A 42,818-nucleotide genomic window follows, 5' to 3' on the forward strand; every position below is an offset into this window, starting at 1 on the left:
CCAGCGCAGCGGAGCCCCGCAGTCGCGAACGGAAGGTGGGTCCGGTGAGCGCGAGGAGTGCAGCGCAGCGGAGCCCCGCAGTCGCGAACGGAAGGTGGGTCCGGTGAGCGCGAGGAGTGCAGCGCAGCGGAGCCCCGCAGTCGCGAACGGAAGGTCAGCACCGATGAGTCTGCCAGGGGCCGCCGGCCGGGTCCGGGCGTACGGGGGGCAGTTCCTGCTGCTGGCCGTCCTGACCGTGGTGACCGTCCTGCTGATCACCGGGGTGCCGCGGATCGCCGACCGGCTCACCGCGCAGGGGTTGCGCGAGTACGTCACGAATCAGCCGGCGGCCCTGCGTGACCTCAGGTACGACACGGCGCCGACCACGTTCTCGCCGGCCCGGCAACCGGTCGTCGCCAGCCAGGCGAGCCAGCTCGACACGATCGAGGACCGGATGCCCGGCGCCGTGCGGGAGGCGATCGGACCGCGCTGGTACGTCGCGGACACCACGCCGGGCCGGCTGCGCGGACCGACGCTGTCCAGCGGCAAGGGGCTGATCGACCTGGTTCTGCGTACCGGCGGCGGCCTGCGGGAGGCGGCCACCCTGACCGGCGGGCGGTGGCCGGACCACGGCGTCACCGCCTCCGGCGCGGTGGAGGTGGCGCTCGCCGACACCGTCGCGGCCGGCCTGGGCATCGCCCCCGGCGACCGGTTCAGCCTGTCGGTGCTGAACTCGGCCGACCCGACCGGGCAGCCACTGATGTCCCGCCCGGTCGAGTTGGTCGGGGTGTGGCGGCCGAACGACGAGCGCGACGGGGTCTGGGACGGGCTGCCGACGATGCTGCGGCTCACCCCGCCGGAGGGCGACGGCAAGCCGTACGTGGCGGTCGGTTACACCGCCGACGCCGGGGTGGACGCCGTCGCCGCGGTCGGCTGGCCGGTGAGTTTCGGCTGGCGCTACCGGATCGCCCCGGGTCGGCTCGACCCGGGCCGGCTCGACGCGTTGATCGCGGGCCTCGACGGGCTGGACCGGGTCCGCCCCGCCACCGTCCGGTTGACCCAGGGCGTCGACATCGTGTTGCGGCGCTTCGCCGACGCCCTGGCCGCCGCGCTGACGCTGCTCGCGGTCATCGCCGCCGGGCTGCTCGCCACGCTTGCCGGGCTGTCGCTGCTGGCCGCCCGGTTGGCCGCGCGTCGACGGCGGGCGGAGTTCCACCTGATCCGGGCGCGCGGTGGCTCCACCGCCGAACTGCTGCGCCGGGGCTTGGCCGAGTCGGCGCTGGTGCTGCCGGCCGCGGCCGGGGTCGGCTGGCTGCTCGGCGGCCTGCTGCCGGGCAGCGGGGCGTCGGCGTGGTGGGTGCTGCTGGCCGCGCTGCTGGTCACCGCGCTTCCGCCGCTGGCGGCGCTCGCTGTCGGCCGTGGCGTCGCCGGCCGGTCCGACCTCGGTGGCCGGTCGCCGGCCGTCCGGCTCACCGTCGAGGTGGCGGTGCTCGGGGTGGCCGTGCTCGGTGCGTTCCTGCTGCGCCGGCGCGGGCTCGCCGCCGGGTCGGTGGATCCGCTGCTGGTGTCGGTGCCGGTGCTGCTGGCGGTGGCCGCGGCGTTGTTGGCGTTGCGCGCCTATCCGTGGCCGATGCGGTTGCTCAGCCGCGTCACGGCGCGGGCGCGCGGCAGCGTCGCGTTCCTCGGCGCCGCCCGTGCCGGCCGGGCGGCCAGCACCGGGCCGCTGGTCGTGGTGGTGCTGGCCGTCGCGACCGCCGCGTTCTGCGGGGTGGTGGCCACCGGCATCGAGGTCGGGCGGGACACCGCGGCGGCCCGCGCGGTGCCCGGTGACGTCCTGGTCACCGGCGAACGCTTCGCGCCGGACACGGCCGCCGAGTTGGCCGCGCTGCCCGGGGTGCGCGCGGTGGCTCCGCTGCTGACCGTGCCGGCCGAGCGTCCGACGGCCGACCGGGCCGGCCGGCCGAGCCCGGTCCGGGAGCTGCGGGTGTTGCTTGTCGACGCCGCCCGCTTCGCCGAGGTGGCCCGCCGCGCGGGCGTACCGGTGGCGGTGCCCGACCCGTTGTTGGCCGGCGGCGACGGCAGCACCCCGCTGCCGGCGGTGGTGTCCCCGGCGGTCGCCGGGGAGCTGGCCGAGGCCGGGCTCGCCGACGCGCAGGGTCGCCGCCCGGCCTGGCTGGACGTGCAGGGCAACCGGCTGCCGGTGCGGGTCGCCGCCACCGTCGACGGGTTCGCGTTGGTGGACCGCGCCGTCACCCGGTTCGTGGTGCTGCCCTGGCCGGCGCTGCCCGCCGACGCGCTGCACCCGCTCACCCCGACCGGCTTCGTGCTGGCCGGGCCCGGCGCGGACCCGGCCGAGGTGGATCGGGTCGCGGTCGAGGGGCAGCGTCGCTCCCTGCGGATCGGCACTGTCGACACCGCGGACAAGGCGCGCGCGCCGGAGGTCACCAGCCGGGCCGAGGTCCGGGCCGAGTTGGGGGGCAGCGGTGTGAACGGGTTGCTGGTGTTCGGGTTCGCGCTCGGTGCCGGCGGCGGCGCGGTGCTGGGCCTGCTCGGGCTCGCGTTCGCGGTGCTCGCCGGGGCCCGCTCCCGCGGGCAGGTGCTGTCCCGGCTGCGCACCATGGGCCTGTCCCGCCGGCAGTGGCGCGGTCTGCTGCTGGTCGAGCTGACCCCGCTGGTGCTGGTGTCGGTGCTCACCGGCGCGGTGGTCGGCGCGCTGTTGCCGCTGCTGCTCACCCCGGTGCTCGGCCTGCCCGCGTTCACCGGTGGGGTGGCCGTGCGTCCCCGTTTCGAACCCGGTCTGGTGGCCGGGGTGTCCGCCCTGGCCCTGTTGGCCCTCGGCTTCGCGATCACCGTTGAGGCCGTGAACAACCGCCGGATGCGCCTCGGTGAGGTGCTGCGGCTCGGAGAGGAGAGCTGATGACCGCGACCGCGGAGGCCGCACCGGACCTGGCCGCCCTGCAACGACGGGCGGCCGAGCGCGCCGCCGAACGGGCCGGCGGGCGGGACCGGCTGCGTGGGCACATCGTCTGCGACGGCCTGGTGCGCATCTTCAAGACCGAGGGCGTCGAGGTGGTCGCCCTGCAGGGTCTCGACCTGGTGATCGACCGCGGTGAGCTGGTCGCGATCGTGGGCGCTTCCGGTTCGGGCAAGTCCACCCTGCTCAACATCCTGTCCGGGTTGGACACCCCGACCGCCGGGATCGCCCGGGTCGCCGAGTACGACCTGCTCGCCCTGTCGAACCGCAAGCGCCTGGCCTACCGGCGGGAGATGGTCGGGTTCATCTGGCAGCAGACCGGCCGCAACCTGCTGCCGTACCTGAGCGCGGTGGAGAACGTCGAGCTGCCGATGAAGCTGGCCGGTCGGCACGGCGGCCGGCGGGGCCGGCGGGAGCGGGCCCGTCGGCTGCTCGACCTGGTCGGGGTCGGCCACTGCGCGGACCGCCGGCCGGGCCAGATGAGCGGCGGCGAGCAGCAGCGGTGCGCGGTGGCCGTGGCGGTGGCCAACGACCCGGAGATCCTCTTCGCCGACGAGCCGACCGGTGAGCTGGACGAGGCCACAGGTTCGGAGGTCTTCGCCGCGCTGCGCACCATCAACGCCGAGTTGGGCGTGACCATCGTGGTGGTCACCCACGACCACGCCGTGGCCGGCCAGGTCCGCCGGACCGTCGCCATCCGCGACGGCCGGACCGCCTCCGAGGTACGCCGGACCGCGCGCGCCACCGCCGACGGTGGCACCGAGCTGGTCAGCGAGGAGTACGCGGTGCTCGACCGCACCGGCCGGATGCAGTTGCCGGCGCCGTTCGTGGAGGCGCTGTCCCTGCGCGACCGGGTCCGGCTCGATCTGGAACCCGACCACGTGGAGGTGCGTCCCGGCGAGCGGGCGCACGCCGAGGAGAGTGAGTGATGACCGAGCGGGCCGCGGTGCTGCCGGTGACGTCCGTGGAGGACGTGGTGCGGGTCGAGGGGGTGAGCCGCACCTTCGGCCGGGGGGAGCACGCCGTGCACGCCGTGCGGGACGTCTCGTTCACCGCCGGTCGCGGTGAGCTGGTCGCGCTCCGCGGCCGGTCCGGCGCCGGCAAGACCACGCTGCTGAACCTGGTCGGCGGCCTGGACCGGCCGGACGCCGGGCGGATCCGGGTGGCCGGGCACGACGTGACCTCGGCCGGTGAGCGGGAACTGCTGGCGCTGCGGCGGGGCACCGTCGGTTTCGTCTTCCAGACGTTCGGCCTGGTGCCGATCCTGTCCGCGGCGGAGAACGTGGGGGTGCCGCTGCGGCTGGCGAAGGTGCCGGCGGCGGAGCGGGAGCAGCGGGTGGCGGTGTTGCTGGAGCTGGTCGGGCTGGGTGCGCACGCCGCGCAGCGTCCGTACGAGCTGTCCGGCGGGCAGCAGCAGCGGGTGGCGGTGGCCCGGGCGCTGGCGAACGAGCCGGACCTGCTCATCGCCGACGAGCCGACCGGGCAGCTCGACTCCGAGACGGGTCGCTCGATCATGGACCTGTTGCGTGCCGTGGTGCACGCCCGGGGGATGACCGCCCTGGTGGCGACGCACGATCCGGCGCTGATCGAGCTGGCCGACCGGACGCTTGTCCTGCGCGACGGCCAGTTGACCGGTTGACCGGGCGTGTTCGTCGCGCGGCTGCCGGCGCCGGTGTGACCACCCCCGCGACCCGCCGAGGGGTGTCCAGCGACGACGATGCCGGCCGGTCACGGGTCCGACCGGCGAGTGAGTGCGAAGCCGACCCGCGCCCACGTCGGCGGGTGCCCGGCAGTGGGTCCTTCAGCTTCCCTTTGGAGCTGAGTCGTTGGTGATGTCATCGACCGAAGCGTCTGCCCACCGCGCCGCGGCACCAGCTCGCCGCCCGCGCCGACCAGGGCGACCGGGGCGACGGGGGTGATCGGGGCGACGGGGGCGACGGGGGTGACCGGGGGACGGGGGCGACGGGGGCGACGGGGGTGATCGGGGCGACGGGGGTGCCCGGGGGACGAGGGCGACGGGGGTGACGGGGGCGACCGGGCGTGAGTCGCTGGTGACATCAGCTCCAAAGGCACCCGCGGGCGGACATTGGCCCAGGCCGCGGGCGGGGACCGGGTCCGTTCCCGTCCAGTGGCCGTCGTGCGGTGCACCGCCGACGGGGACAGCGTGTCGGTGGGCGTCGGGCTTCCTCGGCGTTGGATGCCCCACCCGGACCGCCGGCCGGGCTGGCTCGCTCCCCGCCGGAGGGACCGGTACCCCGCCTACAGGGCCAGCTTCATGCCTTCGTGGCTGGCCACGAAGCCCAGGTCGCGGTAGAACCGGTGCGCGTCGGCGCGCCTCTTGTCGGTGGTGAGCTGCACCAACGCGCAACCCCGCTCGCGCGCCTGGTCGATCGCCCACCGCATCATCGCCCGGCCCAGCCCGCGACCACGCCGGTCGGAGCGGACCCGCACGGACTCGATCAGCGATCGCTCGGCGCCGTGCCGGCCCAGACCGGGGATGTAGGTGATCTGGAAGCAGCCGACCGTCTCCCCGCCGTCGACGGCGACGATCAGATGGTTGCGCGGGTCGGCGTCGAGGTCGGCGAACGCCCGCTCGTAGGCCGCGTCGACCTCGGGCAGGTCACGTGATCGGCCCAGCATGTCGTCGGCGAGCAGGGCGAGCACGGCGGGCAGGTCGGCCCGGACGGCCTCCCGGAAGATCACATCGGTCACGCGGGAAGCCTGGCACGGCCGCCGCGGGCATCACCGGGCGGGGCAGCGGAGCCCCTCCCGAGGGACGGTACCCGAGATCAGGTAGGCGTCGACGGCGCTTGTCACGCACGCGGTCTGCGGGTAGGCGGTGTGCCCCTCACCCTCCCAGGTGAGCACCCGGCCGACGCCCAGCATCGAGGCCAACGCGGCGGTCTGCTCGTAGGGTGTGGCCGGGTCTCCGGTGGTGCCGACCACCAGGATCGGCGGCGCGCCGGTCGCCCGCCCGGTCGGGTAGGGGTCCCGTCCGCCCGGCCACTCGACGCAACCGAGCATCCCCACCGCCAGCGCGGGACCGAACAGCGGATATTTCTGCCGCCACCGCGACTGCAACGACCGGACCTGCTCCCGGGTCGGCCGGTCGGCCTCGTCGGCGCAGTTGATCGCCAGGTTGGCGTCGAACAGGTTGGAGTAGTGCCCGTCGTCCTCGCGGCCGGCGTACGCGTCGGCGAGCCGGAACACGCCCGCCGGGTCGCCGCCCTGCAGGTCGTCGATCGCCCGGGCCAGCTCCTGCCAGCCCTGCTCGGTGTAGAGCGAGGAGATCACCGCGTAGAACACCCACCCGGCGGTGGCCTCCCGGCCGTCCGCGCCGCGCACGGGTGCAGCGTCGGCCTTGTCGATCGCGGCGGTGACCGCCCCGCGCGCGTCCGGCGCGATCGGACAGCGCCCGGCGTTCGCCGCACACCACCGGGAGAAGTTGTCGAACGCCCGTTCGAAGCCCCTGGCCTGGCTCTCCGAGCCGGCGATGAGCTGCTGCCCCGGGTCGACCGCGCCGTCGAGCACCAGCGCCCGCACCCGCTCGGGATAGAGCTGCGCGTAGGTGGCGCCGAGCAACGTGCCGTAGGAGTAGCCGAGGTAGCTCAGCTTCTCGTCGCCGACCGCCGCGCGCACCGCGTCCATGTCCCGGGCGGCCTGCTCGGTGCTGTAGAGCACGAGCTGGTCGCCGTACTTCTTGCCGCACCGCGCGCCGATGCGCCGGTTGAGGTCGACGAGGCCGTCGAAGGACGCCTGGCTCTCCGGGTCGGGTTGGTAGCCGAAGCTGGCATCCAGGTCGGCGTCGGGGATGCACTTCACCGGGCTGGACCGGGCCACCCCACGCGGGTCGAAGCCGACGATGTCGAACCGGTCGGTGATCGTCGTCGGCAGGCCGCCGAACGCCGGGCCGAAGGACAGGTAGACCGCGGTGTCCACCCCGGAGGCGCCGGGGCCGCCCGGGTTGACCACCAGCGACCCGATCCGGTCGTGCTGCCGGGTGGACCGGGCCCGGATCAGCGCGATCTCGAACGTCTCTCCGGTGCCCGGGCCGGCGGTCGCGCCGGTGGCCGCCCCGGCGCCCCAGTTGCGCGGCACGGCGATCCGGGCGCACTCGTAGCGCATGTCGGCCGCGCCCCGGCCGACCAACTCGTCGGGCACCTCAGGGCAGGACCGCCAGGTGGGCGCGGTGCCCGGCGGCGCGGCCTCGCCCTCGCTCTCGGCGCGCGGGGCGAACGCCGGCAGCGTGCAGCCGGCGGTGAGCACCACCGCCGCGACGAGCGCGGCCAGCACGGGCCGGACCCGGCGGGGCCGGTCGGGGAAGCCTGTCACGTGGGCGCCTTCCATGATCGGGTCGGCCGCCAGGCTACGGCCGGCGGCGGGCGTCGCTCACCGTCGCCGCCGGATCGCCGCGCAGCACCTCGTCGACGTCGAAGCGGACCGGACGGTCGAGCTGGCCGTAGTCGCACGAGCGGGGGTCGCGGTCGGGGCGCCAGCGCAGGAACCGGGCGGTGTGCCGCAGCCGGTCGCCCTCCATCGCGTCGTAGGCCACCTCGACCACCAACTCGGGGCGCAGCGGCTCCCACTCCAGGTTCTTGCCCCCGGTCCACCGGCTCACCCCGCCCGGGATGCGCTGGCCCCGCTCGTGATCGCCGTGCACCCACGGGTGGTCGCCCCCGGCGTCGCGGTAGGGCTCCAACTCGTCGAGCAGTTCCTTGCGGCGGGCCATGGTGAACGAGGAGCTGACGCCGATGTGGTGCAGCAACCCGTCGTCGCCGTAGAGGCCGAGCAGCAGCGAGCCGACCACCGGGCCGGACTTGTGCCAGCGGAAACCGGCCACCACCGCGTCCGCCGTGCGGGCGTGCTTGACCTTGAACATCAGCCGCTTGCCCGGCTCGTAGGGCAGGTCGGCCGGCTTGACGATGAGCCCGTCCAGGCCAGCGCCCTCGAACACCTCGAACCAGCGCCGGGCCGTCTGCGGATCGGTGGTCACCTGGGTCACGTGCACCGGCGGCCGGACCCCGGCCAGGGCCCGCTCCAGCCGCTCCCGGCGCTGCGGATAGGGCCGGTCGGTGAGCAACTCGTCGTCGAGGGCGAGCAGGTCGAACGCGACGAAGTCGGCAGGCGTGGTCTCGGCCAGCAGCTTCACCCGGGAGGCGGCCGGGTGGATCCGCTGCGCCAGCAGCTCGAAGTCGAGCCGCGGCTGCCCGCCCGGGCCGTCGCGGCGGATCACGATCAGCTCACCGTCGACCGCGCACCGGCGCGGGAGCTGGCGGCGCGCCTGCTCCACCACCTCGGGGAAATAGCGGGTCATCGACTTGCCGCCGCGGCTGGCCAGCTCGACCTCGTCGCCGTCGCGGAAGACGATGCAGCGGAAGCCGTCCCACTTCGGCTCGTAGGTCAGGCCGGGATCGGTGGGCAGCTCGGACACGCTCTTGGCCAGCATCGGCTCGACCGGCGGGTTGATCGGCAGGTCCACGGCGACCAGTCAACCAGACCCCACCGACAGCCGTGAGGCGGATCACCGCCGGCGCTGGGCGTCGTGTCCTGGGCCGGGCCGCTTCGTCACCCGCGACCGGATGGTGAAGGCGCAGGTCGGAGCTAGGTTCGCGAGGTGCCGGAGTGGAGCTGCGAGTGCTGCGGTCGCTGGCGGGTCAGCGTCGAACTGGTCCGCGGGCGGTACCGCTACCGGCTGGCGCACCGCTACCCGCCCGAGCACGGCGGCGGCGCGAACGTCATCGGCGAGGTGGGCTCCGTGGCCGAGCTGGAGCGATTGCTCCGCCGCTACGCCCCGGTCACCCTGGCCGACCTCCGCAACTGACATGCTCCAGCACCACCAACCGGTTGCCGTTCTCGTCCGGCCGGGGCGGTCGTAGGCTGGCGGTGTCCCCGCGCGAGGAGGTGGCCGACGTGGCCGAGCTGACGTACCCCGAGGTGGGCGCGACCCGCGACGGCGGCCTGCCGGCCGGCTACCACCACCTGCGCCACCGGGTCCGGCTGCCGGACGGCGGCTTCCCGGCCGCGGCGGACGCGGTGCTCGGCTGGCGGCTGCACCGCGCCGCCGGCGTGGTGATGCGCGCCGACGCCCCGCGCGCCCGCCCCGGGGTGCGGGTCACGCCGGGGCTGGGCGTCGGGCCGGCGCGGGTCTGGGGCCCGACCGAGGTGGTCTGGGCGGTCGACGAGCCGGACCGGGCTGGTTTCGGCTACGGCACGCTGCCCGGGCACCCGGAGGTCGGCGAAGAGGCGTTCCTGGTCACCCGCGGTCCCGAGGGAACCTGGTTCGAGGTCACCGCGTTCAGCCGGCCGGCGCACTGGTACGTGCGGGTCGCCGGCCCGGTCACCCAGGTCTTCCAGCGGGCGTACGCCTGGTGGCTGGGGCGGACGCTGCGCCGGCTCTGCGCCGGACGGTAACCGTTCAATAGCGGGCGAAGGAGCGGATCGGGGCGCGCGGCCCGTACTTCGGCGCCTGGATGCCGGCCGCCTCCAGCAGCACGCACACCCGCCCCCGGTGGCCGGTGAACGGCTCCAACAACGCCAGCATCCGGGCGTCGTCGCCGCGCGGCTCCCCGGCCAGCGCCCAGGCCACCGTGTTCGGCACGTGGTAGTCGCCGACGCTCACCGCGTCCGGGTCCCCGTACGCGATCCGGACCACCTCGGCGGCGGTCCACGGCCCGATCCCGGCGATCGCGGTGAGCCGGCGGGTGGCCTCGGCCGCGTCCGCGCAGCGCTCCAGCCGGTCCGCGACGGCCGCCGCGCGGCGTAGCGTGTCCGCCCGGCGCTGCTCCACCCCGAACGGGTGGAACACCCAGTACGGCGTGGCGGCCACCGCGGCCGGCTCCGGCGGCAGCAGCAGCGGTTGCAGCGGGCCCGGCGCCGGCTCGCGGAAGTGCCGCACGGTCGCCGCGTACGCCCGGTACGCCTCCTTTCCGGTGACCTTCTGCTCGAAGACGGCCCGCAGCAGTCGGGGAAAGACCTGCCCGGTGGCGGGCATCCGCAGCCCGTGGTGCGCCTGCGCCAGCCGGGCCACCAGCGGGTGCGCGGCGGCCAGCGGGGCGAATCCGCTCAGGTCGTCGCACAGCCCGGCCACGCGGTCGGCGCGGTCGACCACCCAGGCCGCGCCCGGCCCGTACCCCTCGGCGACCAGCTCGCCGGCCTCCGGGCGCAGCGCCAGCGTGGCCGGGCCGTGCGGGGTGCGGGCGGCCCACCAGAAGCTGCCGGCGGCGATCCGCGCGCACGGGTCGTACGGGCTGAAGGTCAGCGCCCGCACCGAGGCGGCGAGCCGGTAGCCGGCCGGTGGGCGCAGCGTCCGGCGGACGGCGGGCGAGGTCACCCCGTCACTCTGCCACGCGGGTGCGCCGTGACGGCGGACACCGCCGCACGCTGCGAGCGGGCGACGGAGTACGTGCCGGGAGGCGGGGCGATGCCGGTACGCCCCGCCTCCCGGGTCCACGCGGCGACCGGCCGCGCCCTCGGCGGCGGCGGCCGGTCCCGGGTCCGGTGCGGTCAGTACGAGTAGTCCGAGCCGCCACCCGAGCTGCCCGAGTCACCCGACGCGGGCGGGGCGACCGCCTTCGGGGTGCCCGTCGGCAGGCAGGTCAGGTTCTTCTTGCCGTTCGGGTCGACGACGAACCAGGTGCCGCCGACGCCCTGGCCCTTCCACTGGCCCGGCTTCTTGTCACCGATGTAGCGGTAGACCGGCCAGTCGCCGATGGTGATCTGGCGGGTGCCGTCCTGGCGGGTGACCGTGCCGACCTTGTCGTCGGAGACGCCCTGGAGCTGCGGGTTGCCGTCGGTCAGCGCCGGCGGCCAGACCTCGGCGCACTTGTCCACGCAGTTGGACTGCGCCGGGTCCGACGAGTCCTTGTCGAACCGGTACAGCACCCAGCCGTCCTGGTCGGTGACGACCTTGCCCATCCGGGGCAGCTTCTTGCCGACCAGTTCGTCGGTGAGTTTCACGTCCGACGGGGGCGCCTGGTCGGCGGCGGGCGCCTCCGGCGGAGCTGACGCCTCCGGTTCGGCGGCCGCGGTGGGCTCGGCCGCGGCGACGGCGACCGGCTCCGCCGCGCCCGTGTTCGCCCCGTTGTAGCCTGCGGGGGCGCAGGCCGTAAGTGCGACCATCGCGCTCGCGACGATGACGGTCGTCCGCATGTGGTGTGCCACGTGCCCTCCTCGTTCTTGGCAGTTCGCCGGGTAGTACGGGCGCTGGTGCTGTCAAGGTTGAAAGGAGAAGGGTGGTCTATTTCACAGTGGACCGGTTGAACCGTTCCGCCTCGCCGCGCGTGCCGCACCACGAGGGCAGAGTCCGCGCACGCCGCGACGGCGCCGGGCGGCCAGGCCGCCCGACGCCGTCGGCGCGGGAGATCAGAGACCGGCGACGGTCACCAGCGGGCTGGCCACCCCGTTGACGTCCACCGACTGCACCTGGACCTTCTCGATGTCAGCCAACGGGGCCGAGGTGGACGCGGTCAGCTCCAGCCCGACCGGGTTCTGGTTGGTGCCGTAGCCGCTGCCCGGCACCGACCAGGTGCCCACCACCTCGCTGGTGGCGTTCTTGCGCACCACCAGCAGCCGGCAGGTGCGTGGCCCCGGCAACCGGCTGAGCAGCACGGCGATCTGCGTGCCGTACTCCTTCTGCGCCAGCCACATGGTGGTCTTCACCCCGGTGCCCGGGTCGGTCGCCTCGTGCGGGTCGCCCTCGAACTCCTTGTCACCGCCGATGCCCTCGCCCGACGAGGTCGGGCCCGGCGACGGCGCCGCCGTGGGCACGCTCGGCGTCGGCGCGGCCTGCGGCACCGGCGGCGGGTCGTCGCCGAGGAAACCGGCCGCGACGCCGCTCAGACCGCCGAACACCACCACCGCCGCCGCGGTGGCCAGCAACTGCCGCACCCGGGTCCGCCGCCGGTCCCGCCGCACCGCCACAAGCGTCCGGTCCAGCAGCGCCGGATCCGTGTGGGTCTGCTCCAGCGCGGCCATCGCCTCACCGTCGATGCCGGCGAGCATCCCCACCACCGGCACCATCGTCTCCAGCTCCGCGGCACACGCCCAGCAGGTGGCCAGGTGCTCCTCGAACCGCTCGGCGTCCTGTGCGTCCAGCACGCCGAGCGCATACGCGGCGACGTCCATGTGGTCGGTCCGGCTCATTCCGTCACCCCCCTCTCCTGCAGAGCGGTGCGCAGCGCGCGCAGCGCGTAGTAGACCCGGGACTTGGCGGTGCCGAGCGGAAGACCCAGCTCCTCCGCCGCCTCGGGCACGGTCCGACCCCGGAAGTACGTGGCCACCAGGATCTCCCGGTGCGACTGACTCAGCGTACGCAGCGCGTCCGCCACCGTCATCGTGCGCAGCACCCGGTCGGTGCTGTCCGACTCGGCGAACGCGGTCAGGTCCCGGTCATACGTCTCCGCCGGGCGGGCCTGCTCACTGCGGTGCTCGTCGATGGCGATCCGCCGGGCCACCGTGACCAGCCACGGCCGCAACGAGCCCTGACCCGGGCCGCCGAGGCGGTGCGCGTTGCGCCAGGCCCGCAGCAGCGTCTCCTGCACGATGTCCTCGGCGCGCTGCCGGTCCCCACCGGTCAGCCGCATCACGAACATCAGCAACGGGCCGGCGTGCTCGGCGTAGAGCAGCCGGATCAGCTGGTCCGAGTGACTGGCCTCGGCGGAGGTCGCCTGGTGGCGTCCGGGAGCGGGTCGCGGCGGCGGCACCGCGTCATTCTGGCGATCGGCGGGACGCGCGTCGACCCCCCGGGTCGAGCGCGACGCCCGCGAGTGCGGCTGCGCCCGGGCGAACATCCACTCGGGCCTCGCCACCTCGCCGTGCCAGCCGGCCGCCACCGCATGCATGCAGACCTCCGGTGTCCAATGACATCAGCCGGCCCCCACGGGCATGGCCGCCCGGGGATACGCACCGATCCGCCGATCGGATCAACGTTTGACGGAAAAAATTCCCGGCGGCGGTGGCGTCGAGTCGACGGCGTCCGCGTCGCGCACCACGGCGGCCCCGCCGGCGAACCGGTCCAGATCGTCGCCGGCCACCACCCGGCCGGGGAACCAGTCACCGGCCGCACGCCGGGCCAGCTCCGGCACCGGCGGCTGGATCCGCGACGCCACCAGCACCAGATTGCCGTACCGCCGGCCGCGCAGCACCGCCGCGTCGCCCACCAGGCAGGCCCGGGGCAGCACGGTACGCACAGTGGCGACCTGCCCGCGGGCGTGCCGCAGCGGCGGGCCGTCGGCCACGTTCGCCAGGTACGTGCCGTCGGGCGCCAACACCCGGGCCACCTCGGCGGCGTACTCCACCGAGGTCAGGTGCGCCGGGGTGCGGGCCCCGGCGAACACGTCCGCGACGATCACGTCGTACCCGCCGTCGCGGCCGGACGACAGCGTGGCCCGGGCGTCGGCCACCCGCACCCGCAGCCGGGGGTCGGACGGCCAGGGCAGCTTCCGCCGGACCAGCTCCACCAGCGCGCCGTCCACCTCGGACACCCGCTGCGTCGAACCCGGCCGGGTCGCCCGCACGTAGCGGGGCAGGGTGAGCGCGCCGCCGCCCAGGTGCAGCACCCGCAGCGGCGCGCCGGCCGGCGCCGCCAGGTCGATCGCGGCGGCCAGCCGCCGGACGTACTCGAATTCCAGGTGGGTCGGGTCGGCCAGGTCCACGTGCGACTGCGGCGCACCGTCGAGCAGCAGCGTCCACGAGCCGGGCCGGTCCCGGTCGGGCACCAGCTCGGCCCGGCCGGTGTCCACGTCCGCCACCACCCGGTCGGCGTCGCGCCGCCGGCCCATCAGCGCCGGATCCCGCGCGCCGCCGAGGTGAGCACCCGGTGCAGCAGCCGCGCGTCGCCGAGCATCCCGCGCAGCTTGCGTTCCAGCCCGGCGATCGGCACCAGGTTCTGCGGGGCCCGCGGGTCCTTGTACGGCGTGGACGCGAACCGGGGCAGCGTGACCAGCGACAGGTCGGCCAGCGCGATCGCCTCCGGCCCGCTCAGCTCGGCGGAGCACTCCATCCGCACGATGCCCGCCCAGGGCGCGCCGGCGGCCACCGGCAGGCGCAGATACCAGGACCAGCCGCCCCACGCCGTGCCCAACCGGAACACCGGGCAGCGCTGGCCCGGCGCCAGCCCGGTCACCACCGCGGTGAGCCGGGCGTCCAGATACTGGCTGTGCTGGGTCTTGATGTAGCCGAGCGTGCGCGGCAGGTTCCGCCGGCTGCGCAGCGGACCGTCCACCACCAGCAGGTCGTCGTCGGTGCGCACCGCGTCGGAGACGGCCACCTCCAGCGCGGTGAGCGGGCCCTGCACCGCCGCCGGCAACTTGCTCAACTCGCCGGTGCCGCCGACCCGGTGCACCGGGTAGCGGATCGCGCCGGCCACCACGTCCTGCGCCGACGGGCTGGCGGTGAACAGCCCCCGGCCCACCCGGGCCCCGGCCAGCTCGGCGGCACCCCGGTCCAGGTCGCAGCGGACCACCCCGGCCGCGTACGAGGCGGCGATGCCGGGGAACGACCCGCCGTCCTCCTCGGCCGTCCAGACGCTGGCGTCGATCCGGCGTACGCCGTCGACCAGCAGCACCACGTCCGGCGCCCGCACCCCCGGCCGGACGTCGATCGCCCGCCAGTCGGTGACCGGCAGCTCGACGTCGGCCTCCACCTGGGCGCTGCTCGGCGCTGCCGGCCCGGAGCCGCCCGCGGCCTCGAACGACGCCCCATAGGCCGGATCCCACGAGTCGACGAAGAACCGGGGCGGCGCCCCGGCCGGTCCGGTCACAGGCCCGTCCGCTCGATGCGGGCGGTGCGCGCGTCCTTGCGGACCTCGAAGCGGACCGGGATCCGCTCGGCCAGCGCCGGCACGTGGGTGACCACGCCGACCATCCGGTCGCCCCGGGCGGCCAGGTTCTCCAGCGTCGCCGCGACCGTGTCCAGCGTCGCCGCGTCCAGGGTGCCGAAGCCCTCGTCCAGCACGATCGACTCCAGGCTGGCCGCGCTCGTGGACATGCCCGCCAGCTGCTCCGACAGGGCCAGCGCCAAGGCCAGCGACGCCTGGAACGTCTCCCCACCGGACAGCGTCCGCACCCCGCGCCGCAGCCCCGCGTCGTGGTGGTCGACCACGAAGAACTCGCCCTTGTCGTGGATCAGGTCGTACTGCCCGCCGGACAGCTCCCGCAGGATCCGCGACGCGCCGTCGACCAGCAGGTCCAGCGCCTCGGTGAGCAGCCACCGCTCGAAGTTGTTGGCCCGCAGGTGCCCGGCCAGCGCGCGGGCCACCCGCGCCTCACGCTCGTGACCGGCTCGCTGCTCGCGCAGCTCGGCCGCCTGCTCGCGGCGCTCGGTGAGCCGGCGCAACTCCGCCTCGGCCCGCTCGACCGCCACCGCCACGTCCCGCATCGGGTCGGCCGGCGCGCCCAGCCCGGCGCCGGTGAACGACGCGGCGATCCGGTCGGCCACCTCGGCCGCCGCCCGCTCGGCCGCGTCGACCGAGTCGGCCAGCCCGCCCCGGTCGGCCCGCCGCCGTTCGGCCTGCTCGCCGGCCCAGCCGGCCAGCGCCGCCCAGGCCGCGGCCACGTCCTCCCGGTCGGCGGCCGGCGGACCGAACCGGGCCAGCCCGTCGCGGACCGCGTCGAACTCGCGCCAGGCACGGCGCAGCCGGTCCTGCGCGCCGTCGAGCGCGCCCCGGGCCCGCCGGGCGGCCTCCCGGCCGGCGCGGACCGCGCCGGCCGCCTCGTCCAGCGCCGCCCGGAGCCGGGCGTGCTCGGCCAACGAGGCGCGCAGCGCGTCCGCCGCCGGGGCGTCGGCAAGCTGCCCGTCCAGCTCGGCCAGCCGGGCGGCGAGCCCGTCGTGCTCGGCGCGCACCCGCAGCAGCACCCGGTCCAGGTCGCGGGCGGCGGCGTCGCGCTCGGTCAGCACCCGATTGGCGGCCTCGCTGGCCGCCCGCGCCGCCTTGCCGGCCGCGATCGCCCGGCTCACCGCCGAACCCTTCGGCATCGCCGGCACCGCGGTGACCACCTGCTCGCACACCGGGCAGGGCGCGCCGTCGACCAGGTGCGCCCGCAGCGCCACCGCCTGGTCGGCTGCCTTGGCCTCCTCGTGCGCCCGGAACGCCGCCTCCAACTCGACCTCGGCCCGCTCGGCGGTGGCCCGCGCGGCGGCCAGCGCCGCCACCGCCGCGTCGTGCTCGGTGCCCGCCGCGTCGACCGCCGCGCGGACCGTCGCCGCCTCGCCGGTCAACCGCTCCCGATCGGCGTACGCCCGCAGCTGCACCCGCAGCGTGCTCTCGTCGCCGGCGGCGGCCAACTCACCGCGGAGCTTCTCCTCCCGTTCCTCGGCCAGCCCCACCGCCGCGGTCGCCTCGTCGGCGGCCACCCGGGCGGCGGTCACCGCCCGGGCCAGCTCCGCCGTGCCGTCTGGCGGCCGGACCCCGGCCAGCACCGCCAGCTCGGCGTCGAGGGCGGCCAGCGCCGCGGCCCGCTCGGCCGCCGCGGCCCGGGCCCGCTCCAGCTCCGGTACGGCCGCGGTGACCGCCCCGGCCAACTCCCGCACCGCGTCGACCCGGTCGGTGGCCTTCGCCAGGCTCGCGTCGTCGACGTCGGCGAGACCACCGAGCATCTTGTCGACCGTCTCCAGCTTGGCCTCGGCCTGCCCGGCGCGCTCGACCGCCTTCTTCTGCACCCCCTCGTAGACGCCCAGCCCGAGCAGGTTGACCAGGATCTGCTGGCGGGTCGCCGGCTTGGCGTGCAGGAAGTCGGCGAACTGCCCCTGCGGCAGCACCACACAGGAGGTGAACTGCTCGTAGGGCAGCCCGACCGCGTCGAGCACCGCCTGTTCCATCTCGGCCGGCGTGCCGGCCACCACGTCGCCCAGGTCGTCCGGGCTGAGCCCGGTGTCGAGCTTGGTGACGTCGAAACCGGGCGGCATGAGCTGGAGGCCGGCGTTGGCCGTCTTCACCGTGCCCCGCCCGTCGCGGCGCACCACCCGGGTCGCCACGTAGCGGTCGCCGGCGGACTCGAAGACCAGCCGGACCCGCGCCTCGGTGGCCGACGGCGCGAGCGCGTTGGCCAGCCCCCGCGTGCCGCCCCAACGCGGCACCGTGCCGTAGAGGGCGAAGCAGATTGCGTCGAGCACCGTCGACTTGCCCGAACCGGTCGGCCCGACGAGCGCGAAGAAGTCGGCGTCGGTGAAGTCGACGGTGGTCTCCTCGCGGAAGACGGTGAAGCCGGCCATGTCCAGCCGAATCGGCCGCATCAGTGCTCGACCTCCTCGAGCAGCTCGTCGAAGAGTTCCCGGACGCCCTCGTCGGCGTGGCCGCGGCTGCCCAGGTAGTCGGCGAACAACTCGCGCGGGGAACGCCCGGCCCGCTGGGCGGTGCGGGTGCCGCTGCCCGGCGTCGGCATCAGTTCCGGGTCGATCCGGATCTCCAACGCCCGGGGGAGCAGCTCCTGCACCTCCTCGCGCAGCCCGGCGCGGGGCTGCTCCCGGACGAAGACCCGTAGCCAGCCGTCGGGCGGCGCGATCTCGGCGAGTTGGGCGAGCGTGCCCCGCACGGTGCGCAACGGCACCGCGCCGGGCACCGGCACCTCCCGGACCCGCGCGGCGGTGGTCGCGGTGACCTCCACGATCGTCACCGAGCCGACGTTCTCCTGCTCACCGAAGTCGACCGCGAGCGGACTGCCGCTGTAGCGGATCGGGCACGGGCCGATCACCCGCTGCGAGCGGTGCAGGTGGCCCAGCGCCACGTAGTGCGCGTTACCGGGGAAGACGGTGGCCGGCACCGCATAGCCGAGCACGGTGTGCGCGTCCCGCTCGCCGCCGCCGGTGCTCGCCCCGACCACGGTGAGGTGCGCGGTGACCAGGTGCACCCGGTCCGGCTCGGTGAACCCCTCGGCCAGCTTGTCGAGCACCCGGCCCAGGTGGTCGGCGTAGGTCTGGTTGGCCTCGGCCGGGGTCAGCGCGTACATCTCCACCGCCCGGACCGCGTAGCGCTGGGACAGGAACGGCAGCGCCGCCACCCGCCAGCGCTCGCCGTCGCGGGTCACCCCGTCCACGACGTGCTCGGCCGGGTTTTCCCGCACGCTGCCGCGCAACGTCACGCCGGCGGCGTCGGCCCAGGGGCGCAGCGCGTCCAGCGCCGCGCCGTTGTCGTGGTTGCCGCCGATCGCCACCACGTCGGCGCCGGTGCGGCGCAGCGCGGTCAGCGCCCGGGTGACCAGCCGCGTCGCCTCCGGGGTGGGTGCGGCCGTGTCGTACAGGTCACCGGCGACGAGCACCAGGTCGGGCCGCTCCTCCCGGGCGATGTCGATCACCTGGGCGAGGACCTGCGTGTGCTCCTCGGCCCGGGACTGCCCCTTGAGGACCTTGCCGACGTGCCAGTCGGAGGTGTGCAGGATCTTCATGGTGGGTGCCGCCTAGAACGGGATGTCGTCGTCGGAGGAGCCGGAGCCGACCACCGCGAACGGGTCGGCGGACTGCGTGATCGACCGTAGCGTCTCCGACGGCGGGCGGCCCGCCTCGGAGACCCGGGTGGCCCAGGCCGGGAACGGGAACTCCAGGCAGAGCGGCACCGGGATGTCGGGTTGGTTGACGAACATCGTGCCCGGCTTGGCCAGCAGCGCGCGCTGCCGCTGGGCGGGCGGGAGGAAGCCGTATTCCGGGCGGGACGCCTCGGCCGGGTCGAGCCGGCCGACCACCCGGATCGCCGAGTTGGTGACGATCCGCCGTTCCACCTCGCTCGCGGTCTGCTGCGCGCCGACCAGGATCACGCCCAACGAGCGGCCCCGCTCGGCGATGTCGAGCAGCACCTCCTTGATCGGGGAGGAGCCCTCGCGCGGCGCGTACTTGTTCAGCTCGTCGAGCACGACGAAGAGCAACGGCTTGGCGGTGCCGGCCTTCTCCTTGCGCTCGAACTCGCTCTTCAACGTCACGCCGACCACGAAGCGCTGGGCACGGTCCGGCAGGTTGTGCAGGTCGACCACGGTGACCTGGGCGCTCTCCGCCGTGTTGATCGAGTGCGGGCGACGGGTCGCCAGGTCACCCCGGATCAGCCGGCCCAGGTCCTTCTTGCTGCCGATCAGCCGCCGCGCGAACGCGTTCACGGTGCCCAACCCGACGGCGCTGCCGGCCCACTCGCCCCGGGTCTCGTCGTCGTTGAGCTGCTCGACGACGTGGTCGACCAGATCGGCGTAGGAGCCGAGGCGGACCCCGTCGAGGCTCACCCCGCCGTCGGCGGGCTGGGCGTGGCGGGCCAGGTGGGCGGCGACCGAGTGGACCACCATGGTGTATTGCTGGCGCTCGTCGTCGGCGTCGGCGAACACGTAGGGCAGCAGGCGGTCGGCGCAGAACTCGCTCAGCGTCCAGTAGAAGCTGTCCACGCCGGTGAGCCGGCTGCTCACGTCCGGCGTGCCGGAGGAGTCGCCGACCCGGGGCGGGGCGTAGACCCGCACGTCCGGGAACGCGCCGGCGTCCAGGCCCAGCTTCGCGTACGCCGCGCGGGTGGGGTCGTCGAGCCGGCTGTTCGGGTGGTCGAGGAAGAGCAGGTCCTCGCCCTTGACGTTGAAGATCAGCGCCTTGGCGTTGACCGCGTCGCCGCCGAGCACCCCGGAGCGGAACACCGAGTAGAGCAGGAAGGTGGCGAAGCTCGTCTTCGTGGCGACGCCGGAGATGCCGGAGATCGACACGTGCGCGCCCCGGGTGCCGTCGAGGAAGTCGGCGTTGAGGTAGACCGGCACGCCGTCGCGGCCCATCCCCATCGGGATCCGCCGCTCCATCCGGTCGAAGTGCAGCGCCCGGGCCCGGGCGTCCCCCTCGGCCCGGTGCACCACCGCGCCCGGGGTGGGCGGGACGTAGAACTCCGGGTCGACCCGGGTGGTGGTGACCTCGGCGGCCTCCTGCACCTGCGCCGGCAGCGTGCCGTCGGCGATGGCGAAGACGTCCGAGTCGAACTGCGCCCCCTCGTGCCGGGCGCGCACCTGGGTCACCACGCCAGCGATGGTCACCGGCTCGCGGTCGGGCAGCTCCCGCCGGGTCACCACCACGTCGTCGAGTTGCAGGTAGCTCCCCGGGGCGACGGCGGTCCAGAAGGTGAGCGGGGTGGCGTCGGCGGTGCCGAGCACCCGGCCGACACCCTCGCCGGGCCCGTCGAGCTGGTCGTCGGTCATCGGCGGTCTCCGGTGGGCTGGTCGTTCCGGTCGCGGCGCACGTCCTGCATCCTGCCCGAGAGATGCGACAGGTTGCCACGCGACGCGGCGGACGCCACGTCGACCGATCGCGCTCCGGATTTCCCCGCCACGTCGGGTACGGCCCCGGCGACTCTGTGCTCCGCCCCGGCGCCCGCGCGCCAGGGGTCCGAGGGTCCGCCCGCCAGGTCCGGATGAGGCGGGTGCGACCCGGTGCAACGCCATGGGTGTCCGCGCCGCCATCCGGCACAGGTGTGCCGTGGCGGCGAGCGCGCTCTGGCGGTGCCGTGGACGGCGGGTCGAGCGGGCGCGGACGGCGGGTCGAGCAGGCTCCGGCGGCGGGCGGGGGATCGAGCGGGCTCAGGCGGCGGGCGCGGCGCCGGCGGGTGGCGGGTCGCCCGGGTCGCGGGCGTAGCGCAGCATCAGCACCCCGTCGGCGGCGACCAGCACGTGGCGCAGCGGCAGGCGCCGGGGGTCGCCGGCGACGCCGGCGGCGATCCGGCCGGGTCCGGCGCCGGCGAGCAGCGGGGCCACGGTCAGGCAGAGCTCGTCGACCAGGTCGGCGGCGGTGAGCGCGCCGAACAGGTGTGGCCCGCCCTCGCAGAGCACCTGTTCCAGCCCGCGGCGGCGCAGCTCGGCCAGGCCGGCGGCGAGGTCGACCCGGTCGGCGCCGCAGCGGACGAGGTCGGCCACCTCGGTCAGCCCGGCCGGCGGTTCGGCGTCGTCGCGGGTGAGCACCAGCGGCCGGACCGGGGCGTCGGCGAAGCAGCCCTGGGCCGGGTCGAGGTCGAGCGAGCCGGAGACCACCACCAGTGTCGGGCACTCGGGCAGGCCCCGCTCGCGGCGCCAGGCGCGGCGTCCGGCATCCAGCCGCACCGCGCGGTAGCCCTCGTGGCGCAGTGTGCCGGCGGCCACCAGCAGGCCGTCGCAGAGCATCCGCAGCATCCCGAAGACGCGCTTGTCCGGCTCGCCGGAGAGCCCGGCGGAGTAGTCGTCCAGGGTGACCGCGCCGTCCGCGCTGGCGACGAAGTTGACCCGCAGGTGCGGTCGCGGCGCGCGTCCGTAGAGCGCGGTGAGCTGCGGGTCGGTCAGCGGACCGGTGACGGGTGCTGGCCAGCTCCGTTCGATCGGGGTTCCGACGCTCATGTGCGGGCCGGACCGGTGACCGGCGGGGTGGGTTCGGGGGTACGGTGCTGGCAGTCGCACCACTTCCGGCCAGGACAGTCGTCGTGCCGCCGCTCCCGGCAGGCTCGGCAGATCATGCGGGCAGCCTATGCCGAGGAAGGACGGGACCACGTGCCGCGTCGGATCTTCCAGCTGATGGTGTCCCTGGCCGGCGTCCGGCCGCCGGTCTGGCGGCGGGTGCTGGTGCCCGGCGGTTACACGCTGGACCGGCTGCACCGGGTGATCCAGCACGCGATCGGCTGGCGCGACTGTCGCCTGCACTCGTTCGAGATCGACGGGCGGCAGTACGGCGAGCCCGATCCGGGCGGCGAGCTGGCGCTGCGCGACGAGTTGGACGTCCGGTTGGACGCGGTGGTGGGCAAGGGCGACCGGTTCCGCTACACCTACGACTTCGGCGACTGGTGGGAGCACGACCTGGTGGTGGAGGACGTGTGCGCCGTCGACCCGGACGAGCGTTACCCGGTCTGCGTGGACGGGGAGCGGGCCGCGCCGCCGGAGGGCGTGGGCGGCCCGGAGGGTTACGCCGTGCTGTTGGCCGCGCTCGCCGATCCGGCGCATCCGGAGCGCGCGGCCATGCGGGAGTGGGCCGGCCCGGCGTTCGACCCGGCCGGGTTCGCCGCCGACCGCGTCACCACGTTGCTGCGTCGCTGCTGCTGAGCGGACCCGTCGACGGGCGGGGGAGCACGCGGTAACGAAATGGGAACGCTCCCACCGGCCTATTGACACCCCTGTTACCTCCCGGCAATCTCATGGGAGCGCTCCCGGGAGTGGTGTGAATCTCTTCCCTGCCCGCTCCGGCCCGGCGCGAAACGCACCCCCCACCACACGATCAACTCGCCTCACCACCGAAAGAGGGGTCTCGGATGAGCGTCCCAATCCGCCGTCGGCAGCTCGCGGCCATCGCGCTCGCGTCGGTCGCGGTGCTCGCCACCGCCACCGCGTGCAGCGACGATTCGTCGGGCGGCAGCAGCAGCGGCGACAGCGACGGCCCGGTCACCCTGGTCGTCGACGTCTTCGGCGACCAGGGCTTCGGCTACGAAGACCTGTACAAGCAGTACGAAGCCGAGCACAAGAACGTCAAGATCCAGGAGCGTGGCAAGGGCCTCGGCCTCGGTGACTACAACACCCGGCTGACCCAGCAGATCACCGCCGGGTCGGGCGCCGGCGACGTGGTGGCCCTGGAAGAGGGCACCATCGTCCAGTTCTACGCCCAGGCCGACAAGTTCGTGAACCTCGCCGACCACGGCGCGAACGACCTCAAGGGCAACTTCCTGCCGTGGAAGTGGGAGCAGGGCACCACCCCCGACGGCAAGGTGCTGGGCCTCGGCACCGACGTCGGCTCGATGGCGCTGTGCTACCGCAGCGACCTGTTCAAGGCCGCCGGCCTGCCCACCGACCGCGAACAGGTCGGTGCGCTCTGGCCCACCTGGGACCAGTTCATCGCCACCGGCCAGAAGTTCGCCGCCGCCGACAAGAAGCACAAGTTCGTCGACTCGGCGACCAACTTCTACAACGTGGTGCTCATGCAGGTCGCCGGCCAGGGCACCGGCTACACCTACTACGACAAGAGCAACAAGCTGGTCATCGACCAGAACCCGGACGTCAAGTCGGCGTACGACCTGACCACCAAGATGATCGGCGCCGGGCTGTCGAACAACCTGCAGTCGTTCTCCAACGAGTGGAACGCCGGGTTCAAGAACGGCACCTTCGCCACCATCGCCTGCCCGGCGTGGATGACCGGTGTGATCAAGGGCCAGGCCGGTGACGCGGCGGCCGGCAAGTGGGACATCGCCAAGGCCCCCGGCAACGGCGGCAACTGGGGCGGCTCCTTCCTCGGCGTGCCGAAGTCGAGCAAGCACCAGAAGGAGGCCGCGGAGCTGGCCAAGTTCCTGACCAGCGCGCAGGGCCAGATCGGCGCGTACAAGGCGGTCGGTAACCTGCCGTCCAACCCGCAGGCGCTCGCCGACCCGGCCGTGGCCGACTCGACCAACGAGTACTTCAGCAAGGCCCCGGTCGGCAAGATCTTCGCCGCCGGCGCCAGCGACCTGAAGCCGGTCTACCTCGGCCCGAAGAACAACGCGGTCCGCACCGCCGTGGAGAACACGCTGCGCGCCGTGGAGCAGGGCAAGTCGGCCGACGAGCAGTGGCAGGCGGCCTTGAAGAACGGTGCGGCCGCCGGCAAGTGACCGGTTGAGCCGCCCGCGGGTGGCGTCGGCAGCCCCGTGCTGCCGGCGCCACCCGCGGTGCCCGCAGTGCCCGGCGTCGCCCGTGTGGCGGGCGACGCCGGCTGAGGAGAAGGACTCCTGATGAGCCTCGATCTGCACGCCACGGCGCCGCCCGAGCCCCGACCGCCGCGCGCCCGCACCTCGCACCGCCGCGCCAGCTCGACCACGAAGCTGGACCTGAAGTACTCCCCCTACCTGTACGTCCTGCCGTTCTTCCTGATCTTCGCGGTGTTCAGCGCGTACCCGATCGTCTACACGGTCTGGATCGCGCTGACCGACCGGTCCCCGCTGAACGCGACGATCTCCTTCGTCGGGCTGGACAACTTCGTCGAGCTGATCACCGAGGACCCGCAGTTCTGGAACGCGGTGGTGAACACGTTCGGCATGTTCGTGCTCTCCACCGTGCCCCAGCTGATGCTGGCGCTGATGCTGGCCAACGCGCTGAACCGGAGGCTGCGCGCGCAGACCTTCTTCCGGATGGCCATCGCGATGCCGATCATCACCTCGACCGCGGTGGTCGCGTTGATCTTCTCGATGATCTACGCCAAGGACTTCGGCCTGATCAACTGGCTGCTGGACAGCGTCGGCCTGGACCCCATCGACTGGCGGGCGAACCGCTTCGCCTCCTGGTTCGCCATCTCCACCATGGTCGACTGGCGCTGGGTCGGCTACAACGCGCTGATCTACCTGGCCGCCATGCAGTCGATCAGCAAGGACATGTACGAGGCCGCGGCGCTGGACGGCGCCTCCCGCCGGCGCCAGTTCTGGTCGATCACGGTCCCGCAGCTCCGTCCCACGATCATCTTCACGCTGATCATCTCGACCATCGGCGGGCTCCAACTGTTCACCGAGCCGCTGCTGTTCACCAGCGGCTCCGGCGGCCTCTCCGGCGGTTCGCAGGGCCAGTTCCAGACCATCACGATGTACCTGCTCGACGTGATGAACCAGCGTTTCCGGTGGGGTTACGCCGGTGCGGTCGCGCTCGTGCTCTTCGTGCTCATCGCGCTGATGTCGACGGTCAACTACCTGCTGGCCCGGCGCATCAGCTCCGACAAGTGAAGGTGACGAGATGACGACCACCACGCTCCGCCCGCCCGCCCGGCCGCCCGCGCCGGCCAAGGCCACCCACCAGGCCGAGCGGCTCTGGAAGGCCAGCCCGCTCACCTGGTTCGGCCTCGTCCTCGGGGTGATCCTGTCGCTGTTCCCGTTCTACTGGATGATCGTGATCGCGTCGCGGACCAACGACGCGGCCAACTCCTGGCCGCCGCCGTTCCTGCCCGGCGGCAATCTCGGCGAGAACATCCAACGGGTGCTGGCCAACGGCGACGCCAACGTCGTCAAGGGCCTGATGAACTCGTTCCTGGTCTCCGGGACGATCACCGTCGCCACGGTCTTCTTCGGCTCGCTGGCCGGCTTCGCGTTCGCCAAGCTCCGGTTCCGGGGCAAGAACGCGCTGCTGCTGATCATCCTGGCCTCGATGATGGTGCCGATCCAGCTCGGCGTGCTGCCGCTCTACATCCTGATGGCGAAGCTCGACTGGCTGAACACGATGCCGTCGGTGACCGTGCCGTTCCTCATCGGCGGCTTCGGGATCTTCATGATGCGCCAGTACGCCGAGCAGGCGGTCCCGAACGAGCTGATCGAGGCCGCCCGGGTGGACGGCTGCTCCACCTGGAAGGTCTACTGGCACGTGGTGATGCCCGCGCTGCGCCCCGCCGCCGCGGTGCTCGGCCTGCTCACCTTCATGGAACAGTGGAACCAGTTCTTCTGGCCGTTCGTGGTGCTGGCCGACCCGTCCAACCCCACCGTCCAGATCTCGCTGCGTAGCCTCAACACCGCCTACTTCGCCGACAACTCGCAGATCTTCGCCGGTACGTTGATTGCGACCCTGCCCCTGTTCGTCGTGTTCGTTCTGTTCGGCCGCCAGATCATCGGCGGCATCATGGAAGGCGCCGTCAAGTCGTGAGCAACCCAGCCAGCCCGCCCGCCGTCGGCGTCCTCGACGAGGGCCCGGCCGTCACCTTCCCGCCCGGCTTCCTCTGGGGCGCGGCCACGGCCGCCTACCAGATCGAGGGCGCCGCGGCGGAGGGCGGCCGTACGCCGTCGATCTGGGACACCTTCAGCCACACCGAGGGTCGGACGGTGGCCGGGCACACCGGCGACGTGGCCTGCGACCACTACCACCGGATGCCGGACGACGTGCGGTTGATGGCCGAACTGGGGCTGCGGTCCTACCGCTTCTCCGTCTCCTGGCCGCGGGTGCAGCCGGGCGGCACCGGCGCGGCCAACCAGGAGGGGATGGACTTCTACCGCCGCCTGGTCGACGAGCTGCTCGGCCACGGCATCGAGCCCTGGGTGACGCTCTACCACTGGGACCTGCCCCAGCCGCTGGAGGACGCCGGCGGCTGGCCGGCCCGGGACACCGCCGGCCGGTTCGCCGAGTACGCGCAGCTGGTCGCCGACGAGCTCGGCGACCGGGTGAGGTATTTCACCACGCTGAACGAGCCGTGGTGCTCGGCGTTCCTCGGCTACGGCTCGGGCGTGCACGCGCCGGGCCGTTCGAACGGCACGGACGCGGTCCGGGCCGGGCACCACCTGATGCTCGGGCACGGGCTGGCGGTGCAGGCGGTGCGGGCCGCGCGCCCCGAGGCGGAGCTGGGCATCACGGTGAACCTCTACCCGGTCACCCCGGCCACCGGCTCGGCCGCCGACGCGGACGCGGCCCGTCGCATCGACGCGCTGGCCAACCGCTTCTTCCTCGACCCGGTGCTGCGCGGCGCGTACCCGGCCGATCTCGTCGCCGACCTGCGCGAGCTGACCGACTTCGGGCACGTCCGCGACGGTGACCTGGCGACCATCTCCACCCCGCTGGACATGGTCGGGGTCAACTACTACAGCCGGCACGTGGTCGCCGCGCCGGTCGAGGGCGGCGAGCCGGAGCCCTACTGGCGGGCCCCGTCCTGCTGGCCGGGCAGCGAGGACGTCCGGTTCGTCACCCGTGGGGTGCCGGTGACGGACATGGACTGGGAGATCGACGCCCCGGGCCTGCTGGAGACGCTGGAGCGGGTTCACCGGGACTACACCGACCTGCCGCTCTACGTCACCGAGAACGGTTCGGCGTTCGTCGACGCGCTGGTCGACGGTCGGGTCGACGACCCCGACCGGCTGGCCTACTTCGCCGCGCACCTGCGCGCGGCGCACGCCGCGATCGAGGCCGGGGTGCCGCTCAAGGGCTACTTCGCCTGGTCGCTGATGGACAACTTCGAGTGGGCCTGGGGCTACACGAAGCGGTTCGGCATGGTCTATGTCGACTACGACACGCAGGCCCGGATCGCGAAGTCCAGCGCCAGGTGGTACGCCGATGTGATCCGACGCAACGGCCTGGCCGCACAATAAGCTGGGCCAGCCAGTAACGGGCGGCCCCGGCACCGGAGCCTCAACCGTGCCGGGCCCGCCCGCCCGTCGGAGGAGCACAGACGATGACAACGCAGCGCACCCGCTCGCTCGGGCGCCCGACCCTCGACGCGGTCGCGGCCCGCGCCGGCGTCGGGCGCGGCACGGTCTCCCGCGTGGTCAACGGCTCGCCGCAGGTCAGTCCGGAAGCCCGGGCCGCCGTCCAGCAGGCCATCGCCGAGCTGGGGTACGTGCCCAACCGGGCTGCCCGGGCGCTGGTCACCCAGCGGACCGACTCGGTGGCCCTGGTCGTCTCCGAGTCGGGGGAGCGGGTCTTCACCGAGCCGTTCTTCGCGGCGATCGTCCGGGGCGTCAGTTCCGGGCTGGTGGAGACGCCGATGCAGCTCTGGCTGGCCATGGTGCAGTCGCCGATCGAGCGGGAGCGGGTCGAGCACCATCTGACCAACCAGCACGTCGACGGCGTGCTTCTGCTCTCGCTGCACGACTCCGATCCGCTGCCCACGCTGCTGGAGGAGCGCGGCCTGCCCGCGGTGCTCGGCGGCCGGCCGGCCCGGATGCTGCACCCGAACGCCCAGCCGGCGTGGTTCGTCGACGTGGACAACGTCGGCGGTGCGCGGCACGCGGTCGAGCACCTGTTCTTCCAGGGGCGGCGGCGGGTCGCCACCATCGCCGGCCCGCAGGACATGGGCGCCGGCCTGGCCCGCCTCTCCGGCTACCGGGAGGCGGTGCGGGCCGCCGGGGGCGCCGTCGAGCCGGGCCTGATCGCGTACGGGGACTTCAGCGAGGGCAGCGGCACCGCCGCCATGCGCCGGCTGCTGGAGGCCTGCCCGGATCTGGACGCCGTCTTCGTCGCCTCCGACCTGATGGCCTTCGGCGCGTTGCGCGCGTTGCGCGAGGCCGGTCGCCGGGTGCCCGAGGACGTAGCGGTGATCGGCTTCGACGACGCCCCGATCGCCCGTCAGGCGGAGCCGCCGCTGACCACGGTGTTCCAGCCGGTGGAGGAGATGGGCCGGCAGATGGCCCGCCTCCTCGTCTCCCGCATCCGCGGCGACGACGTCCCCTCCCCGCACGTCCTCCTGGACACCGAGCTGATCCACCGCGCCTCCGCCTGACCCGCCCAAGTCCCCGCTGATTCACGGAAAGAGTGGCCATGTCGCGTGCGATGACCACTCTTTCCGTGAATCAGCGAGCGTGGGGGTGGGATGGGGTGGGTGGGTCAGGATCGGCGGCGTAGTTCGCGGCGGGCCAGGGAGGCGCGGTGAACCTCGTCGGGGCCGTCGGCCAGGCGCAGCGTGCGGGCCTGGGCCCAGAGCGCCGCGAGCGGGGTGTCCTGGCTGACGCCGGCCCCGCCGTACGCCTGGATCGCCTTGTCGATCACCCATTCGGCCATCGCCGGCGTGGCGATCTTGATGGCCTGGATCTCGGTGTGCGCGCCCTTGTTGCCGACGGTGTCCATCAGCCACGCGGTTTTGAGGACCAGCAGCCGGGCCTGTTCGATCCGGACCCGGGACTCGGCGATCCACTCCCGCACCACGCCCTGCTCGGCGAGCGGGCGGCCGAACGCGACCCGGTCGAGGGCGCGCCGGCAGAGCAGTTCCAGCGCCCGCTCGGCCATGCCGACGAGCCGCATGCAGTGGTGGATCCGGCCCGGGCCGAGCCGGGCCTGGGCGATGGCGAAGCCGGTGCCCTCGGCGCCGACCAGGTTCTCCGCCGGCACCCGGACGTCCGAAAAGTCGATCTCGGCGTGCCCGCCGTGCGGGGCGTCGCTGTAGCCGAAGACCGTCATCCCGCGCCGGACCGTGACGCCCGGGGTGTCCCGGGGGACCAGGATCATGCTCTGCTGGCGGTGCCGGTCGGCGTCGGGGTCGGTCTTGCCCATCACGATGAAGATCTCGCAGCGCGGGTCCATCGCCCCGGACGACCACCACTTGCGGCCGTTGACCACGTAGTGGTCGCCGTCGCGGGTGATCCGGGTGGCGATGTTCGTCGCGTCCGAGGAGGCGACCTCCGGTTCGGTCATGCAGAACGCGGAGCGGATGTCGCCGGCGAGCAGCGGCGTGAGCCAGCGTGCCCGCTGCGCGTCGGAGCCGAACTCGGCGAGCAGCTCCATGTTGCCGGTGTCCGGCGCGGCGCAGTTGAGCGCCTCCGGGGCGAGGTGCGGGCTGTGCCCGGTCAGCTCGGCCAGCGGCGCGTACTGCAGGTTGGTCAGGCCGGCGCCGTAGCGTGCGTCCGGCAGGAAGAGGTTCCACAGGCCGCGGCTGCGGGCCTCGGCCTTCAGCTCGTCCATCACCGGCGGGCGGGCCCACGGGTCGCCGGCGGCAAGCACCTGCTCGTGGTGCACCGGCTCGGCCGGGAGGACGCACTCGGTGAGGAACGCCTCCAGTCGCTGCCGCAGCTCGACCGTCCGGTCGTCGTACGCGAACTCCATGCTATCTCTCCCTCACCGCGTGCAGACCGTGCGCGACAAGCGGCGCCACCATCCCGCCGATCCGGTCGAAGCCCTCACCGAGGGTCTGCCCGAGGGTGTGACGGTAGTGGATGCCCTCGCAGATCACCGCCAGCTTGAAGCAGCCGAGCGCCACATGCCAGTGCAGCGGGCCGACGTCGACGTCGCTGCGCCCGGCGTAGCGGTCGATCAGCTCGGCCCCGGTGGGGAAGCCGGCGCGCGGGCCGACGCCGTCGGCCACCGGGTTGCCCTCGGCGTGCTCGCTGCCGCCCAGCACGTCCCAGTAGGTGAGCAGCAGGCCGAGGTCGGCGAGCGGGTCGCCGAGCGTGGCCATCTCCCAGTCGAGCACGGCCCGCACCGCCACCGGGTCGACGGTGGCGAGCAGATTGTCCAGCCGGTAGTCGCCGTGCACGACCCGGCCCGCGTTCGCCCCCTCCGGCACGCTGCCGGCCAGCGCGTCGCGCAGCTCGTCGATGCCGGGCAGTGGGCGGCTGCGGGAGCGGTCGAGCTGGCCGGCCCAGCGGCGGACCTGCCGGGCCAGGTAGCCGTCCGGGCGGCCGAAGTCGGCCAGGCCGACCTCGGCGGGCTCCACCCGGTGCAGGGTGGCGAGCGTGTCCATCATCGCCAGCGCGAGATCGTGCCGCTGGTCGGCGGTGAGCGCGTCGGTCTGCGCCCGCTGCCGGTAGACCTCGCCGTCGACCTTGGCCATCAAATAGAAGGGCGCACCGATGACGCTCTCGTCGGCGCAGAGCAGCAGCGCCTCGGGGACCGGCACGCCGGTCGGGGCCAGCGCCGAGATCACCCGGTGCTCCCGGGCCATGTCGTGCGCGGTGGCCAGCACGTGCCCGAGCGGCGGCCGGCGCAGCACCACCTCACGGTCGCCGGCGCGCAGCAGGTAGGTCAGGTTGGACTTGCCCCCGGCGATCAGCCGGGCGCTCAGCGGCCCGGCCAGCTCCGGCCGGTGCGCGGCCAGGTGGGCGGCGAGCCGGTCGAGGTCGAGCCCGCGTGGGGCCGGACCGGTCGGGGGCCGGGCAGCGTCGACGGCCGGATCGGTCATCCGGATAGTTGATGGCAGCTCAGCTTTGTTGTCAAGGTCGGATTTTCCCGGCGGGACATGCCGCGGCAACGGGGACGAAACGGCCAGCCGGCAGGCTGGGCCCCAGCCTGCCGGCCGTCGCCGGCCCGCCGAGCGGAGGGAATCAGACATGCTGCTGAGAGTTCGGGTGACCCTGCCGGACCGACCGGGCACGCTCGGCCAGGTGGCCCGGACACTCGGCGTCTCCGGCGCCGACATCGTGCAGGTGGTGGTGCTGGAGCGGCTCGGCGGGCGGGCGGTCGACGACTTCACCGTCGTCTGGCCGGGTGCGGCGCGGGTGGAACGGCTGCTCGCCGGGCTGGCCGCGATCCCCGGCGTGCGGGTGGACGGCGTGTGGCGGGCGATCGGCGCGCCGACCACCACCGGCCAGGACGCCGAACTGCTCGCCCAGGTGGCGGCGAACCCCACCGACGGGGTGGCCACGCTCGTCGACGCGGTCCCGGGGCTGCTCGCCGCGGACTGGGCGGTGGCCGCGGTGGTCCCGCTGGACTGGGCCGCGCGCAGCGGCGACGGCGGCTCGGCCACGGTGGGCCACGCGAGCTGGCGGGCTCCGACGCCGCCCCGGCTGCCCGAGGTGACTCCGCTGCGGGCCCGTCCGATGACCAGCCCGGAGGGGCACCACTACGCGGTCGCGCCGTTCGGCCGGGCCGGCCTGGTGCTGGTGGTCTCCCGCGATCACAGTGAGCCGCTCTCGGCCGCCGCGTTCCACTCCACCGAGGTGGACCGGCTCGCCCAGCTCGTCCGCGCCAGCGCGGTGATCCTCGGTGACCGGCTCGACCTGGTGGGCACGCCGCCGGTGACCACGATCACCTGAGGTGGGGGCGGCCCGTCACCGGGGGGCAACGGGCGCGCAACAGGTGACCGGCATGGTCGGTGGTGAGGAAGGGAGACATCATGGCGCTGTGGCGGATTCGAGCCACCGTGGACGACCGGCCGGGTTACCTGTCGGTGCTCACGGCGAGCCTCGCGTTGCGCGGGGTCAACATCCTCACCGTGCAGGTGCACACCACCGAGGTCGGCGCGGTCGACGACTTCCTGGTCGACGCGCCGGAGCAGCTCACCGAGGCCGAGTTGCGGGCCGCGGTGGAGCGGGGCCGGGGCGGGGACTGCTGGGTCGCGCGCAGCGAGGCGCGTGGCCTGGCCGACGAGCCGACCCGGGTGCTCGGGCTGGCCGGGCGGCTGGTCCGCGACCCGGAGGCGGCCGGCGCGACGCTGCGGACGCTGCTCGGCGCGGACGTGGTGACGTGGCGGCCCACGCCCGCGCCCGCCCCGGGTGGCGTGGGCGGCACCACCATGCTGCTCACCGACCCGGCGGGCGGCGGCTACGAGCTGCGCCGCCGGGAGCCGAGCTTCACCCCGGCCGAGTACGCCCGGGCGCAGGCCCTGGTCGAGTTGGCGGCGGCGCTGGGCCGCCGGGACGCCGACCGGGTCACGCTGGTGCTGCCGGACGGCGCCGAGGTGTCGGTGCGGCCGGCCACCGCCGACGACGCGCCGGCCGTACGGGAGTTGCACGCCGGTTGCTCGCCGCGCAGTCGGCAGCGGCGCTACCTGAGCGGGGCGGCGTACCCCTCGCCGGCCCGGCTGCGCCGGCTGCTCGAACCGGCGCGCGGGGTGTCCCTGCTTGCCACGGCCGGCTCCGGCGGGGAGGCGGCGCCGGTCGTGGCGATGGCCAACCTGCTCGGCGAGGGGGACGAGGCCGAGGCGGCGCTGCTGGTCCGCGACGACTGGCAGCGCCGGGGTCTCGGCTCGGCGCTGTTGCGCCGCCTGTTCGGCCATGCCGACCGGGCCGGTTTCGCGGCGTTGGTGCTGCACGTGCAGGCCGAGAACACCCCGATGCTGCGGACGCTGCGCCGGCTGGACCGGCCGACGGCGCTGGAGCGCGACGGCGGCCTGCTGACCGCGACCGTACCGCTGGCTCCCGTTCCGGCGCCTCCGGCCGGCCGGGTCGCGGGGCCGGTGCCGCCGGCGCAGGCCGGCTGTGGCACGGGGACGGCCCTGCCGGCGCGGGCCGGCCACGGCTTGCCGAGCCAGCGGTCGGGTTCGATCTGATCTCACGGCCGTCCGGCCGGGCCCTCGGGCGAGCCGCAACGGCGCGGCACGTCGCGGGACCGGGCGGAGGGGCCGCAACCGGCGCCTCCCGGCGCCACCCTGACCGACCTCCGATGCGGGGGACGGTGACACGGCGGGGCCCCCGGTGCGGGGGCCCCGTTCGTGTCACCGGGCGGAGGTAGCCAGGTTGCGACCGCCTCCTCGTCACGTTCGAGAGGGCCGGTGCGACGGGATGACCATCTCGGCCACCGATGACTGGGTCATGTGGACCCCCCCCACCCGAGCGATAAATATGGATAGAGTCGGCGACCGTGACTGAAGCCACGGGGCAACTCGGACTGGGACATGGCAGTGCTTTCGGCGAGCGGGGGGTAGCGAAGAGACTGGGAACGCTGGGCCGGCACACATCGTTGAGCGGCCGGCGGTTGCTGGAGATCGGTTGTGGGGATGGCACGTACACGATGCGGTTGGTGAACGCATTCGAGCAGATCGAGGCGGTCGACATCCAGCAGGAGCGGTTGGAGCTGTTCCGGGAGCGGCTGGCGGGGGATCCGGCGGCGGCACAGAAGATCAACGTGCGGGAGTTGTCCGCCACCGAGCTGGACTACCCGGATGAGAGTTTCGACCTGGTCACCGCCATCGAGGTGCTGGAGCACATCGATGATCTCGATGCGGCGTTGCGGCAGGTGCACCGGGTGTTGGCGCCGGGCGGCCGGTTCGCGTTGACCACTCCCAACCGGTGGTTCCCGATCGAGACGCACGGTTTCCTGATCCGAGGCAAGCGGTACCGGCCGGCGCGGGGTCCGTTCCTGCCGTGGATCGTTCCGCTGCACCGGCGGCTGGCCGATGCCCGTTCCTTCACCGCGCGGGGCTTGTCGGGGCAGCTCCGCCGGGCGGGGTTGGAGACGGTGGCGGTGGACTACATCATGCCGCCGTTCGACCGCTCCGGCTTCGGTCAGCGGATCCGGCCGGTGACCGACGCGATCGAACGGTCGCCGCTGAAGTTCTTCGGCATGGCCCTGGCGGTGGTGGCCCGACGACCGGATTGACCGAGGAGTCTCGACCCTGCTCGCAAGCCCGACGGACACGGCCCAGGATGGCCACCGCCGGGCTTCGTGCATCCATCCGGACAGCGGCGGCGTCGACGCCGCTGGGTGGGGCGACTGTCCCGTGCCCGTCGCGCGGCGGGCAACAGCGCATCGATGTGATTTAAGTTACCGGCGAGTATCGCGTGGGGTGGGGTCGCGGTCGTCTTCCCAACGAGCGGGCCCCGGGATTAGATTGTCGACTATCCATGGGAGCGCTCCCGCGCCCTCTGGTCCACCCACCACCACCGCCGCACGGTGGCCCGGCCGCACCGTCCTTCGTCAGGTCGGCCGCCGTGCGGCAGCCCATCCTCCACAGGAGCTCGCCATGCCCCGACCGACCCCGCCGCCGCGCGGTCGCCCGTCCCACCGCCTGCTCGCCGCCGGCGCCGCGCTGGTGGCCGCCCTGGCCGCCGCCGTGCCGACCCCGGCCGCCGCCGCGCCGGCCGCCGCCCCGCAGGCGCAGGCCGCGCCCGCGTTCAACTACGCCGAGGCGTTGCAGAAGTCCCTGTTCTTCTACGAGGCCCAGCAGTCCGGCAAGAAGCCGGCCTGGAACCGCGTCTCCTGGCGCGGCGACTCCGCGCTGACCGACGGCGCCGACGTCGGCGTGGACCTCACCGGCGGCTGGTACGACGCGGGTGACCACGTGAAGTTCGGTTTCCCGATGGCGTTCAGCACCACCATGCTCGCCTGGGGCGCGGTCGAGTACCGGGACGGCTACGTCGCCTCCGGCCAGCTCAGCCACCTGCTCAACAACCTGCGCTTCGTCAACGACTACTTCGTCAAGGCGCACCCGGCCCCGAACGTGCTCTACGGCCAGGTCGGCAAGGGCGACGACGACCACAAGTGGTGGGGGCCGGCGGAGGTGCTGCCGATGGCGCGGCCCGCGTACAAGATCGATGCGAGCTGTGGCGGCGCGGACCTGGCCGGCGAGACGGCGGCCGCGATGGCCGCGTCGTCGATGGTGTTCCGCTCCACCGACGCGGCCTACGCGGACAAGCTGCTCGGCCACGCCAAGCAGCTCTACACGTTCGCCGACACGGTGCGGAAGTCCTACAGCGAGTGCATCACCGACGCCGCCTCGTTCTACAAGTCGTGGAGCGGCTACCAGGACGAGCTGGTCTGGGGCGCGATCTGGCTCTACCGGGCCACCGGCGACGCGTCCTACCTGGCCAAGGCGGAGAGCGAGTACGACAAGCTGGGCACCGAGCCGCAGTCCACCACCCGCTCCTACAAGTGGACGCTGGCCTGGGACAACAAGCAGTTCGGCGCGTACGTGCTGCTGGCGAACCTGACCGGCAAGCAGAAGTACGTCGACGACGCCAACCGGTGGCTCGACTACTGGACCGTGGGCGTCAACGGGCAGCGGGTGCCGTACTCGCCCGGCGGGATGGCGGTGCTCGACTCCTGGGGTGCGCTGCGCTACGCCGCGAACACCTCGTTCGCCGCGCTGGTCTACAGTGACAAGACCACCGACGCGACCCGCAAGGCCCGCTACCACGACTTCGCCGTCCGGCAGGTCGACTACGCGCTCGGTGACAACCCGCGCAACTTCAGCTACATGATCGGGTTCGGCGCCAACCCGCCGAAGAATCCGCACCACCGCACCGCGCACGGCTCCTGGTGGGACAGCCAGACCGTGCCCACCGAGACCCGGCACGTGCTCTACGGCGCGCTCGTCGGCGGCCCGTCGTCGGCCAACGACGCCTACACCGACAGCCGCTCGGACTACGTGATGAACGAGGTGGCCACCGACTACAACGCCGGCATCACCTCCGCGCTGGCCCGGCTCACCGACGAGTACGGCGGCAGCCCGCGCGCCGGCTTCCCGACCGCCGAGACGCCCGACCTGGACGAGTTGACCGTGGAGACCACGGTGATGCAGGCCGAGCCGCGGGCCACCGGGCTCAAGGCGATCATCTACAACAAGTCGGCGTTCCCGGCCCGGGCCCTCACCACCGGAAAGTTCCGGTACTACTTCCGGCCCGACGGCACCGGCCCGGTGACCGTCACGCCCGGCTACACCCAGGGGTGCCCGTCGCCGTCGACCGCCAAGCAGTTCAGCGGCGACATCTGGTACGTCGAGGTGGACTGCACCGGCTACACCATCGCGCCGGCCGGGCAGTCGCAGCACCGGATGGAGGTGCAGTTCAAGATCGGCGTGCCGGAGGGCGGCACCTGGGACCCGACGAACGACCCGTCGTACCAGGCCACCGCCGGACCGAACCGCAAGGTGCCGCTCTACTCCGGCGGGGTCCGGGTGTGGGGTGAGGAGCCCGGCCCGGCCACGCCGGACACCACCGCGCCGAGTGTGCCCGGCACCCCGGTGGCGTCCGGCGTCACGGCGACCGGTCTGACGCTGACCTGGCCCGCCTCCACCGACACCGGAGGCAGCGGCCTGGCCGGCTACGAGGTCACCCGCACCTCGGCCGGAAGCGACCCGGTGGTCACCGCTTCCACCGGTGCCACGCTGGCGGTGACCGGGCTGGCGCCCGAGCGGACGTACTCGTTCAGCGTGCGCGCGCTCGACGGCGCCGGCAACCGGTCGGCGGCCTCGGCGGCGCTGACCGTCACCACGCCGGCCGCCCCGGCGCCCGACGCCACCCCGCCGACCGCCCCCGGCACGCCCACCGCCACCGCCGTCGGCCCGACCGGTCTGACCCTGACCTGGGGCCCGGCCACCGACGCCGTCGGGGTCACCGGCTACCGGGTCTACCGGGGCGGGAGCGTCCTGGTCGGCTCCACCACCGGCACCACGCTCGCGGTGACCGGGCTGACCGCCTCCACCACGTACACGTTCACCGTGGTCGCGGTGGACGCGGCCGGGAACGTGTCGCCGGCCTCGCCCGGCGTCACGGTCACCACCACGGCCCCGCCGACCGGCGGCGGCTGCGCGGTGACCTGGACGGCGAACAGTTGGGACACCGGGTTCACCGCGAACCTCACCGTCACCAACACCGGCCCGACGGCGATCAACGGCTGGACCCTCGCCTTCACCTTCCCGAGCACCAGCCAGAAGGTGGGTCAGGGCTGGTCGGCGAACGTCACCCAGACCGGCACGTCGGTGACCGCGTCGAACGTCTCCTACAACGGGACGCTCGCGCCCGGGGCGTCGACCAGCTTCGGCTTCAACGGCACCCACACCGGCACCAACCCGAGGCCGACGGGCTTCACCCTGAACGGGAGCGCCTGCACCGTCTCCTGACCGCCCCCGCGGCGGGCGTGGCCGGTCGCCCGGTGGCGGCGACCGGCCCGCTCGACGTGGGCGAAGGCGGTGGCCGTCGCGTCGCCCGCGCGCCAAAACAACTCCGAAACTTTTCCGAAACTTGTTGTTCGCGCGGGTGCCCGATGCAAGCATTGGCGCAGTTAAATATTCCGACCCTGACGTCCAGTCGTCCCCGCCCAGACGGCTTGGGTGTTGGCCAGCAAGGAGGCCAAGGTGGCAGTGAGCCCATCCGTTCCTCGCGGCGGGAACCGGCGGCGATCGCCCGCCGTCCGAGCGCTGATCGCCGGCGCGGTGAGCGTCGTGACAGTGGCCGCGGTCGCGGTCATGATGCCGTCGGCGAACGCCGCGGCGAGCACGCTCGGCGCGGCGGCGGCGCAGTCCGGCCGCTACTTCGGCACCGCCATCGCGGCGAGCCGGCTGAACGACTCGACCTACAGCACGATCGCGGCGCGTGAGTTCAACATGATCACGGCCGAGAACGAGATGAAGCCGGACGCGACGGAGCCGAACCAGAACCAGTTCAACTTCTCCGCCGGTGACCAGATCTACAACTGGGCGACGCAGCGTGGCCTGAAGGTGCGGGGTCACACGCTGGCCTGGCACGCGCAGCAGCCGGGCTGGATGCAGAACATGCAGGGCAGCGCGCTGCGTAACGCGATGATCAATCACATCAACGGGGTGATGGCTCACTACCGGGGCAAGCTCGCCGCGTGGGATGTGGTCAACGAGGCGTTCAACGAGGACGGCAGCCGGCGTAACTCGAATCTGCAGGGCACCGGCAACGACTGGATCGAGGTGGCGTTCCGCACCGCGCGGGCGGCGGATCCGTCGGTCAAGCTGTGCTACAACGACTACAACATCGAGAACTGGTCGTACGGCAAGACGCAGGGTGTCTACCGGATGATCCAGGACTTCAAGTCCCGGGGTGTGCCGATCGACTGTGTGGGGTTGCAGACCCACTTCACCGGGGGCAGTTCGCTGCCGGGCAACTTCCAGACCACGCTGTCCAGCTTCGCCGCGCTCGGGGTGGACGTGGCGCTGACCGAGGTCGACGTCACCAACGCCTCCACCAGCCAGTACGCCGGGCTCACCCAGGCCTGCGTCAACGTGCCGCGGTGCATCGGCATCACGGTGTGGGGGGTGCGCGACAGCGACTCGTGGCGCTCGGGCGAGAACCCGTTGCTGTTCGACGGCGGCGGCAACAAGAAGGCCGCGTACAACTCCGTCCTGAACGCCCTCAACGCCGCCGCGCCGACCTCGGGGCCGACCTCGGGGCCGACCACCGGCCCGCCGCCCTCCGGCGGCAGCGGCCAGATCGTCGGCGTGCAGTCGGGCCGGTGCATCGACGTGCCCAACGCCACGCAGACCAACGGCACCCGGGTGCAGCTCTGGGACTGCAACGGCCAGTCGAACCAGCGGTGGACGTACACCGCCAGCAAGCAGCTGATGGTCTACGGCAGCAAGTGCCTCGACGCGAACGGCGCGGCCACCGGCAACGGCACCGGAATCATCATCTGGGACTGCAACGGCCAGTCGAACCAGCAGTGGAACATCAACTCCAACGGCACCATCAGCGGCGTGCAGTCCGGCCGCTGCCTGGACGTGTGGAGCACCAACAACGGTCAGCAGATCCAGCTCTACGACTGCCACGGGCAGCCCAACCAGCAGTGGCGGACCGACTTCGGCGGCACCACGCCGCCGACCACGCCGCCGCCGACCACCCCGCCGCCGGGCGGCTGCGCGCTCCCGTCGACCTACCGGTGGTCGTCGACCGGCGCGCTGGCGAACCCGGCGAACGGCTGGGTCTCGCTCAAGGACTTCACCAACGTGGTCTACAACGGCAAGCACCTGGTCTACGGGTCCAACGTCAACAGCAGCGGCCAGTACGGCTCGATGAACTTCAGCCTGTTCACCAACTGGTCCGACATGGCCTCGGCCGGCCAGACCGGAATGAGCCAGGGCACCGTGGCGCCCACCCTGCTGTACTTCGCCCCGAAGAACATCTGGGTGCTGGCGTACCAGTGGGGGCCGACCTCGTTCAGCTACAAGACGTCGAGCGACCCGACCAACGCCAACGGCTGGTCCGCGCCGCAGACGCTCTCCACCGCCACCCTCCCCGACGCCCCGTACGGCGTGATCGACCAGACCCTGATCGGCGACGACCAGAACATGTACCTGTTCTTCGCCGGGGACAACGGCAAGATCTACCGGTCGAGCATGCCGCTGGGGAACTTCCCGGGCAGCTTCGGCTCGAACTACACGACGATCATGACCGACTCGACGAACAACCTGTTCGAGGGCGTCGAGGTCTACAAGGTGGCGGGCCAGAACCAGTACCTGATGATCGTCGAGGCGATCGGGAGTCAGGGGCGCTACTTCCGCTCCTTCACCTCCAACAGCCTCAGCGGCTCGTGGACCCCGCAGGCCGCCAGCGAGAGCAACCCCTTCGCGGGCAAGGCCAACAGCGGCGCGACGTGGACCAACGACATCAGCCACGGTGACCTGGTCCGCACCAACCCCGACCAGACCAAGACCGTCGACGCCTGCAACCTGCAGTTCCTCTACCAGGGCAAGAACCCCAACGCGGGTGGCGACTACAACCTGCTGCCGTGGCGGCCGGGGGTGCTGACCCTCCAGCGCTAGCCGACCGGACGTGCCCGGCACCCCTGCGGTGCCGGGCACGCCCGACTCAGTCGGGCAGGTCCTCGGCGAGCAGGTCCATCAGCAGGCCGTCGTGCCAGCGCCCGTCGGGGCCGCGCTCGTAGCGGCGCATGATGCCCACCGGGCGGAACCCCACCTTCGCGTACGCCCGGATCGCCGCGGTGTTCGCCGCCGCCGGGTCGATGGTGAACCGGTGGTGGCCGTACTCGTCGGCCAGGTGCCGGACCAGCGTGCGGATCGCGTCCCCACCCAACCCCGCCCCGCGCGCCGCCGGGTCGAGGAAGATGTCCAGGCTGGCGTGGCGGTAGTCCGGGTCCGTCTCGGCGTACCACTGGATCGCGCCCACCAGCCGGTCGGCGTGCTCGATCACGTAGACGGTCAGCGAGTCGTCGGCCAGGTCGGCGCGCACCGCCCCGGCCAGGTCGTCGTCGCCGCGCCACCAGCGGCGTACCTCCGGGGTGGCCCGGATCGCGGCGAGCGCGTCGACGTCGGCGTCCGTGGCCGGTCGCAGCGTCACCGCCCGTCCCCGCAGCACCGCTCAGCCTCGCCGCTCGCCGTGCTCGACGCAGACCGCCGACCAGCCGGCCGGCACGACCTGCACCTTCATCCGTCGCCGGCAGGTGGCGCACCAGCGTGGCGGCTCCAGCGCCCGCGCCGCCGCGCACGCCGAGTGCGGCCCGTCGGCCACCGGCTCACCGCACCTGTCGCACCAGCGGGCCACCGCGACGTCGCCGGCCGGGCCGGGCCCACCGGCGGTCACGGCGCGGCCGGTCGCGCCCGCGTCGTCGGCCGGCGCGGCGGGTCGGGTCAGCTCGCTCACCATCGCCTCACAGGGTCGCCGAGAGCGCCTTCACCGGCATCTTCAGCTCGGTCAACAGCTTCAGGTCGTCGGTCGCCGGCCGGCCCAGCGTGGTCAGGTAGTTACCGACGATGACCGCGTTGATGCCGCCGAGCAGGCCGTCGCGGGTGCCGAGGTCACCGAGGGTGAGTTCCCGTCCGCCCGCGTAGCGCAGGATGGTGCGCGGCATGGCCAGCCGGAACGCGGCGATGGCGCGCAGCGCGTCCTTGCCCTCGACCACCGGGCGGTCACCGAGCGGCGTGCCGGGGCGCGGGTTGAGGAAGTTCAGCGGCACCTCGTGCGGGTCCAGCTCGGCGAGCTGGGCGGCGAACTCGGCGCGCTGCTCCACCGTCTCGCCGAGCCCGAGGATGCCGCCGCAGCAGACCTCCATGCCGGACTCGCGGACCATCCGCAGCGTCTCCCAGCGTTCCTCCCAGGAGTGGGTGGTGACCACGTTCGGGAAGTAGGAGCGGCAGGTCTCCAGGTTGTGGTTGTAGCGGTGCACCCCCATCTCGACCAACTCGTCGACCTGCTCCTGGGTGAGCATGCCGAGCGACGCGGCGACCTGGATGTCGACCGCCTCCTTGATGGCCGCGACCCCGTCGCGCATCTGCTTCATCAGCCGCGCGTCCGGACCGCGCACGGCGGCCACGATGCAGAACTCGCTGGCCCCGGTCGCCGCGGTCTGCTTCGCGGCCTCGACCAGCGCCGGGATGTCCAGCCAGACCGAGCGCACCGGCGAGGTGAACAGGCCGGACTGGGAGCAGAAGTGGCAGTCCTCCGGGCAGCCGCCGGTCTTCAGCGAGACGATGCCCTCCACCTCGACCTCCGGGCCGCACCAGCGCATCCGCACCTCGTGGGCGAGCTGGAGGGCGGCGGGCAGGTGCTCGTCCGGCAGGTTCAGCACGGCGAGGATGCCGGCGGGGTCGAGGCCGACGCCGTTCTCCAGCACCCGGGTCCGGGCCTGGTCGAGGATCTCTGGCATGGCTCGTAACCTAACAGGCCGCCGGAAGCGCGGGAAACCGTCGTGAGCGGCCCGGCGAGCCGGCACCGCGCCACGCCGGGGCCGGGTGGCCGGGTGGTAACTTCGCCCCGCGGAAGCGCCCGGGCGGGCGGGGGATCGGCGGGAGGGGACGGCGCGGTGGCGGACTGGCTGGCGGCCCTGGACCGCGACGCCGACCTGCGGGCCAAGGCGGGCCTGACCCGCGCCCTGCGCCCGCGCGCCGCCGACGACGCCGTGGTCGACCTGGCCGGCAACGACTACCTCGGCCTGGCCACCCACCCGGAGGTCACGGCCGCCGCCGCGGCGGCCCTGTCGGCATACGGGCTGGGCGCCACCGGGTCGCGCCTGGTGCGCGGCTCCACCGACCTGCACCACGCGCTCGAGGACGAGCTGGCCGACTGGCTCGGCGTCGACCGGGCGCTCGTCTTCTCCTCCGGCTACCTGGCCAACCTCGCCGCCGTCCGGGGCCTGGCCCAGCCGCGTACGCTGCTCGTCTCCGACGCGCACAACCACGCCTCGCTGATCGACGGGTGCCGGATCTCGCGCGCCGAGACGCTGGTGACGCCGCACGGCGACGTGGCCGCGGTGGCCGCGGCGCTGGCCGCCGCGCCGGGCCGTCCGGCCGTGGTGGTGACCGAGTCGGTCTTCTCCGTCGACGGCGACCTGGCCCCGCTCGCGGAGCTGCACGCGGTGGCCCGTCGGCACGGCGCGCTGCTGCTCGTCGACGACGCGCACGCACTCGGCGTGACCGGCCCGGCCGGAGCCGGCGGGGTGGCCGCCGCCGGGCTGGCCGGCGAGCCCGACGTGGTGGTCACCGCGACCCTGTCCAAGGCGCTCGGCGGGGCCGGCGGCGTGGTGGCCGGGCCGGCGGAGTTCGTCCGGCACCTGACGGAGACCGGCCGCACCTTCATCTTCGACACCGCGCTGCCGCCGGCGGTGGCGGCCGGGGTGCACGCCGCCGCGCGGCTGGCCCGGGCCGGCGACGCGCTGCGCGCCGAGCTGGCCGACCGGGTCGCGTTCGCGGTGCGCCGCCTCGACGCGGCCGGGCTGTCCGTCTCCGCCCCCGACGCGGCGGTGGTGTCGGTGGGCGCGCCCGGGCCGGGGGCGGCGACCGACTGGGCGGCTGCCTGCCGGGACCGGGGGGTGGCGGTCGGTTGCTTCCGGCCGCCGTCCACGCCCGACGGCCGCTCCCGACTGCGGCTGACCGTCTCCGCCGCCGTGGACCGGGCGGAGTTCGCCCGGGCGCTCGAGGTGATCGTGGAGTGTGCGCCGTGAGCGCGAGGAGTGAGCCGGGGTTGCGAGCCCCGCAGTCGCGAACCGAGGTCGCGCCGTGAGCGCGAGGAGTGAGCCGGGGTTGCGAGCCCCGCAGTCGCGAACCGAGGTGGCGCCGTGAGCGCGAGGAGTGAGCCGGGGTTGCGAGCCCCGCAGTCGCGAACCGAGGTCGCGCCGTGAGCGCGAGGAGTGAGCCGGGGTTGCGAGCC

The 42,818-nt window shown here is 73.8% G+C and carries 35 protein-coding genes; 17 read left to right on the forward strand and 18 right to left on the reverse strand.

What is annotated here, in order from left to right; all coding sequences use genetic code 11:
- Window positions 1-163: 163 nt before the first annotated feature.
- Genes AB0H28_RS25155 through AB0H28_RS25165 form a run of 3 tightly spaced genes read left to right on the forward strand, consistent with a single transcriptional unit; the run spans window position 164 to window position 4,592 of the window.
- A complete protein-coding gene (locus tag AB0H28_RS25155) occupies window positions 164-2,896 on the forward strand; it encodes an FtsX-like permease family protein (RefSeq protein WP_358044856.1) in 2,733 nt (910 codons plus the stop codon).
- The gene (locus AB0H28_RS25160; protein WP_358044859.1) at window positions 2,896-3,882 is read left to right on the forward strand and encodes an ABC transporter ATP-binding protein; all 987 of its coding nucleotides are present in this window, start codon (window positions 2,896-2,898) and stop codon (window positions 3,880-3,882) included. The genes AB0H28_RS25155 and AB0H28_RS25160 overlap by 1 nt, the downstream gene beginning before the upstream one ends.
- The gene (locus AB0H28_RS25165; protein WP_358044862.1) at window positions 3,882-4,592 is read left to right on the forward strand and encodes an ABC transporter ATP-binding protein; all 711 of its coding nucleotides are present in this window, start codon (window positions 3,882-3,884) and stop codon (window positions 4,590-4,592) included. Before AB0H28_RS25160 ends, AB0H28_RS25165 begins: the two co-directional genes overlap by 1 nt.
- A gap of 620 nt (window positions 4,593-5,212) precedes the next feature.
- On the opposite strand, the gene AB0H28_RS25170 is transcribed toward AB0H28_RS25165, so the two are convergent.
- Genes AB0H28_RS25170 through AB0H28_RS25180 form a run of 3 tightly spaced genes read right to left on the reverse strand, consistent with a single transcriptional unit; the run spans window position 5,213 to window position 8,432 of the window.
- Window positions 5,213-5,665, reverse strand: a complete 453-nt coding sequence (locus AB0H28_RS25170; protein WP_358044865.1) for a GNAT family N-acetyltransferase — start codon at window positions 5,663-5,665, stop codon at window positions 5,213-5,215.
- Window positions 5,666-5,695: 30 nt separating this feature from the next.
- Window positions 5,696-7,285, reverse strand: coding sequence for an alpha/beta hydrolase (locus tag AB0H28_RS25175; RefSeq protein ID WP_358044868.1), 1,590 nt, complete (start codon window positions 7,283-7,285; stop codon window positions 5,696-5,698).
- Window positions 7,286-7,319: 34 nt separating this feature from the next.
- Window positions 7,320-8,432, reverse strand: coding sequence for an ATP-dependent DNA ligase (locus tag AB0H28_RS25180; RefSeq protein ID WP_358044871.1), 1,113 nt, complete (start codon window positions 8,430-8,432; stop codon window positions 7,320-7,322).
- A 135-nt stretch (window positions 8,433-8,567) separates the two neighbouring features.
- Between AB0H28_RS25180 and AB0H28_RS25185 the strand changes: the two genes are divergently transcribed.
- Together AB0H28_RS25185 and AB0H28_RS25190 are read left to right on the forward strand one after the other, a co-directional pair.
- A complete protein-coding gene (locus AB0H28_RS25185) occupies window positions 8,568-8,774 on the forward strand; it encodes a hypothetical protein (protein WP_358044874.1) in 207 nt (68 codons plus the stop codon).
- A 62-nt stretch (window positions 8,775-8,836) separates the two neighbouring features.
- Window positions 8,837-9,364: a DUF1990 domain-containing protein gene (locus AB0H28_RS25190; protein WP_358044877.1), complete on the forward strand. Its 528-nt coding sequence runs from the start codon at window positions 8,837-8,839 to the stop codon at window positions 9,362-9,364.
- Window positions 9,365-9,368: 4 nt separating this feature from the next.
- Here AB0H28_RS25190 and AB0H28_RS25195 read toward each other — a convergent pair whose 3' ends face one another.
- From AB0H28_RS25195 to AB0H28_RS25240, 10 genes are all read right to left on the reverse strand, one after another.
- Window positions 9,369-10,283, reverse strand: a complete 915-nt coding sequence (locus tag AB0H28_RS25195) for a DNA-3-methyladenine glycosylase 2 family protein (RefSeq protein ID WP_358044880.1) — start codon at window positions 10,281-10,283, stop codon at window positions 9,369-9,371.
- A 173-nt stretch (window positions 10,284-10,456) separates the two neighbouring features.
- A complete protein-coding gene (locus AB0H28_RS25200; protein WP_358044883.1) occupies window positions 10,457-11,113 on the reverse strand; it encodes a hypothetical protein in 657 nt (218 codons plus the stop codon).
- A 201-nt stretch (window positions 11,114-11,314) separates the two neighbouring features.
- A complete protein-coding gene (locus tag AB0H28_RS25205) occupies window positions 11,315-12,094 on the reverse strand; it encodes a zf-HC2 domain-containing protein (protein ID WP_358044886.1) in 780 nt (259 codons plus the stop codon).
- Window positions 12,091-12,792, reverse strand: a complete 702-nt coding sequence (locus AB0H28_RS25210; protein ID WP_358044888.1) for a sigma-70 family RNA polymerase sigma factor — start codon at window positions 12,790-12,792, stop codon at window positions 12,091-12,093. The genes AB0H28_RS25205 and AB0H28_RS25210 overlap by 4 nt, the downstream gene beginning before the upstream one ends.
- Window positions 12,793-12,873: 81 nt before the next feature.
- Window positions 12,874-13,731, reverse strand: coding sequence for a fused MFS/spermidine synthase (locus AB0H28_RS25215; RefSeq protein WP_358044891.1), 858 nt, complete (start codon window positions 13,729-13,731; stop codon window positions 12,874-12,876).
- Window positions 13,731-14,711: a hypothetical protein gene (locus AB0H28_RS25220; protein ID WP_358044894.1), complete on the reverse strand. Its 981-nt coding sequence runs from the start codon at window positions 14,709-14,711 to the stop codon at window positions 13,731-13,733. Before AB0H28_RS25220 ends, AB0H28_RS25215 begins: the two co-directional genes overlap by 1 nt.
- The gene (locus AB0H28_RS25225; RefSeq protein ID WP_358044896.1) at window positions 14,708-17,182 is read right to left on the reverse strand and encodes an SMC family ATPase; all 2,475 of its coding nucleotides are present in this window, start codon (window positions 17,180-17,182) and stop codon (window positions 14,708-14,710) included. Before AB0H28_RS25225 ends, AB0H28_RS25220 begins: the two co-directional genes overlap by 4 nt.
- Window positions 17,182-18,330, reverse strand: a complete 1,149-nt coding sequence (locus AB0H28_RS25230) for an exonuclease SbcCD subunit D (RefSeq protein ID WP_358044899.1) — start codon at window positions 18,328-18,330, stop codon at window positions 17,182-17,184. The genes AB0H28_RS25225 and AB0H28_RS25230 overlap by 1 nt, the downstream gene beginning before the upstream one ends.
- A 12-nt stretch (window positions 18,331-18,342) precedes the next feature.
- Window positions 18,343-20,091 (reverse strand): ATP-binding protein, encoded by a 1,749-nt coding sequence (locus AB0H28_RS25235; protein ID WP_358044902.1) that lies wholly within the window; start codon window positions 20,089-20,091, stop codon window positions 18,343-18,345.
- Between the two features lie 378 nt (window positions 20,092-20,469).
- Window positions 20,470-21,255 carry a pyrimidine reductase family protein gene (locus AB0H28_RS25240; RefSeq protein ID WP_358044905.1) on the reverse strand — a complete coding sequence of 262 codons (786 nt, stop codon included), beginning with the start codon at window positions 21,253-21,255 and terminating at the stop codon, window positions 20,470-20,472.
- 150 nt (window positions 21,256-21,405) lie between these two features.
- Between AB0H28_RS25240 and AB0H28_RS25245 the strand changes: the two genes are divergently transcribed.
- The 6 genes from AB0H28_RS25245 (at window position 21,406) to AB0H28_RS25270 (ending at window position 28,045) form a co-directional block, all read left to right on the forward strand.
- The gene (locus AB0H28_RS25245; protein ID WP_358044978.1) at window positions 21,406-21,951 is read left to right on the forward strand and encodes a plasmid pRiA4b ORF-3 family protein; all 546 of its coding nucleotides are present in this window, start codon (window positions 21,406-21,408) and stop codon (window positions 21,949-21,951) included.
- A 206-nt stretch (window positions 21,952-22,157) separates the two neighbouring features.
- Window positions 22,158-23,480: an extracellular solute-binding protein gene (locus AB0H28_RS25250; RefSeq protein ID WP_358044908.1), complete on the forward strand. Its 1,323-nt coding sequence runs from the start codon at window positions 22,158-22,160 to the stop codon at window positions 23,478-23,480.
- Window positions 23,481-23,600: 120 nt separating this feature from the next.
- Window positions 23,601-24,578, forward strand: a complete 978-nt coding sequence (locus AB0H28_RS25255) for a sugar ABC transporter permease (RefSeq protein ID WP_358044910.1) — start codon at window positions 23,601-23,603, stop codon at window positions 24,576-24,578.
- A 10-nt stretch (window positions 24,579-24,588) separates the two neighbouring features.
- On the forward strand, window positions 24,589-25,485 hold the full coding sequence (locus tag AB0H28_RS25260; protein WP_358044912.1) for a carbohydrate ABC transporter permease: 897 nt from the start codon (window positions 24,589-24,591) through the stop codon (window positions 25,483-25,485).
- Window positions 25,482-26,915, forward strand: a complete 1,434-nt coding sequence (locus AB0H28_RS25265) for a GH1 family beta-glucosidase (protein WP_358044915.1) — start codon at window positions 25,482-25,484, stop codon at window positions 26,913-26,915. Before AB0H28_RS25260 ends, AB0H28_RS25265 begins: the two co-directional genes overlap by 4 nt.
- Window positions 26,916-26,998: 83 nt before the next feature.
- The gene (locus AB0H28_RS25270) at window positions 26,999-28,045 is read left to right on the forward strand and encodes a LacI family DNA-binding transcriptional regulator (RefSeq protein WP_358044918.1); all 1,047 of its coding nucleotides are present in this window, start codon (window positions 26,999-27,001) and stop codon (window positions 28,043-28,045) included.
- Between the two features lie 104 nt (window positions 28,046-28,149).
- On the opposite strand, the gene AB0H28_RS25275 is transcribed toward AB0H28_RS25270, so the two are convergent.
- Entirely contained in the window at window positions 28,150-29,361 is a 1,212-nt protein-coding gene (locus AB0H28_RS25275; protein WP_358044921.1) for an acyl-CoA dehydrogenase family protein, read from the reverse strand.
- 1 nt (window position 29,362) lies between these two features.
- Window positions 29,363-30,436 (reverse strand): phosphotransferase family protein, encoded by a 1,074-nt coding sequence (locus AB0H28_RS25280; protein ID WP_358044924.1) that lies wholly within the window; start codon window positions 30,434-30,436, stop codon window positions 29,363-29,365.
- A 148-nt stretch (window positions 30,437-30,584) separates the two neighbouring features.
- On the opposite strand from AB0H28_RS25280, the gene AB0H28_RS25285 reads away from it, so the two are divergent.
- The 5 genes from AB0H28_RS25285 (at window position 30,585) to AB0H28_RS25305 (ending at window position 39,478) form a co-directional block, all read left to right on the forward strand.
- Window positions 30,585-31,289, forward strand: coding sequence for an amino acid-binding protein (locus tag AB0H28_RS25285; protein WP_358044927.1), 705 nt, complete (start codon window positions 30,585-30,587; stop codon window positions 31,287-31,289).
- A gap of 80 nt (window positions 31,290-31,369) precedes the next feature.
- Window positions 31,370-32,524: a GNAT family N-acetyltransferase gene (locus AB0H28_RS25290; protein WP_358044930.1), complete on the forward strand. Its 1,155-nt coding sequence runs from the start codon at window positions 31,370-31,372 to the stop codon at window positions 32,522-32,524.
- A 311-nt stretch (window positions 32,525-32,835) separates the two neighbouring features.
- A complete protein-coding gene (locus AB0H28_RS25295) occupies window positions 32,836-33,573 on the forward strand; it encodes a class I SAM-dependent methyltransferase (protein ID WP_358044933.1) in 738 nt (245 codons plus the stop codon).
- A gap of 364 nt (window positions 33,574-33,937) precedes the next feature.
- The gene (locus AB0H28_RS25300; protein WP_358044936.1) at window positions 33,938-36,814 is read left to right on the forward strand and encodes a glycoside hydrolase family 9 protein; all 2,877 of its coding nucleotides are present in this window, start codon (window positions 33,938-33,940) and stop codon (window positions 36,812-36,814) included.
- Between the two features lie 234 nt (window positions 36,815-37,048).
- The gene (locus AB0H28_RS25305; protein ID WP_358044939.1) at window positions 37,049-39,478 is read left to right on the forward strand and encodes a non-reducing end alpha-L-arabinofuranosidase family hydrolase; all 2,430 of its coding nucleotides are present in this window, start codon (window positions 37,049-37,051) and stop codon (window positions 39,476-39,478) included.
- A 46-nt stretch (window positions 39,479-39,524) separates the two neighbouring features.
- Here AB0H28_RS25305 and AB0H28_RS25310 read toward each other — a convergent pair whose 3' ends face one another.
- Genes AB0H28_RS25310 through bioB form a run of 3 tightly spaced genes read right to left on the reverse strand, consistent with a single transcriptional unit; the run spans window position 39,525 to window position 41,319 of the window.
- On the reverse strand, window positions 39,525-40,031 hold the full coding sequence (locus AB0H28_RS25310) for a GNAT family protein (RefSeq protein ID WP_358044942.1): 507 nt from the start codon (window positions 40,029-40,031) through the stop codon (window positions 39,525-39,527).
- A gap of 3 nt (window positions 40,032-40,034) precedes the next feature.
- Complete coding sequence (locus tag AB0H28_RS25315; RefSeq protein WP_358044944.1) at window positions 40,035-40,319, reverse strand: hypothetical protein; 285 nt, start codon at window positions 40,317-40,319, stop codon at window positions 40,035-40,037.
- Between the two features lie 4 nt (window positions 40,320-40,323).
- Window positions 40,324-41,319, reverse strand: coding sequence for a biotin synthase BioB (gene bioB / locus AB0H28_RS25320; RefSeq protein ID WP_358044947.1), 996 nt, complete (start codon window positions 41,317-41,319; stop codon window positions 40,324-40,326).
- 156 nt (window positions 41,320-41,475) lie between these two features.
- On the opposite strand from bioB, the gene AB0H28_RS25325 reads away from it, so the two are divergent.
- Complete coding sequence (locus tag AB0H28_RS25325) at window positions 41,476-42,612, forward strand: 8-amino-7-oxononanoate synthase (protein ID WP_358044950.1); 1,137 nt, start codon at window positions 41,476-41,478, stop codon at window positions 42,610-42,612.
- The last annotated feature ends 206 nt before the right edge of the window (window positions 42,613-42,818 follow it).

This window comes from Micromonospora sp. NPDC050980 (genome assembly GCF_040653835.1).
Lineage (GTDB): Bacteria > Actinomycetota > Actinomycetes > Mycobacteriales > Micromonosporaceae > Micromonospora.

What these genes read in the sequence shown, in the direction of transcription:
- AB0H28_RS25210 (WP_358044888.1), bottom strand. Translation starts at nt 12,792, where the DNA reads ATGCATGCGGTGGCGGCCGGCTGGCACGGCGAGGTGGCGAGGCCCGAG.
- AB0H28_RS25160 (WP_358044859.1), top strand. Translation starts at nt 2,896, where the DNA reads ATGACCGCGACCGCGGAGGCCGCACCGGACCTGGCCGCCCTGCAACGA.
- AB0H28_RS25250 (WP_358044908.1), top strand. Translation starts at nt 22,158, where the DNA reads ATGAGCGTCCCAATCCGCCGTCGGCAGCTCGCGGCCATCGCGCTCGCG.
- AB0H28_RS25230 (WP_358044899.1), bottom strand. Translation starts at nt 18,330, where the DNA reads ATGAAGATCCTGCACACCTCCGACTGGCACGTCGGCAAGGTCCTCAAG.
- bioB (WP_358044947.1), bottom strand. Translation starts at nt 41,319, where the DNA reads ATGCCAGAGATCCTCGACCAGGCCCGGACCCGGGTGCTGGAGAACGGC.
- AB0H28_RS25300 (WP_358044936.1), top strand. Translation starts at nt 33,938, where the DNA reads ATGCCCCGACCGACCCCGCCGCCGCGCGGTCGCCCGTCCCACCGCCTG.
- AB0H28_RS25290 (WP_358044930.1), top strand. Translation starts at nt 31,370, where the DNA reads ATGGCGCTGTGGCGGATTCGAGCCACCGTGGACGACCGGCCGGGTTAC.
- AB0H28_RS25240 (WP_358044905.1), bottom strand. Translation starts at nt 21,255, where the DNA reads ATGAGCGTCGGAACCCCGATCGAACGGAGCTGGCCAGCACCCGTCACC.
- AB0H28_RS25225 (WP_358044896.1), bottom strand. Translation starts at nt 17,182, where the DNA reads ATGCGGCCGATTCGGCTGGACATGGCCGGCTTCACCGTCTTCCGCGAG.
- AB0H28_RS25260 (WP_358044912.1), top strand. Translation starts at nt 24,589, where the DNA reads ATGACGACCACCACGCTCCGCCCGCCCGCCCGGCCGCCCGCGCCGGCC.
- AB0H28_RS25215 (WP_358044891.1), bottom strand. Translation starts at nt 13,731, where the DNA reads ATGGGCCGGCGGCGCGACGCCGACCGGGTGGTGGCGGACGTGGACACC.
- AB0H28_RS25270 (WP_358044918.1), top strand. Translation starts at nt 26,999, where the DNA reads ATGACAACGCAGCGCACCCGCTCGCTCGGGCGCCCGACCCTCGACGCG.
- AB0H28_RS25255 (WP_358044910.1), top strand. Translation starts at nt 23,601, where the DNA reads ATGAGCCTCGATCTGCACGCCACGGCGCCGCCCGAGCCCCGACCGCCG.
- AB0H28_RS25165 (WP_358044862.1), top strand. Translation starts at nt 3,882, where the DNA reads ATGACCGAGCGGGCCGCGGTGCTGCCGGTGACGTCCGTGGAGGACGTG.
- AB0H28_RS25155 (WP_358044856.1), top strand. Translation starts at nt 164, where the DNA reads ATGAGTCTGCCAGGGGCCGCCGGCCGGGTCCGGGCGTACGGGGGGCAG.
- AB0H28_RS25235 (WP_358044902.1), bottom strand. Translation starts at nt 20,091, where the DNA reads ATGACCGACGACCAGCTCGACGGGCCCGGCGAGGGTGTCGGCCGGGTG.
- AB0H28_RS25275 (WP_358044921.1), bottom strand. Translation starts at nt 29,361, where the DNA reads ATGGAGTTCGCGTACGACGACCGGACGGTCGAGCTGCGGCAGCGACTG.
- AB0H28_RS25285 (WP_358044927.1), top strand. Translation starts at nt 30,585, where the DNA reads ATGCTGCTGAGAGTTCGGGTGACCCTGCCGGACCGACCGGGCACGCTC.
- AB0H28_RS25280 (WP_358044924.1), bottom strand. Translation starts at nt 30,436, where the DNA reads ATGACCGATCCGGCCGTCGACGCTGCCCGGCCCCCGACCGGTCCGGCC.
- AB0H28_RS25205 (WP_358044886.1), bottom strand. Translation starts at nt 12,094, where the DNA reads ATGAGCCGGACCGACCACATGGACGTCGCCGCGTATGCGCTCGGCGTG.
- AB0H28_RS25315 (WP_358044944.1), bottom strand. Translation starts at nt 40,319, where the DNA reads ATGGTGAGCGAGCTGACCCGACCCGCCGCGCCGGCCGACGACGCGGGC.